This window comes from Modicisalibacter ilicicola DSM 19980, from assembly GCF_900128925.1.
Lineage (GTDB): Bacteria > Pseudomonadota > Gammaproteobacteria > Pseudomonadales > Halomonadaceae > Modicisalibacter > Modicisalibacter ilicicola.
The window spans coordinates 112269-169939 of sequence record NZ_FQUJ01000008.1; the positions used below are offsets into that span (position 1 = coordinate 112269).

Consider the following 57671-nt stretch of genomic DNA (forward strand, 5'->3'; position numbering starts at 1 on the left):
CAGATACTCCTCGATTCCCGCGGTGCCGCCCTCGCGGCCCAGCCCGGACTGCTTCACCCCACCGAAGGGGACCGGCGGGCCGGTCATCTTCACCGTATTGATCGCCACCATGCCGTTGCCCAGGGCACGCAGCATCTTCCAGATACGGCGAATGTCGTGGGTGAACACATAGGCCGCCAGGCCGTACTCGGTATCGTTGGCCAGTTCGATGGCCTCGTCGTCGCTGGCGAACCTGGTGATCCCGGCCACCGGCGAGAAGTTCTCCTCCCGCCAGACCTGCATGTCGCCGGTCACGTCGGTCAACAGCGTGGGCATGAAGAAGTTCTCGCCCGGGGCCATGGACTGATCGCCGTGTACCAGGGTCGCTCCCTTGGAGAGCGCGTCGTCGACGATGCTGGTGGCCTTCTCGACGGCGCGATGGTGGATCAATGGGCCGATGTCGATCTCGCTCATCAGGCCATTGCCGACCTTGAGGGCCTTCATGCGCTCGGCGAAATGATCGACGAAGGCATCGTGCACGTCTTCGTGGACCAGAATGCGATTGGCTGCCAGGCAGTCCTGGCCGGCGGTCTGGAACTTGGCTGCCACGGCCGCCAGGGCGGCTTCCTTGGGATCCACGTCGGGACCGACGATGAACGGTGCATTGCCGCCCAGTTCCAGCGAGACTCGCTTGACGGTGCTGGCACTCTGCTCGAGCAGCAAGCGTCCGACCGGCGTGGAGCCGGTGAAGGACAACACCTTGACGCGCTCGTCCTTGCACAGCACCTCGGAGACTTCCGCCGCCTCGCCCAGAACCACGTTGAACACTCCGGCAGGAATGCCGGCGCGCTCGGCCAGTTCGGCCAGTGCCAGGGCGGAAAATGGCGTCTCGCCGGCCGGCTTGACGACCACCGAGCAGCCGGCAGCCATGGCGGCGGCAGCCTTGCGGGTGATCATCGCCAGCGGAAAGTTCCAGGGGGTGATCAACGCCGCCACGCCGATCGGTTCCTTGAGTGTACCGAGCGCCGCATTGGGAATATGGCTGGGAATGGTCTGGCCGAAGGTGCGCTTGCTCTCCTCGGCGAACCAGCGCACGAAACTGGCGCCGTACTCGACCTCGCCCCGGGCGTCGGGCAGCGGCTTGCCCTGCTCGTGGGTCATGATGGTGGCCAGGTCCTCGCGGTTGGCCTGGATGAGGTCATACCAGGCCAGGAGGCGCTCGCAACGCTCGTCGACGCGCAATGCCCGCCAGTGGACGAAGGCGTTGTCGGCCGCCTCGACTGCACCACGAATCTGTTCGGTCTCGAGCAGGGGAATATGGCCCAGGGTCTCGCCGGTGGCCGGATCGATCACGGCCGTCTCGCGGCCGGCGTCGCCGTGGGTCCACTTGCCATCGATATAAGCGTACTGGCGCAAAAGACGCGGATCTTCGAGCTTCATGCGTGCCTCCTTGAAACGAAAAGCAGGCAGCGACCTGCCTGAACACAAGGCACAGGATAGGGCTTCTCGCGGGCAGATACTTTTTGTCCCTGGCGGTTGCGACACGAGATTTTTTTGGAATCGCACGCCTGTCTTGCAACATTTTCTGGCGACACCTTGACGCAGCCACGATGCTGGCAAGGCCCCCTACTGGACAGGCAGGGTAAAACGAGCTTGGATTCGGTTTGAGCAGGTTGAGAGGCCGAAAGCGAATGGAACTGACCCTGCCGATCTGTTGTGCCGGCCTGCCGGTTGCCGGCGAACAGATAGCTGGGCCAGCCGTCAATCAACGCACTCGCCGATGGCCTGAAGTGCCGCCTCGGTAAACACGAGCAGCCCGAGTTCCGGGCGATAGCCATGGATCTCCTTGACGTCCAGGGCCTGGAGAAAATGCAGGATCCCCTCGCTGATTACCTGGCCCGGCACCAGCACGGGAAAACCCGGCGGATAGGGAATCACGAAGGACGCCGAGACTACATCGCGACCCCGCTCCATGGCGCGCTGCAGTTCACCGTTGTCGAAGCGCAGATACTCGGTGTTGTCCTCGTCGTAGCTCAGAAAATAGGCGCGGCGAATGTCACCGTCCGGGGTACCGTCCGCCGCATGGGGCCGGAAGGCGTCATGGAAGCGGCTGAAATCCGGCAGTGGCGGCAGGTCCTGGGTCAGCGACCGGACCTGGTGCTCGATGATCTTGCGCTCGGGGCGGCTGCTTTCCTCCCAGCGACGATCGAAGGACTTGGCCAGCTTGATCAGCACGTCGAGCAGGTAGGCGATCGCCCCGCGGCTGGTGCCGATGTTGGTCATGAACAGCACGGTGTTGCGCGAGGTCTTGTTGATCTGGATGCCGTACTGGTTCATCAGGTAATCGTTCTTGAAGGCGTCGCCATCGATCCCGGTCCTGCCGATCGACAGGGTGATGCGCGTCGGATCGACCACGAACTCGTCCCGGGCCCAGGCCTCCTCCATCTTGTTCCAGCCGGCACTGGGGTCGTAGTAGGTGTCGACCCCGGACTGGCGGTATTCGGCGGGCACCAGGTCGCTGTTCTTGAGCACCCGGAAATACTTCTGCAGCAGCGGATTGGTGTAGAGCTGCTCGCGCAGCGACAGCGCCGCTTCCACCTGGGCATGGACCAGCTCGAAGCCTTCCATCTCGGCCTGCATGCGCCCCACGTCCAGTGACGCCAGTATCTGGTAGTTCGGCGAGGTCGAGGTATGGGTCATGTAGGCTTCATGAAACGGGGCCTCGACCTTCTGGCGGAAGTCCTGATCGTACACATGGATCATCGACCCCTGGCGCAGCGACGTCAGGGTCTTGTGGGTCGAATGGGTGGCATAGGCGCGCACCCGGACCGCCTCGGGGGCCGGCAGCAGGCGACGCTCCAGCCAGGTGGCGTCGTCGTCCGGGTCGAGCTGGTCGAACTCGGCCTTCCAGGCCGCGTATTCCCTCGCGTACTCCTCGCTGCGGTAGCGGTCGCGAAGGTGCCGCGCGGCATGCATCGCGGTGCGCGGCCGGTAGGTCGGGTTGAAGGTGGCGAAGGCGAACCAGGCCTCGTCCCACAGGAATACCAGATCCGGCTTGATGGCCAGGCACTCCTCCATGACCCGGCGAACGTTGTAGACCACCCCGTCGAAGGTGCAGTTGGTCAGCAACAGCATCTTGACCTTGTCGAGCTGACCCGAGCGCTTGTAGGCCAGCAGGGTCTTCTTGATCTCCTTGAGCGGCACGGCACCGTACATGGAGTAGTCGTCGAGGGGGTAGGAGTCCAGGTAGGCGACATGGGCACCGGCCAGCACCATGCCGTAGTGGTGCGACTTGTGACAGTCGCGGTCGACCAGCACGATATCGTGGGGCTTGACCAGAGCCTGAACGACGATCTTGTTGGCCGTGGAGGTCCCGTTGGTGACGAAGAAGCTCTGGCGTGCCCCGAAGGCACGGGCGGCATACTCCTGGGCCTTCTTGATCGGCCCGTAGGGTTGCAGCAGCGAATCCAGGCCGCCGGAGGTCGCCGAGGTCTCGGCAAGGAATATGTTGATGCCGTAGAAGTCGATCATCTGCCCGGCCCAGTGCGAGCGGGTCACCGACTTGCCCCGAGAGATCGGCATGGCGTGGAAGACCCCGGTGGGCTTCTTGCTGTATTCGCGCAGGGCATCGAAGAACGGCGTGCGGTAGCGATCGTCGATGGCACGCAGGATGGTGTGATGCTGCTCGATGTAGTCGGTCTCGCGATAGAAGATCCGGTTGAAGTGGCGAATGTCGCTGCTGGCCGTGGCCTCGACATCGCCGCTGGTCACCAGGAACTGATCGATCTCGGGGCGGATCTCGCGAATCATGGAGCTTAGCAGCAGGCTGCGCTCGGCCTCGGACTTGCTCTCCAGCTCGGTCTCCGAGATCCCTTCCAGGTAGTTGCGCAGGGCGCTCAGGTTGTACTTCGACTTGTAGGGAAACTCGTAGCGGATCAGGCAGGCCTGAATGTTGGGATTGACCAGGATGGCGATCAGTGCATCCTCGAAGCTTCTAACCGTGACCACGTCATAGACGAAGCGATCCTCGGGGCGGCGCAGGTTATGAAAGGCCTCGCGCACCACCTCCTCTTCCTGGGTCGACATGGCATCGACGATCAAGAGCTCGAAGTAAGGCTGCGAAGAACTGTTCGAGGCCGGGTGGCCCCGCCGCAACTGGGCCAGGGCGTCGAGGGCTTCCAGATCCTCGGCATCGGCATCGGTATCACTCAGGTCGACCTGCCGCCGACGATAGGATTCGCTGATCAGCGCGCGCACCAGACGCTTGACCACCTTCTCGAGCAGGGCGAATTCCTCACGATCGAACAGCGACCACAGGTGGCGAAAGTCCTCCTTGGACGGGAAGGCGTGGTAATCCTCGATGATTTCCAGTCGCGTCAGCTTGACGTCGACGGACTTGACCAGGTTGCGCACCTGCCCTTCGTTGTTTACCCGTACCAGCCGACCCAGATCGCGTTTGAGGGCATTCCAGGTATCCGCTCGAAGCTGTGAAATCTTGTGATAGAAGCCCAGCGCTGTGTACGGCGTTTCCGATCCAGTCTTTTCGTTCATGTTGTCACCTGGTTCAGCCGTTCGTTGTTATCAGCACATCTTGCTTGTGCTGCCTGCCAGCCGTCAGGCCGTGTGGATGGCCCGGCTGGCGTAGTGAATGCCAAGCGTGGTCTCCTCGAAATGCGTGAAGGAAAGATCCAGGGACTGGCAAGGCCAGCGAAACTGGACACGCCCCTGGCGCGGCCAATAGACCGAGGTGTAGATCGTGCCCAGGCCACGCCGGTAATCGCTGCGATACAGCGGCGGTGCCGCAAAGGCCGAAATCAGGCGTGCCTCGGTGGTGGCATCGTCACTGACCAGTATCGATAACTGCCGCTCGCGGATCAGGGTCTCCGAGGCCAGCGCATGGGCGTACCACTCGATCTTGCGCTGATGGTTGGTGGCCACCTGCACCCGGCGTATCGACGCCGGCCGGTCCGGGGCGATCATGGCCGTGATGTAGTGACCCTGGGCGTCGGTGACGGTGATGTTGTAGGCCATGTGAGTGGGCACTCGGGCCAGCACCTTGGCCGCCTCGGGAGTGGAGTCGCAGAACTCGAGCAGATACCGCAGGATGATCGGCGCGCCGAAGCCGTCCCCCACGACCGTGCGCCCACCGAAGGCCAGCGACACCGACAGCCCCCTGTCATTGATGCCATCGAGCACCCCCCACAGGCAGTCGGTCATGGCGATGACCCGTCGCTCGTTCCAGTGGCTGTAGAGGATGGTGCCCTCGCAGAGCTCCGGCGGGTAATCGTAGTTGCGCACCAGCAGATTGGCATCGGCCCTGGCCAACACGGCCTGGGAACAGCCGGTGATGTAGGCCGGTGGACGATACAGGCTCAGCATGCGTGCCGCCAGATCGCCACCTCCGGCAAATGCGCACAGACGCTCGTAGGTGGGCACCAGCTCGGGCATGTGCCGCTCGAGCGCGTTGTAGCACGCCAGGTAGCCCGGGCGTTCCCGCTCGCTCTCCGACAGGTACCAGCGCTCGTATGCCGGCCAGTGCAGGTCGAAGAGCGATTGCCATTTCTCGCCTGCCACGGGCTCATGTACGGTGCGAAATACGAGCTGCTTGTCCATGGGTCTGCTCCGCCTCGGCGGATTGCCTCCTTACAGGATCTTGAAGTTGCCGCCGCCGACTGCGTGGCTGACCGCCACCTCCTCGACCACCGGATCCTGCAATGCCTGACCGGCGAACTGACCGCGAATGCCCTCGATCCAGGCCTTGGCCCGGGGGGTGAGTTGGAAGTCATCGTCCATCAGGCGACCCCGGGTGATCAGGATTCCCAGATCGGCCCCCTCGTAGCGGAAGTCGCCGACGCCACTGATGCGCAGGAAAAAGGCTTCCTGCTCACTCTCGGCGGCATGCGGGTGCGGGTCGTAATGGTCGTAGGCGATGCTGCCATCCTCGGCCATCCGCCACACGCCCGACTGAGGCGCCTGGGTCAGCAGATCCACCGACTCTTCGGTGTACTTGATCACCAGTTGGCTCCAGCTGTCGATACTGTCCGGGTGCGCCCAGCGGTCGTTGAGCTCCTCGATGTTGATATCGAAGTCCTGATCGGAAAATTCCAGCAAGTGGAAAAGGAATAGCGGTACATCGGAGTGGGCGAAGGCCGCCACGTTGGTCAGCGAACTGGCCCCGGTGACCCGGGGGTTGAGTTCGCCCAGGTAGACATCCTGGGTATCCATGTCGATCAGGAAGTCGAGCTCGAAGTAACCACGATAGCCCTCCTCGCGCAGCGCCTCACCGAAGAGGAAGGTGTACTCGCGGGCCTTGTCGCGCACCTCCTGGGAGAAGGCCCCGGCGAACATCTCGTTGCCGCACCATCCCCCCTTGTAGGGGGTCAGCGACTTGAAGCCCACCAGCTCGGTCATCAGGGGGCCCACCACGGTGCCACACCGGGTCGAGCAGGCTTCGATGGCGGACCCGCGGCAATTGATGCGTTTCATGATCTTGACCTCGGGCTCGGCCTCGATCTCCTCGGCGTACTTGTAGTACTCGTCCTCGTTGGACACGAAGAAGGTGGTATGGCCCGAGTCGCCGTAGGCCGACTGGATGACCAGGTCCTGGGTACCCAGTTCCTGGCTGACCTCGAGCAGGTGCTGATAGCTGTCGACCTTGGCGAGCACGTTGGGCACGCTGGGCACCCCCACCTTGTTGCCGATGCGTACCGTCTCGATCTTGTTGTCCATCCTCGAGCGAAGCTTCGCCGGGGGAAAGGCCACCCGCAGCCCCAGCTGCTCGCAGATCTCCTCGGTGTGCTCGTCGAACATCAGGAAGGTCGCGACGCCCTTGCCACCCCGCGACTTCAGGTAGTCGATGACCTCCTTGTGCTCCAGGAGGTAGTTGTTGATGTCCTCGATGCTCTCGAAGTCGCGAGGAAACTTCTCTCTGGGGACGAAGACGTTCTTCTGACGCCGGTCGAAGCAATCGATGTAGTTGATGTGGCGAAAATTTCCCACCCAGTCGCCGATACCCAACAGATTGAAGTTGGTCGCCGAGATGAAGTAGATGGGCTCCTTGTTATTGTGAAAGTAACGCCTCACGTCAGAAATGCTGGTGATCTTGTTCATGTTGTTCACTCCTGTCGTTGCTTTTCGCCGGGCGTGTCATGCCATCGGACTGCCCTTCGGACGCTGTCGCTCCAGGGCAAGGAAAGAGCGGCGACCGGAAGGAAGACGGACACAGCCGGTGGCGATCAATGAGCCTCGATATCCTGCCTGGCCGGCTTGGCCAGAGGCCCCAGAGTATCGAGAAAGGGGCTGGAGCCGGTCTCGCTGTGGTACAGCGGGAACTCCACCTGGCGATCACGGAAGCTCTTGAGCGGCTGACCGAGCCCTCGCAAGCCGGTCTCCCTTTCGCGTCGCACGCGCTGCAGGTCGATCTCGATGGGCATGATTTCATCGCCGATCCCCGCCTGATGAATGACATCACCCGAAGGGCCGACCACGATCGAGCAGCCGTTGCCCATGGCACCAGCCCCGTTGATGTCGAAGAAGTAGCACTGGTTGATGGCGGCGTTGGTCCTGGCGATCGACAGTTCGATATCGCGATCGATGGTATCGGTCATGGTAGGGTGCAGTATCACTTCCGCGCCCATCGAAGCGAGGGTGCGCGTGGTCTCGGGGAACCACATGTCGTAACAGATCGAGACCCCGAAGCGACCGATGTTGGGCACGTCGAAGACCACGAACTCGTTGCCTCCCTCCACCCCTTCTTCATAGGGCCGGAACGGGAACATCTTGCGAAAGCGGGCGACCACCTGACCGCTGGGGTCGATCACGCTCGCCGTGTTGTAGATCTTGTCCTCGACTCGCTCGAACATCGAGCCCGGGATCAGCCAGATACGGTACTGGGCGGCAATCTGGCAGAACATCGCCTCCAGGGCGCTCGGCATGGGTTGCGCGTGATGGGTAGAAGCCCCGTTGGCCACCAGTTCACTGAACAGCACCATCTGCACCTGAGGGAAACGCGCCATCAGCACATCGATACGATGGCGCATGGCGTCGGTGTTGTCGCCGTGGTGCAGCGCCTGCAACTGGACACCGGCAATCGTGAAATATGACATTTATGACCTCTAATATGCGATAGCCTACTATTTCCTCGGCCGCGTGATCGCCGCCAAACTCTTCGACATAGGCGATATCGCCATCTGTAAGCGCGCCATAGCATCAGCTTATGTCAAATTGGCGTCTGTTGTAATCCGTGGCGCCGGTTTGGCGAAGAATGGAGGGGACCACGAGTCACTGGAAGACCCGCTCAGGGGCTGTCCAGTCGAATCGGCGGGGTCGTGTTCTTGACCGTCTTGGTAACGATGTAGGTGAAGTAGCGCTCGATGCCCAGGTCGGACATCAGCCACTCGTCGATCAGGCGCTGGTAGGCGTCGATGGACTCCGTCTCGACCTTGACCAGATAGTCCACGCCGCCCCCCACCGCCACGCACTCGGTAACTTCAGGCGTATCGAGCACGACGCGCTCGAAGCGCTGGAAGCTCTCGGCATTGTGTTGCTTCAGCTCGATCTGCATCCATACCGGGGTGCGCCCGAGCAGCACGCGAGCATTGATTCGGGCGCTGTAGCCTTCGATGATGCCCGCCTTCTCCAGACGCTTCACCCGCTCCCAGCAGGGGCTGACCGACAGGTTGATCGCCTCCGCCAGGCGCGACTTGGTGACCCGGCCGTCCTTGGCCAGAATCTCGAGAATCTTGATGTCGTAGCGATCGAGCTTCATTCAGCCATCCAGGGAGTCGACCACCTCGGCGATCACCGCGATGGTATCGCCCATGTGGACCTGGGCCGGAAACCGTCGCGCCACCAGTAGCCCGCCGCGACTGGCGCGATATTCCACCGGCGCCGCACCGGTGCGGGTCATGTCGTAGACCCGGGCGATCACATCGCCTTCCTTCACCTCGTCACCGAGGGCCAGCGTCAGCTCCAGCAGACCGGTGTGCTCGCTCTGCACGTAGCAGGAGGCATCGGGCATGTCGACATACACCTGCGGCCTCGCGGGCACCTCCAGGTCGCCATCGACCAGACCGAAATGAATCAGGAAGTTGCGCACCCCGCGTTCGGTGATCGCCAGGCGCTCCGGCGTGGTGGTGCCTCCACCGCCAAGCTCGGTGGCAACGAAGATCTTGCCCTGACTCTCTACCGCCGTATCGAACAGCTTGGCGGCATCGAGCTCGAACATCATCATCGCCGTCGGCGCACCGAAGGCCTTGGCCCCTTCCAGCGCCTGACGCTGCTGCTCCTTGTCGTCGAGCAGGTGCGCGGCGGCGAACGGCACGATATCCAGGGTGCGGCCACCGGAATGCAGATCCAGCACCACATCGACCAGCGGCACGAGGGTACGGGTGAAGTAGTCGGCGATCTGCTCCGTGACGCTGCCGTCCGGATCTCCCGGGAAGCTGCGGTTGAGGTTGCCGCCATCCATCGGCGAGGTACGGCGCCCGACCTGAGCGGCCGGAACATTCATCATCGGCACGATGATCACCCGGCCATGCACGTCCTCGGCCTGGAGCGTATTGGCCAGTTTCAGCAGCGCGGTGATGCCTTCGTACTCGTCACCATGATTCCCGCCGGTCAGGAGCGCACTGGGACCCTCACCGTTCTTGACCACGGTGATCGGGATCATCACCGCCCCCCAGGCGGACTCGTCGGTGGAGATCGGCAGCTTGAGAAAGCCGTGCTGCACGCCATCGGCATCGAAATCGACGGTGGCGGAAATCGGGCTGGAGCGCTTGCTCATGGAATCTCCCTAGTCTCTGGCGAACTTGCTACTTGACAAACAGCTGGCGAGGAAAATCGGCCAGGGTCTCGGCGCCGGTCTCGGTGATCAGGATGCTCTCGGTGATCTCGAGCCCCCAGTCGTCCATCCACATCCCCGGCATGAAGTGAAAGGTCATGCCCGGCTCGAGGATCGTCTCGTCGGAAGGACGCAGGCTCATGGTGCGCTCGCCCCAGTCCGGCGGGTAGCTGATACCGATAGGATAGCCGCAGCGTGCCCCGCCCCGGTCAAAACCATACTTGTCCATGGCCATGCCCAGCGCCATGGCGATATCCGCACAACGATTGCCGGGCTTGGCCACCGCGAGGCCGTTCTCGATCCCCTCGAGCAAGGCCGATTCGCCGCGCACGAACTCCTGGGGAGGCCTGCCCAGGAAGATGGTGCGCGACAAGGGCGCATGATAGCGCTTGAAGCAGCCGGCGATCTCGAAGAAGGTGCCCTCCCCCTCTCGGAAGGGCGTGTCGTCCCAGGTCAGGTGCGGTGCGGCGGCATCGGCGCCGGTCGGCAGTAGCGGCACGATGGCCGGGTAGTCGCCGCCGTGCACCGTACCATCCGGTGATGTCCAGCCCTCGATGCCCACGCGATAGATCTCCGAGACGAGCTTGCTCTTGGCCAACCCTGGCTCGATCATCTCGAGAATGCGCGAATGCATGCCCTCGACGATCTTCGCCGCCACCCGCATGTACTCGATCTCCTGGGGCGACTTGATCGCTCGGCACCAGTTGACCAGGGAGTTGGCGTCCTGGAAGCGGGCGTGAGGCAGTTCACGTACCAGGCTCTGATAGGCCTTGGCCGAGAAGTAATAGTTGTCCATCTCCATGCCGATCACCCCGAGATGCCAGCCACGATCCGGCATGATCGACTGGGCCAGATAGTCCATGGGGTGCATGTCCGGATTCTGGACGTAGTAATCCGGGTAGTAAGTAATGTTATCGGGGGCGATCCAGCAGGTACGCAGCGCGCCATTGCTGTCCTGGCGCCGTCCGTACCACACCGGCTCGCCTTCCAGCCCCAGCAGCACGCATTGATGCACATAGAACGACCAGCCATCGTAGCCGGTCAGCCATGCCATGTTGGACGGATCGCTGATAATCAGGACGTCGAGGCCACGGGTGGCCATCGCCGTACGCACCTTCAGCAGGCGCTGGTCATACTCTTCTTGCGTGAATGGCAGGGCAACCTGACTCATCGGCCTCGTTCCACCAAAAGATCACAACCCGGCCGTTCGCTTGCCTTCGGAAAGAGCCGGAGCGTTGTTTTGAACAATTCTTGTCTCGGCTGGCAAGGAGGATGGCCATGGGCCATCGATCATCCCCACCCGCCCCACTATGTACCAATGTTTCCAGGCCGATACTAGGCTCCGCCTGAAATTTGCCTCCCAGCGAGGCTGGCTCGACTCGGCCGCATCACGTACCGCCATCGATCGCTTGCGCAAGGCGCGCGTCTCGGCCTAGCGTATCCTCATGCCGAGCAGAGTAAACGAGGAAACACGATGCGAGTATTGGTGCATATCGACGATGCGACTACCTGGCGCGAGGCGCTGGCCAAGCGTCTGCCCGATGCCGAGGTCGTCACCAGCGACTCCGACGCCGAGCCCCCCGCGGATTACCTGGCGGCCTGGAAGCCGCCCGCCGAGCTGCTGAGAAAGCAGACACGTCTCAAAGGCATCATCAATCTTGGTGCCGGGGTCGATGCGCTGTTGAACAACCCCGCCCTGCCCTCTGGCGTACCCATCGTCAAGCTGCGTGATGCGGGCATGGGCCCATTGATGGCGGATTACGTGCGTTTCGGCGTGCTGTACTTCCAGCGGGATTTCGACCGTTACTTCGCCCAGCAGAGCGACGCGCGGTGGCATGAAGTGCCATTGATCGACAAACAGGACTGGCCGGTGGGCGTGCTGGGGCTAGGTGCGATCGGTGCTCATGTCGCCCAGGCCCTGGCCGCAGACGGCTTTCCGGTCCATGGCTGGAGTCGTTCGCCCAAGTCCCTGGACGGCGTGACCTGCCACCATGGCGATGCAGGGCTCTCGAGCCTGCTCGGCGAGGTGCAGACACTCATTACCCTGTTGCCGGATACTGCCAGCACCCGGGGCATCATCAACGCCGAGACACTGGCACAGTTGCCTGAAGGCGCCAGCCTGATCAACCCCGGCCGCGGATCGCTGATCGACGAGCAGGCGCTGCTCGATGCCCTGGGCCAAGAGCAGCCAGGTCGCCTGCGCGGCGCCCTGCTCGACGCCTTCGACGAAGAACCGCTACCGGCCTCCAATCCGCTCTGGTCGCATCCGCGGGTGCGCATCACCCCGCACATGGCCGCGCCCACGCCGGTACGCGACGCCGCCGACCAGGTGGCCGAGCTGATCAAGGCCATGGAAAATGGCGAGCCCATCGAGACCGTCGACTCCAGCGCCGGTTACTGAGGTGTGCGCTTTTCCTCCGTCGCGATCTGGGGAAACTCCATGCGCTCCTGCGTTTCGGCACCACCAAGGATCTCCACGGCCCGGTCCGCAGCATCCTGAAAGGGCTCGAGCACGATGTCCGCTCCCGAGCCAAGCAGCTCCCGGGTGTCTTCCGAAGTGTGGGACGTCACGGCAATACCGCCTTTGAATCCCGCCGCACGTGCCAACTGGATCAAGGTCGACCGCGTATCCTCATGGCTCAGCCCGGTGGGATGAATCGGCACCGTCGAGAGCACCCATTGAGCCCGCGACAGGGGAAGCTCGGCAACGAACTCCGGGTCCGTTGCATCGCCATAGGCGGTATCCAGGCCGAGCTCGCGCCAGCGCCGTATGGCCAATGGGTTGAAATCCACGCCAAGGACGCGGACCCCTTGCCTCTTCAGCCGCATCCCGATCGCGGTGCCGAGACGCCCCAGCCCGAAGATGAGCACGGCATAGCCATCCTTCGTGTGGGCACCGGCCTCGCGTGGCGTCCCTCTTCTCTCGAAGACCCCGAGGAGCGGTTCGAACAGCGCATAGAGCCGATGCGAATAAGTGATCATGTAGGTAGAGGCTGCAATGGTCACGAGCCCGACCATCGTCACCAACCCCAGTGCGTCGCTGGCGACATGGCCGAGGGATACGCCCATGGCCACGAAAATCAACGAGAATTCGCTGATCTGCGCGACCGTCAGCCCGGCAAGAAACCCCGTGCGCTTGCGATACCCCATCGCCCCCATGATCGCGAGCACGATCAACGGGTTTCCGATCAACACGAACAATGAGAAAACCGCCGCTCCGAGCAGGTGCGTGCCCAGAAGGGACAGATCCAGCGTCGCGCCGAGCGCGATGAAGAAGAACAGGAGCAGAAAGTCACGCAGTGGCGCCAAGCGTGCGGCAATGGTCTCGCGATAAGGCGTCGAGGCTAGCGAAATGCCTGCAAGCAGCCCCCCGACCTCCTTGCCAAGCCCTATGAAATCGCCGATTGCCGCAAACATCGCTGCCTGGGCGATCGCGAAGATCACCAGCAGTTCCGGTGCCCGCGCCAGCCTTTCGGTCAGTGGGTTGGCAACATGACGCACGAACAACACTACGAGCGCAACCATTACCACGGCGTAAGCCAGCACCAGGAGCACGCCCCCTGCTCCCCCGCGGGCGTCCCCGGCACCAACCCCAACCGCGGACAGAATGATCATTGCCAGCACGACCACCAGATCCTGCACAATCAAGAAGCCGAGCGCGATCTGACCGTGAAGCGCGTCGATCTCGCGCTTGTCGGAGAGCAGCTTCACGATGATGATCGTGGACGAAAAGGTCAGTGCCACGGCCACGTAGAGGCTCGTGACATGCCCCAGCCCCAGGGCGAGGCCGATCAGATAACCGAAGATCGACGTAAAGAGCACCTGGCCGAGGCCTGTCAGCAGGGACACGGTCCCGAGCGAACGTATCAGCTTCACGTCGAGCTTGATGCCCACGAGGAAGAGCAGAACGGCAATGCCAAGTTCGGACAGGAGGTCGATTTGTTCGTCCGAGCGCACGATATCGAGTGCGGAGGGGCCGGCGATCAACCCGACCGCGATGAAGCTGACAATCAGTGGCTGGCGCAGGAGAACACCCGAGAAACCGATGATTGCGGCCATGACGAGCAGAATGGCGATTTCACCGAATGCAGACTGAATGATCGCTTCCATCGGCGTTCCTATTCATGTCCTGACTGCAGCAATGCGTTTGATCTCCTGCAGTTAGCCTAACATAGCGTATTTGGTAACATCGGATGGTTTTCACGCCACACTTCTTCCAACGAGCCCCTATGCCCATTCAGCGCAGCATCGTTCACCTCATCGACAAGCAACCCGACGGCCAGCCCGCCACCCTTCATGCCCGTAACAGCGCCCTGGCCGACTCATCGGTCGTGGAGCATCTATTGGACGAGCTGAACGACAGCTACAACGCCAAGCAGAAGGCCTGGGGCTTCTTCAATGCCGATCGCGTCACCTACCCGTTCAGCCAATGGCTGGGGCAGTACCTGGATGGCGAGGAGGATTTCGTCGCCCTCACCCGCCAGGCGGCCGAGCACCTGAAAACACTGATGGAAGGCAACAACCTCTCGGTGGGCGGTCATGTGCTGTTCGCGCACTATTCCCACGGTGACAGCGACTACTTGGCCATCGCCCTGCTGCACCACAGCGAAGGGGTCGGCGTCACCGACGACCTGGACGTGACCCCGGCCCGCCAGCTCGACCTCGGCCAGTTGCACCTGGCCGCGCGGATCGACCTGACCGACTGGCGCGGCACCGAACCGTCACGCCACTACGTCTCCTTCATCAAGGGCAAGGGCGGCAAGCGCATCGCCGACTACTTTCGCGACTTCATCGGCTGCGAAGAAGGCGTCGATGCACCCAGCGAGACCCGTGCCCTGCTCAAGGCCTTCAGCGACTATGTCGAGAGCGAGGACTTCGCCGAGGAACAGGCCCGGGAGAAGACCGAGACGCTGATCGACTACGCCAACCACCAGGCACGCACGGGCCAATCGATCACCCTGGACGAACTCTCGGAGCTGGTCGACGACCAGAAGCCCAAGGCCTTCTACGACTATATCCGCAACCAGGATTACGGCCTCGCCGCCGAGATCCCGCCGGACAGGCGCACCCTGCACCAGTTCCGCCGCTTCACCGGCCGCGCCAACGGCCTCTCGGTCAGCTTCGAGAGCCACCTGCTGGGCTCCCAGGTCGAATACGACGAGACCCGCGATCAACTGATCATTCACCAGATCCCGACCTCGCTGCGTGACCAGATCAAGCGGCGCCGGGAGTGAGCCAGGGCCCCACCCCGGGTTTGAGAACGCCGAGGATTGCTCCAATACTCCCTCAGAGGGTGTTTACAGAACAGACGAACGAAGGCAAGACAAGGCAAAATTGAACGAAAAAGCGCAGTTTACACGGGGTAAATGAGCATTTTGACCGAGCTGGCGCACCAGAACAATTTTAACACTGTATTGCCGAGTGCAGGCCTTTTGTAAGCACCCTCTCAGTGCTGCATGGGCAAAACAAGTTACTGCGTAAGGTCCGGTTCGCCGCAGTGGCGAAGGATGAAGTCACGCGCCTTGTTGCGCAGCGAGAGAGCCTCTTTCCAGGTGCGCCGCTCATCGTCACCTCGGATACTTGGGTTCGGTTCGATGGCCTCACCGATGGTCACGGTAATGGCACCGTGACGTGGAAACCAGGATCCTGCACGCAGAATGGATCGAGTGCCGCGCAGGGCGATGGGAATGACCGGGACCTTCGCGTCGACGGCCGCCTTGAAAGCGCCCAGATGAAACGACCGCAAGCCGGGGATACGAGTAAAAGTACCTTCGGCGAAGAACAGCAGCCGGTGCCCTTTCTTGAGCACATCGCAGAGGCGTTGCGCATCACTGACAGATTTGGTGAAGTCAAAACGATCGACCAGCTCAGCATGGAGCCTTTCAAGCGGCAGACGTATCAGCCACGAGCCAGCGAGCTCCGCTTTCCCGACGAACCGAAAGGGAGTGTCAATTACCGTACTCATCACGAGGCCATCGATATAGCTGGCATGATTGACGACCATCACACACGTATCCGGAATGGACGATAGGTTTTCGGCTCCTTTGATGTTCAGTGGCGTACGCGTCGACTTGGCAAGAAAAAGGGCACTGGCCCGTATGATTTTCCGGCGCAAGTTATCGCCCGGAGTCGCCACGACTCCTAGCCAGACGGTGGGTGACAAAAGTAGAAAGATCAACCAGCTGTAAAGGGCAAAGAGTGACGCCTTGAGATGACCCGTGATGCGACGCAGTTGCGGGAGAGCTCCCATGAGGAATAGCCGCGATACCTGCCAGATGAGCATCCTGCGTTTCTTGCCGATCTCGCCTTTTTCGTACGCTTCTCGGCTGGCACTTCGGCGAATTTTCCCGCTCGAGGTTTTCAAGACGCTACCCGGTGGTGCCAGCACGATCTCATCGGGTGGCGTGCCGATCAGGTCGGCGGCTATTTCGTTGATACGTATGCGAAGTCGATGCTTTTCGTCGGCATCTTCGATGCGCGTCTCTGCCAGTATGATCAGGCGTTCTGTGGCGGTTTTCGGGTCGGCCGACCCGAAGATGGCGACCCCTCCTTTGCGGATACCCACGATGTCGCCGATGGCTTTCTCGAGCTGTTCGGGGTAGATATTGCGTCCAGCCCGGATAATGATGTCCTTGATACGCCCGGTAAGATAGAGCTCGCCTTTGGCGATATAGGCGAGGTCGCCCGTACCGAGCCATTCACCGTCGAAGAGCTCCCGCGTCTTCTCAGGGGCGCGATAATAGCCTGTCGTCGAGGAAGGCCCCTGAAATTCCAGCCGGCCCTCTTCGCGCTCGGGGAGCTCGTTTCCGGCAACGTCTACGACCCTGATTTGATGACCTGCCAGGGGCGTTCCGCAGGAGACGAAGCGAAGCGCTTGGTGCTCATCGGCTGCCGGCAGCGCCTTGTGACGATGCAAGAAGGTATCGCGTTCGATAGTGTCGCTCACGACCCCGCGTTTTGGCGGCGGAAAGGTGAGCCCGACCGAGGATTCGGCGAGACCGTAGACCGGCGTCATCGCATGCTTATCGAAACCATGGGCGCCGAAGCGTTCGGTGAAGGCTTCCAGGGTCTTGGGGCTGATCGCTTCGGCCCCGTTGAAGGCCAGGCGCCATGAGCTGAGGTCCAGTCCCTCCAGGTCGGAGTGTTGCAGCCGATGGAGCACGTACTCGTATCCGAAGTTCGGAGATGCCGACAGCGTCCCCCCGTAACGCTCGATGGCACGCAGCCAGCGCTCGGGCCTGGCCAGGAAGGCGAGCGGCGACATCACGACGAACAGCGCGGCATGGTACAGGCTGCCCAGCCAGGCCCCGATGAGCCCCATATCGTGGTAAAGCGGCAGCCAGCTGACGAAGACATCCCGGGGGGAGGTCTCTGTGGCAACCCCCATCGCACGGATGTTCGCCAGGAGATTGGCATGGGTAAGGATTACCCCTTTGGGGTTGCCCGTGCTGCCCGAAGTGTATTGTAAAAAGGCGATATCCTGCGCTTTCAGTGCAGGAAGCGTCGCGTTGCCAGTGGACCTGCTAAGTTCCGACGCGGTCAATATGTGTTTCAGTCCAGGCACCAGGCTCATCAACAGCCGGCCGACAGGCTCGCCTTCGGCGAGGGTGACGAGTATGCGGGCCCGGCAGTTTTCAAGAATGTGGGTATGACGGCGCACATGCTCTTCGAGCTGTGTCGGCCGCGCAGGCGGGTAGATTGGCACGGGGATCCCCCCCGCCAACAGGATACCCATGAAGGTATGAAAGTAATCAGCTCCGGTGGGTAGCATGATCGCGACGGGGTCCGCCGCTTCAAGGCCGTGGCGCTGCAGGGCGTCGGCCACCTTCAGGGCGCCGGCATGCAGTTGGCGGTAAGTGATGGTCTCGCCGTTGCCATCGTCCTGATAGAACTGAATGTGGGTACGTTCGCCATGGCGCGTGGCATGCCACTCAAGAAGATCGCCGAGGGTCAGCGCGCCATGGGGAAGTATTGCGTCGCCGAGATGCCGTTGTGCCGCAACGACATTGAAGTCGGCTACCTCCGATGGCTTGAGCGTTTTCAGCACCCGCAGCAGGTCTCTCGGCGTCTGGGCCTCGGCGAAAGTGCGTTCGGGCAGGGTCAGGTTGAAGGCCGATTCGATTCGGGAGAACAGTTCGACGCGAGCGAGGCTATCGAGCCCCAGCTCCTTTTCGAACCGGCTGTCGAGGGTCATGTTCTCGGGGGCATGATGGTGCGGATGGATCTGGACGACCAGGTCCGCAACGATATCCATGAGCGTCACCTCATCGATATCAGAACGCTCCTCAACAACCGATTTTTCCATCATAAATTCACGACAGCAGATTTGACCGAAGGTTTCCTTTCTCCGCCCCCACGTCGCATTCGAACGGGCACGTAGTGGGTATTCTCCGACTCCTGCTGGCGAGGATATCGCGGCGGCGGCGCGACGCGTCGAAACCGAGGTACTCGCCGTCGAGCGTCGTATCGCAGGGCAAGATCTTCGACCCTCGGGGACAGTACGCGTCACCACAACGGATACACTGCTGCTGGGGCTGCTATCGCCGATCTTCAGGATGTTGCGCCAGTCATACCCCGACATCACCCTGGAAGTTGCCGTTTCCAACCAGTTGTTCAGCCTGGCAAAGCGCGAGGCGGATGTCGCGATTCGGCCCTCGCTGGCGCCACCGGAAACTCTGGTCGGGCGCAGAATCGGCACTATCGCTCAGGCGATTTATACCCGCCGCAATGAGCTTTCGCCGAATGCAACAAGCACCGAGGGCACCAGTGCCCACGACTGGATAGGACCTGATGAGCGTTTGGCGTACCGTGCACTGGAAACCTGGATGACAGACCAGGGGCACGATGCGCGTTGCCACTATCGCGTCGATACACTGCTGGGAATGCAGGCGGCGGTTCGCGACGGCATCGGTCGAGCGGCGTTGCCCTGCTATCTCGGGGATGCCGATGAGACACTGACCCGCGTCGGCGAACCCATTCCCAAACTCGCCACCGACCTGTGGTTACTGACTCATCCGGACCTGCGCCGGGTCGCTCGCATCCGCGCATTACTGGATTTCGTCGCGAACAAGGTGAATGCCAAAGGTGCTCGCCTTCTAGGAGATACCTAGCCCTGCACCGCAATGGCTCAGAACAACTGAATAGCGAAGCGGTGCAAGCAACGCTATAGTGGCATGATTAACGGTTTCTATTTTTTGAAGCCAAGGCAAATCGCGAGGTGCGATCGATGATCTCCCGAGACGACATGCAGGTACTGGAGCAGGCGGGCATTGCTGATATCGAGCGCCTGGCGGCGAGTGCGGCCGAATTCATCCGCGCGCATCCGGTATACGAGCAGGCATCCCCGACCAACGCCCTGTCCGAAGACGAGGAGCGTACTCTCATGGCGGGAGGCGCCGTGGGGGTCGGCGAGTCGAATCAGGCAATATCGCATTACAACCTTCGTTCGGTGGTCGCGCAGTATGCCCAACTGGTCGAGCGCGCTTACCGCCCCAGCGAGGTCGCATCACTGCTGGGGGTCACCACCAGCCGCGTCCGACAGCGCAGTGACGACGGCTCGCTCTATGCACTCACCTCCGCCAATCGGCGCTTCTACCCTCGCTGGCAGTTCGACGGAGCGGCCACCCTGCCCAATCTCGAGCCGGTGCTGAATGCCATAGGTGTCAGCGCCCATCCGCTCGCCGTGGAGCGCTTCTTCCTCACGCCGCACCCGGATCTCGAATCGGATTTGTTGAATGCCATGCTATGTCCTCGCGACTGGTTGTTGGCCGGCCACTCCCCTGACCCCGTGATACGCATGGCCCGCGAGTTATAAATGGCCAAGACCGATGAACCGTTGTCGTTGGAGGAGTTGCGCGCTCTTACCCCAGTGATAATCACCCGGGAAAAGGGCGAGCAGGTGTACCGACTCTTCTTTGCCGGCGGTGAGCACCCCAGCACCTGGGACGCCTTTCGCCATTTCGGCCCCACCGCCTCGCGCTTCGATCATCACTTGCCCGATGACCAGGGTGAGGCACGGGAGCAGTCGCGTGGCATCATGTACCTGGCCGCCGGATCACAGGCCATTCCCACCTGTCTGGCGGAAGTCTTTCAGGCAGCGCGGGTTATCGATACGCGATCCCGAGCACCGGTGCTGTGCTGTTTCGCCCTGGAAGCCGACCTGAATCTTCTCGACCTGACCGGTGCTTTCGCCACCCGGCTCCACGCCTCCACCATCGGAGGATGTGATCGCGCCCTGGCTCGACGCTGGGCACAACGGCTCTACGATGCCTACCCTGACGCGAACGGCATTCTCTACACCTCCTCGATGTACCCTGGCCGGCCCGCCATCGCCCTCTTCGAACGGGGGGCCTCGGCCATCGCCCCGCGTCCGCTCTTCCATCGTCAATTGCAGGATCTGGCCCTAACCAGCGTGATCGAGCGAACCGCGCAGAGGATCGGATATCTGGTGGTGTGAGATGGTTTGCTGATGGCAATAATTTATTCACAGTGAACCTCTCATATCATGAGAGGCTCTCGACTGCTTAAGCAGGATTGGCTTAAGACTTGTATTTTATTGACCACCCGATCTTCATTGGATCATCTATCGTCACGTCACTGCTTTCACAAGCCACCCGGGTAAGCAATGGTCCGACCGGCGTCTGATAAGGAGGTTCTCCATCGACGCTTTCGACTTCACATTCATCGAGACCAGTCACGGAGAACTCTACGACATCACCTTCGTTAAAAGTCACGGTGTTTCCATCTAGAGTCGCGTCATTCGAGAAGCTGGCAAACTCCAGTTCTATATCGTCTACCTCCAGCGCTTCATCGGACCGATAAATATCGGTGCGTGTGATCTTGCCCGGTGAAAAGTCGTACCTTGTCTCGACTTTCAAGCGATCGTCTTCGACGGGATGCCTTTCACCCAGCTTGTCGACAGCTTCCTGGTGATACATCACCGTAAAGGTATCGCCATTTCTTGATGTCTCCACGTCGCGTATGAATGAGGCAGGTATCAGCTCGCCCCCATCCGCCAGTGTGAATCTTGGCAACAGTTGAGGGTAATCTTCATCAGGCGTCCCTTCCAGCATGCCGTTCGAGAAAGGAATGGGGAAATAAGGATTGTTCATATGCTGGGACTCGCCACCATTGATCAGCGGCAGGCTAATAACATGATTTTCATCCCGGTAGGTCGCCAATGCGCGATCATACTCACCTCTGGCAAACCAGGTGATCGTGCTTTTCGGCAACTCTTCCAACCAGGATGCAAAATCTTTCGAGGGGATTTTGTCCTCGTAGCCGATCTCGTTCCAGATATTGGCAGTGTAAATCAGCTGATGCGATAAGCTCAGGTTCTCCCCTAGGATACGATGCTTTCCACGATAGTCATCGGTCGTGCGGCCTTTGTCCCACAGGTTGACGGAGTTCATCTCCTCGTCGTACCAGAAATCCACATATCGCTCTGTCGCCCTGGCCGCGAAGGCATAGGCCATCTCCTCTTCCCGGGGCGTCAGCACATCCAGATAGGCCGCCGCCGACAAGACTTCAAGGAACGCGGTATCCCCGTAGGCACCGATGCTGCGCCCGAAGCTGAAGCCATGCCCCTCCTCGTTCAGCCTCACCAGGATGACATCGACGGCATTACGCAACCACTCCTTCATCCGAGGAGTGACCTCCATACCAGTCTCGATGAAGCGCTGGCTGATCTCCCCTATGAGAAGGACACTGTAACGATCGAAGCGTCCCTCGCCTTCTGTTTCATCAGAAAAGCCATATTCTCCGGAGTATTTCTCGTAGTGATCCATCATTTTACTCAACAATTTCTCACTACCCGACTTATCTTCCCATCCCAGTAGATAGCGCAACCTGGCGATAGAAAAGGCCACGCCATAATAGTTGGTCGGCAAGTCGATTAACGAATAGTTTTCTTGATCGACAAACCGACGCCAGTCGGTCTTTTCCTTGAGCTTTTCGAGCGTGTCTTGGCTGACAGCACGTTCAAGAAGCCCGGCTTCTTTCAGGCGATTGAGTGCAGAGACGTAATAATAGATACCCCAGGTTTCATTCCGATCATCGATCGTCATGTCTGCTATCGCACGATAGCCTTTCAGATAGCGGTCGAACTTCGGGCTATCTTCGGGCGTATTCAAAAGCAAATAGCTCAAGCCGATCGCTATTTTTCCAGGAAGGAATTTATCCTTTCCCGTGAAGGCCTCGACACCGTCCAGGGTAATATCTTCCTTTTCGTCAAGCAGCTTCTCAAAGAAGAAATCCAGCTTGGGCAGAATCTCTCGGTCGATCATCCGATTGACCGGGGGGTATACCATTGGATGTTTCTCCCCGGACTCCTCCACTTCAAGCGTGGACGTCACTGGTGTATCTGCTTGAATCGCCCCATGAGCGCAGGACACTGACACGGCCAGCGTGGCAACCGATGCCACGCACTTATTCATTTTCATTTGTAGACTCCCTTCCATGGTGCATTGTTAAGCTTCCTGGATTGATAAAAAAGCACGGTACTTGGAACCACGAGGTAGAGGAAAAAGGATCAGCACGGGTCCCTTTTTCAACTTTACCGACCGAAGCGGCACCGAACATGGGTTGCCGGCCACGGGCCAACGGCAACGATACCAGACAAAGGCCTGTTTCGAGACGAACCGCTTCGCCATCGATTGGCCACCCCCATGAATGCCACGAGACAAGCGCAGCCACCGGCGTTAGGCTGTGAAGGACTCGTGCCCACCCAGGAGATCATCATGAACGAAGAAACCTTCAACCTGAGCATCCGCAAGTTCCTGAAGAAGGTCGGTATCGGCTCTCAGCGCGAGATCGAGCAGGCGGTGGACAAGGCCATTGAGGAAGGACGCTTGAAAGGCACGGAGACCCTGCCCGCCCGCATGACGCTGGAGGTCGGCGATCTCAACCTCAGGATCGACTTCGAGGGAAACGTCGAACTCGAGTAAGTGAATCGCGGTAGTCCAGTCTAGTCTCCACACCATGGCAGCCTCCTGCCATGGCGATCCCTTCGTTTCATCACATCGGTACAGGTTGCCATGTTTCGCTTCTTCGAAAGGCTGGTCGATCCGTATCCGCAGGAACCTCCTAAGACGCCGCCACGGGGGCTGCTGGCCTTTCTCTATCACTATTCCAGGCCGGTGCTGCCGCTGCTGATCCTGATGTCGCTGCTGACGGCGGCGGTCTCGAGTGTCGAGGTGATCTTCTTCGCCTACATGGGTGATCTGGTCGACTGGCTGAGCAATGCCTCCCGGGAAACCTTCCTTGCCGATCACGGTTGGGAACTTGCCGGCATGGCGCTGCTCATCCTGGTGGTGTTTCCGCTGCTGGTGCTGGCCAACTCGCTCGTCACACACCAGGGCATCTTCGGCAACTACCCGATGATCGTGCGCTGGCTCGCCCATCGCTACGTGCTCGACCAGAGCCTGCCCTTCTTCCAGGACGAGTTCGCCGGGCGTGTCTCGCAGAAGGTCATGCAGACGGCCCTGGCGATACGCGAGACGGTGATGAAGCTGATGGACGTCTTCGTCTACATCATCGTCTATTTCATTGGCGCCATGATCCTCATGGGCAGCACCGAACCCTGGCTGATGGCACCATTGGTGCTGTGGCTGGCAGGCTACCTGGGCATCATGGTCTATTTCGTGCCGCGCTTGCGTCGAATCTCCATGGCCCAGGCCGATGCGCGAGCCCAGATGACCGGGCGGATCGTCGACAGCTACACCAATATCCAGACCATCAAGCTGTTCGCGCATACCCGCCGCGAGCAGGCCTATGCCCAGGGCGCCATGCAGGGCTTCATGAGCACGGTCTACAGGCAGATGCGCCTGGTCACCCAATTGACCGTATGCCTGCAGACGCTCAACTCGCTGCTGCTGGTGGCCGTCGGCGGAATCGCCATACTCGCCTGGCACCAGGCATTGATCTCGCTGGGTGCGATCGCCGTGGCCATCGGCCTGGTGATGCGCCTGCGCGGCATGTCGGACTGGATTCTGTGGGAGGTCGCCGGGCTGTTCGAGAATATCGGTACCGTGCAGGATGGCATCAACACCATCGCCCAGCCGGTGTCGGTCGTCGACGCCCCGGACGCCCGGCCGCTGGTGGTCGAGCGTGGCGAGATACGCTTCGAGCACGCCACGTTTCATTACGGCGAGTCGTTGACGAGCCACCGGCAACGGCGGGTCATCGAGGATCTGTCGTTGACGATTCGCCCCGGGGAGAAGATCGGCCTGGTCGGCCACTCCGGGGCGGGCAAGTCGACCCTGGTTAACCTGCTGCTGCGCTTCTACGACCTCGAGGGCGGGCGTATCCTGATCGACGGCCAGGACATCGGCCAGGTCACTCAGGAGTCGCTGCGCCGCCAGATCGGCATGGTGACCCAGGACACCTCGTTGCTGCATCGCTCGGTGCGCGACAACATTCGCTACGGCCGCCCCGAGGCCAGCGAGGACGAGATTGTCGAAGCGGCGCGACGGGCCCATGCCGACGAGTTCATCGCCACGCTGTCGGACCCCCAGGGGCGCACGGGGTACGACGCCCATGTCGGCGAGCGCGGCGTGAAGCTTTCCGGGGGCCAGCGCCAGCGTATCGCCATCACGCGAACACTCCTCAAGGATGCGCCCATCCTGATTCTCGATGAGGCCACCTCGGCCCTGGACTCCGAGGTGGAGGCGGCGATCCAGGAGCAGCTCTATACCCTGATGCAGGGCAAGACCGTCATCGCCATTGCCCATCGCCTGTCGACCATCGCCATGCTCGATCGATTGGTCGTCATGGAAAATGGACGTATCGCCGAGATCGGCACCCATGATGAACTGCTGCAGCAGAACGGTCTCTATGCCCGGCTCTGGAGACGCCAATCCGGCGGCTTCCTCCAGGAAGATCCGGTGCCCATGACGGCAACGAATACCGCATCACATTCTCCCACCTGAACGTTTATAGTGGGACGCCACTCGCTCCCGTTTCTCGCTCCAGAAAGGATAATGCATGCCAGCGGTCATCTCCGTCTCGAAACTTTCCAAGACCTATGCCTCCGGCTTCCAGGCCCTCAAGCAGGTCGATCTGGAGATCCATCGCGGCGAGATCTTCGCCCTGCTCGGCCCCAACGGGGCCGGCAAGACGACGCTGATCAGCGTCGTCTGCGGACTGGTCAACCCCAGCGAAGGCACGGTGCTGGCCAATGGCTACGACATCGTCAATGACTACCGCATGGCACGTTCCCAGATCGGTCTGGTGCCCCAGGAACTGACCACGGACGCCTTCGAGACCGTGTGGAACACGGTGAGCTTCAGCCGCGGGCTGTTCGGCAAGGCGGCGAGTCCCGAGCATATCGAAAAGGTACTCAAGGACCTGGCCCTGTGGGACAAGCGCAACAACCGGCTGATCACCCTCTCCGGTGGCATGAAGCGGCGTGTGCTGATCGCCAAGGCACTGTCCCACGAGCCGCAGATTTTGTTTCTCGACGAGCCCACCGCCGGCGTGGACGTGGAACTGCGCCGGGACATGTGGGAAGTGGTACGCGGGCTTCGTGCCAACGGGGTGACCATCATCCTCACCACCCACTACATCGAAGAGGCCGAGGAGATGGCAGACCGGATCGGCGTGATCAGCAACGGCGAGATCATCCTGGTGGAAGAGAAGGAGGCACTGATGCAGAAGCTCGGCCGCAAGCAACTGACTCTTCAGTTGCAGGAGCCGCTCGACAGCGTCCCGAGTTCCCTGAACGGCCACGACCTGGAGCTCGCCGCCGAGGGCCACGAGCTGGTCTACACCTACGACTCCCAACAGGATCGCACCGGCATTCCGGGCCTGCTGGGCGATCTTCACGCCGCAGGCATTCACTTCAAGGACCTGCATACCGAGCAGAGCACGCTGGAGGAGATCTTCGTCAACCTGGTGAGGGAGCGCCCATGAACATTCAAGCCGTGCAAGCCATCTATCGTTTCGAGATGGCCCGGGCCAGACGCACGCTACTGCAAAGCGTGGTATCGCCGGTGATCTCCACCTCGCTCTATTTCGTGGTGTTCGGCGCCGCCATCGGCTCGCGCATCACCCAGATCGAAGGTGTCAGCTACGGCGCCTTCATCGTGCCCGGCCTGATCATGCTGATGCTGCTGACCCAGAGCGTCTCCAACGCCTCCTTCGCCATCTTCTTTCCCAAATTCTCTGGCACCATCTACGAACTGCTGTCGGCGCCGGTCTCCTACTTCGAGATCGTGCTCGGTTATGTCGGTGCCGCGGCCACCAAGACCGTCATTCTCGGGCTGATCATCCTCGCCACGGCAAGCCTGTTCGTGCCGCTGCGCATCGAGCATCCTTTCTGGATGCTGCTGTTTCTGGTCCTGACGGCACTGACTTTCAGCCTGCTGGGATTCATCATCGGCATCTGGGCAGACACCTTCGAGAAACTCCAGCTCGTGCCACTGTTGATCATCACCCCGCTGACCTTCCTGGGCGGCAGCTTCTACTCGGTCAACATGCTGCCGCCGATCTGGCAGACCATCACGTTGTTCAACCCGGTGGTCTATCTGGTCAGCGGCTTCCGCTGGAGCTTCTACGGCATCAGCGACGTCAGCGTGGGCGCGAGCCTCGTCACGATCCTGCTGTTTCTGGGCCTGTGCCTGGGCACCGTGGCGTGGATCTTCAGGACTGGGTATCGAATCAAGCCGTGAGGAGCGGCCAGGCCATCCTGACCACCAGCCCGCCCCCGTCGCCGTTGGTGGCCGCGATGCTGCCATCGTGGGCCTTCAGGATGTCGTGGGCGATGGCGAGCCCCAGCCCCCAGCCCTGACCACCCCGTGCCTGGTCCGAGCGAAAGAAAGGCTCGAACAGCTTGGCCAGATCCTCATCCGGCACACCGGGGCCCTCGTCGCGAACTTCACAGACCAGCCTTCGCTCCTCGAGGGCCACCCGGATATGGATCTGCCCGCCTGAGGGCGTATGGTCGAGCGCGTTCTGCAGCACATTGTCCAAGGCGCGATGGAGCAAGTCGCGGTCACCGAGCAGCAACGCATCGCGAGCTCTCTCGCTGACGCTCGGCTGAAACGCCACGCCGCGCTGGGCGGCGAAATCCCTCGCGCCGTTCAGTACCTCTTCCAGTACCTCGACGAGGCTCAGCGGATGCCGCGCGATCGCTTCGCCCTTTTCGCTCACGCGATACAGCGTGAGAATCTGTGCGGTCATCGCTTCCAGGCGCTCATTCTGGCGCAGGATCGTCGCCATCAACTCCGCATCCTGCCCCGCATCGGACGCCAGCTCGATCGCCACGCGCTGGCGTGCCAATGGCGTGCGCAGATCGTGAGAGACATCGCGCAGGAGCTGGCGCTGGCGCGTCAGCAACGTCTCCAGACGCGCCGTCATGGCATTGAAGGCCCGCGCCAGCGCACCGATCTCGTCGCGCCGATCGGCGACGGATTCGCTCACTCGCAGCGCGGTGTCCCCCTGGGCGATGGCCTGGGCGGTAGCCTCGACCTGGCGCAGCGGCCGGCTGATGTGGCGGGCTATCCACCAGCAGGCGAGGGTGATCACGAAGAAGAGCGTGACCAGCTCGAAGGAGCGGAACAGCCGCGGGTCGAGCCAACCCGTGCCGCCCCCGCGTGGCCAGGCCATCAGACGGTAACCTTGTGGTGTGTCGATCACTGCCGGGCGTTGCGGGTAGCGCTCATGACGACCGCGCGAACGGCCCCCTGGGCCGGTATCGCCATCCTCCTCCAGCAGAATCAGGTGCAGCTCCAGGCGTTGACCTGCCTGATGCAGAAGCCGTCGGGCCAGACGACGCTCGCCCGCCACCTCGAGTTCGGCCGCCTGCCGGGCGAGACGGGCAAGGTCGTCGCGCTGTTCGAGCTGAGCCCGCTCCTGTCGAGTCAATTCGCGTATCGCCATGTTGCTGGCAAGCACGGCCACTGCCATGGCGATCCAGATCAGCAGGAAGATACGCCAGAACAGGGGCCAGGCGAGCCGGCGTTTCATGCCGGACTCCGGTAACTGTAACCCAGCCCACGCACCGTCTCGATGCGCGACGGCTCTCCATCTTCGAGCTTGCCATCATCCAGCTTGCGCCTCAGGTTGCTGACATGCATGTCCAGGGTGCGATCGTGAGGCGCCAGTCGTCGCCCCAGCGCCCACTGCATCAGATCGGTCTTGCGTACCACCGAGCCGGCCTTGCTGAGCAGCACCTGGAGGATTTCGTATTCGGTCGCGGTCAACTCCAGCGGCTGTCCGTTCTGGAAGGTACGGCGTTGCGCCGGCTCGATGCGCAGATCGCCGACGACCTGAGCATGGTCGGTATCGGTCTCTCGATCCCAGGCAACCCGTCGCAGGGTCGCCTGGATACGCGCGACCAGTTCCCGGGGATTGCACGGCTTGGGAATGTAGTCGTCGGCGCCGACCTCGAAGCCGACGATACGGTCTGTCTCCTCCCCCCGGGCCGTGAGCAGGATCACCGGCAGGCGCGTCCTGCCGCGCAGGCGGCGCAACACCTCCAGGCCATTGATGTCCGGCAGCATGATGTCCAGCACCACCAGATCGACGAACTCCTCCTGGGCAAGCGCCAGCCCATCGCCGCCATTGGCCGCTTCCCGCACGTCCAGCCCTTGCCCGGCCAAATAGCGCGCCAGCAGGCCGCGCAACTCGTCGTCATCCTCGATGAGTAGAATCCGATTCTGCACTTGCCGCCTCCCCGTTCATTCGACGCCCGAACAGCCATGTCGAGTATATCGCGCTATTTTTCAGGGATTTTTACCCTTTACTCAATCTTTACATGCCCCTGACGGCACCTGACATCCCCGGCGGTACGCTGTATTCGATCCAGGACGACAACCCTGGCCCACAGCGAACCCGAGGAGAGCCTCATGAAACACCTGACTACAAGCAAGCTGATCCTGCCCCTAGCCCTCGTCACCGCACTGAGCGTAAGCCCCCTGGCCCTGGCCTGGTCCGGCGGCGGCAACGGTGGCGGTCCTGGTGAGGGCTACGGTTATGGCAAGCACTCCCAGCAGGACTGCCGAGGCGGCAAGCAGGCCCGCGGCGACTTCGGAGCCCGGGGCAAGATGAGCCAGCACCGCTTCGAGCATATGGCCGAGCGTCTGAACCTCAGCGAGGATCAGCGCGATGCGATGCGCGACATCTTCGCCGACATGCGCGAGCAGCGCCGCGATCAGCGCCAGCAGAAGCAAGGCCAGGATCGCCCGCAACTGTTCGGCGGCGACCCGACCAGCAGCGACTACCAGTCCATGGTCGAAGAGGCGGCGAACCGGGCTGCCGAAATGGCCCGCCAGCGCGTTCAGTCCCGTGCGGATACTTACGCCGCCCTCTATGAGGTACTCGATGAGGAGCAGCGAGAGATCTGGGCCAAGATGCAATCCGAGCGCCAGACAATGAAAGCCGAGTGTCAGGAGCGCATGGAGCAGCGCCGCTCAGGGGGTAACCGTAACTGATCCTCGGTGGCCCGGCGCTGGCTCACGTCGGCTCCGGGCCAAATTCTCGGTTTAGTGCAACAAGGCAGATGGTCATGAAACGCATCAAGTGGGTCCTCTGGCTGTTCCTGGCGATCCTCAGCGGGGCCTGGCTGTTGGCCGACACGCTGTCGCCAGAACCTTTTCACTATTTTTCCTTCCGCGAGGTATTCGTCCAGTACACCGGAACGCTCGCCATGGCGACGATGAGCCTGGCCATGCTGCTGGCGGCGCGTCCCAAATGGCTGGAACGACCATTGAACGGCCTCGACAAGATGTATCGCCTGCACAAATGGCTTGGCATCGCCGGACTGCTGTTCGCCGTTACTCACTGGTGGTGGGCCCAAGGCACCAAATGGATGGTCGGCTGGGGCTGGCTGGACAGGCCCGTTCGCGGCGCAGGCGCCGAGCAGGCCCTGCCGGGGTTCGAGCAGTGGTTACGGAGTCAGCGGGGGCTCGCGGAAACCCTGGGTGAATGGGTATTTTACGTCATGGCTATCCTGATCGTGCTGGCGCTGGTCAAGCGCTTCCCCTATCACCTCTTCAAGAAGACCCATCACTGGCTGGCCCTGGGCTATCTGGTACTCGTCTATCACAGTACCGTATTGGTCAAGCCTGATTACTGGACCGAACCTGTCGGGTGGATACTGGCGATCCTCATGCTGGGCGGCAGTCTGTCGGCGATTCAGGTGCTCTCCGGGCGTGTCGGGCGCAGGCTCACGACCCAGGGCACGATCGCATCGCTCATCGACTACCCCAGATTGGGTGTCATCGAAGGGGCCGTCGAGCTTCGCGATCGCTGGGCGGGACATGCACCGGGGCAGTTCGCCTTCGTCACCTCGAATATGCGCGAAGGCGCGCACCCCTATACCATCGCCTCCTCCTGGGACCCCGCCGAACACCGCCTGGTGTTCATCGTCAAGGCGCTCGGCGATCATACCCGCCGGCTGCGCGACAGGCTCGAGGTGGGCATGCCGGTCCGGGTGGAAGGCCCCTATGGCTGCTTCGACTTCGATGACGACAACCCGCGTCAGATATGGGTGGGCGCCGGCATCGGCATCACGCCTTTCATCGCGCGAATGAAGCATCTCGCGCGTGCCCCGGGCCAGCAGACGATCGACCTGTTCCATGTCACTGACGATTCGGACCCCGTGGCCTTCGACAAGCTCGCCGCCGATGCCGCGGCCGCCGGGGTAACCCTTCACCTGATCGTGACGCCCAGGGACGGCCGCCTCAGCGCCGAAAGGATTCGGGCCGCCGTGCCCGACTGGTCCGAGGCAAGCCTGTGGTTCTGCGGACCCAACGAGTTCGGCCGCACCCTGTATCGGGACTTTCTGAAGGCAGGCATGTCACCGGCGGATTTCCACCGGGAACTGTTCGAGATGCGATGACGTGCCGACCCTTCAACACCTCTCGCCCCGGGTCTATCCTGTGGGGATGACCCCGGAAGAACCCGAACAGGAGACACGATGACGCCAAGACACATGACTTATCGTCCCGGCGATGCCTTGTTGATCGTCGACATGCAGAACGATTTCTGTGAAAACGGTGCGTTGGCAGTGGCGGGGGGCGACGCCCTGGTGCCGGCGATCAACGCCGAGAGCAAGGCGGCGGCAAGTGCCGGTGCGCTCATCGTCGCCACCCGGGACTGGCACCCCATCGGCCACTGCAGCTTTGCTCCCCAGGGCGGTCCCTGGCCGGAACATTGCGTCCAGGACACGCCGGGAGCCGCCTTTCATCCTGAGCTGGCTTTGCCCGAGGGCACGGTGAGGGTCAGCAAGGGATCGGCCTTCGACCGGGATGCCTACTCGGGCTTCGACGGCACGGGGCTGGCCACGTTTCTTCGCCAGCGCGATGTCTCGCGGGTCATCATCTGCGGCCTGGCACTGGATGTCTGCGTTCGAGCCACGACGCTGGACGCCCTGGAGGCGGGTTTCGAGACCATCCTGCTCGCTTCGCTCACCGAACCGGTCGAGAGCGAGCAGCGTCAGGCTTGTCTGGCTGAACTGCGCAACGCCGGCGCCGATATTCTGGAATGAAACGCCACACTGCACATCGATCCGGCGCTAGGCTATGTCTGAAAAGTCGACGAGCGATGGCCAGACAAGGCAAAAATCGACGAAAAGACGGAGTTTACGTGGTGTAAATGAGTACTTTGAGTCGATTTTTAACGCCGTATGGGCGAGCGTAGGCAATTTTCGGACAAAGCCTAGTCCAGTAGCGTATTGAACTGCTTTAACCATGCCGGATGCGCCGGCCAGGCCGGTGCGCTGACCAGCTTGCCGCAGGTGATCGCCTGATCCACCTCGATCTCGGCGAAGTCGCCACCCGCCAGAGTCACCTCCGGGGCGCAGGCAGGGTAGGCCGACACGCGCAAGCCCTCGAGGGAGGTCGCCGCCGCCAGCAACTGGGCGCCATGGCAGATCACCGCCACCGGCTTCTCGTACTCCATGAAGTGGCGCACCAGCTCGAGCACTCGCTCGTTGAGGCGCAGGTATTCCGGGGCGCGACCGCCCGGCACCACCAGGGCATCGTAATCGGCGGGATCGGTCTCGGCGAAGGTCGCGTTGAGCGTGAAATGATGCCCGGGTTTCTCGGTGTAGGTCTGGTCGCCCTCGAAGTCATGGATGGCGGTCTTGATGCTATCGCCTTCGCGTTTTTCCGGACAGACGGCATGCACCTCATGCCCCATGGCCTGCAAGGCCTGGAACGGGACCATGATCTCGTAATCTTCGACGAAGTCACCGGCAATCAGCAGTATCCTGGACATGGAGGGCTCCTCCCCGGGCGGTGGTGGTGAAGGCTGGCTAGCACCTGCAGGATAGAAGGTCGAGGGCGTGTCCGCACGGGGAACGTTTGCCATCCCTTCGGCGTCCTATCGGGATACCCATGGCCAAGCCGAGGAGAAGATGTCGAAAGCATTCTTGCACCGGGCGATCGTCCTGATCGTCGTGCTGGCCACCGGCCTGCAGACGGCATCGGCTCATGCCGAGCCGGTACCTTTCAAGGCGACCTATGCGCTTGCCATCGATGGCTGGCCCGATGCGCGCATCCGTCATCGACTCTCGCGCCAGGGGGAAGTGTGGCAGAGCGAGATGAACGCTGCCATCGCGGTTGCCGAGGGTGACGAACGCAGCCGATTCCGCCTGGAGGGAGAGCTCATCGAGGCCGAGGCCTATGCCAGCGGCTATCGGTTCCTGAGCTTCGGCGAGCGTTATCGTCTGAGCGCCGATGAGCTGACGCACTTGCCGGACCGCCAGACGGCGCTGTTCATCCTCTCTCGCCAGGTCGACAAGGCACGCTGTACCCACAATCAGGTCGCTCCTTGCACCTTGCGCTTTCTGAACTACAAGGGTGAGGAAACGTTGCTCAAGTACCGGGTTGTCGACCGTGATCAAGCTCGACTGCCCGCCGGCACCTTCCCGCGCATCGTCATCGATGCCTGGAACCCGGAAAAGTCGGATCGCCACTTGATCATGGGCTTTCATCCCGAGATTCCGGGCTTGTTGCTGAGCCTCGAATATCGCCGCGAAGGCGAACGCAAGAGTCGACTGGTCCTGAGTCAATTGACACTCGTCGAGCCCGGCGATCAGCAACCGTGATGGGGCATCAGCGAAACTCACTGACGTGTCGATGCAGTAGACGCTAAAGTAGTCGGTCGTTTTTCGCTGCAAGGACAAGTCGATGCTCGCCGGACTGCTGCTGATTCTGTTACCGCTGATCCTGGGTTACCTGGTGCCGGTGCACGACGACCGCGTCCTGGGCGTCATCAATCGCGGCGTCAACCTGTCCGTCTATGTCATCCTGGGCCTCATGGGGGTCAGCCTGACCGGGCTCGACAATCTTGGCGGTCAACTGGCCCGCATGGGCGGTCAGGCCCTCTTGCTGTTTCTGATCATTACACCGATCAATCTCCTCGCGCTGGGGTGGCTTTCACGACGCAGCCGCCTGCGTGCCGGCCATTCCCCCGTGGTCGCGGATGCCCCCACCAGCAAGCTGGCTGCCATGCTCGGTTCGCTGGCACTGGCCGGAGTCGTGGCCTTGGGAGTCGTGGCGGGTGTAGTGCTGGGCAGCCTGGGCTGGGAGTCGGTGGCGGCATTGGCCGAGCAGCTGGCCGAGTGGGTGCTCTACGTGCTGCTGGCCTTGATCGGTTGCCAGCTGCGCAATTCCGGCATGAGCCTTAGGCAGATCCTGCTCAACCGCCATGGTCTGGCGATCGCCATGACGGTGGCGGCCAGCTCCCTGTCTGCCGGGTTGCTGGCCGCACCACTGCTCGACTTGCGTTGGAATGAAGGTCTGGCGATGGCCGCCGGGTTCGGCTGGTACTCCCTGTCGGGCATCCTGGTCGGCGACCAGCTCGGGCCGGTGCTGGGCGGCGCGGCGTTCTTCAACGACCTGGCCCGGGAGCTGCTCGCCTTTCTGCTGATCCCCCTGGTCATCCATCGTGCCGCACCGCTGGCCATCGGCTACGGGGGGGCCACCTCGATGGACTTCACCCTCCCCGTCATCCAGCAGCACGGCGGTATCGCCTGCGTGCCTATCGCGGTGGTCAGCGGCTTCATCCTGTCATTGCTTTCGCCGCCGCTGATCCTGTTCTTTCTCTCGTTCTAGGCTTGCATTGCCTGGTCAGTGTGTTGCAGGCGCCACTCGATAAATAATGGGCTGGCAATCAAGCACAACGTGAGTGGCCAGCCCCGGTCATCGGGAGCTGGCCACTCTGTCGTACTTACTATGTGAGAAAGAAGACTTGACGGGGTCGCGGCGTACTATCTGATCAGTAGGCAGTGAGGTCCGTCTTGTTCACCGGCGCCGGCAGATGGTGGCTCGATTTTTCGGGTTCGAATGCCGCGACATTAAAGCCATGAGCCGAGTCGGCACTGACCTTGAACTGGCCCATGACGCCTGCCAGGTCCTCGGATTGATCATCCAGCGACTTGCTCGCCGCCGCCATCTGCTCCACCAGGGCGGCATTCTGCTGGGTGACCTCCTCGAGTTGCGACATGGCCTGGTTGATCTGCTCGATGCCCGAGGACTGTTCGGTGCTGGCCGCACTGATCTCGTTGATCAGCTCGGCCATCTTCTTCATCTGGCCGGCGATGGTTTCCAGGATGTCGCTGCTGTCGGTGACCAGTGCCTCGCCTTCGCTGATCCTGGTGACGTTGTTGTCGATCAGACGGCGAATGTGGTCCGCCTCCTCGGCACTGCGACTGGCCAGGTTGCGCACCTCGGAGGCCACCACCGCGAAGCCGCGCCCGTGCTCGCCGGCCCGGGCCGCCTCGACGGAGGCATTCAGCGCCAGCAGGTTGGTCTGGAAGGCGATACTGTCGATGGCGGCGATGATCGAGGTCACCTCCTCGTTCGACTTGTGAATCTCGGTCATCGCCTGGCGTGCCCGGCCGGCCACTTCGCTGGCCTGGCGGGCCTGGCCACTCACTTCGGTCGACATCGCCTGGGCATGGCGAGCGTTGTCGGCGGTCTGGTGCACCGTCGAGGTGATCTGTTCCATGCTGGTGGCCGTCTCCTCGAGGGAGGCCGACTGCTCTTCGGTGCGCTGGGCCAGGTCCTGATTGCCCATCGATATCTCGCCGCTGGCGACCTTGACCGACATCGCCCCCTGCTTGACGTTGGCCACCAGCTGCTCGGTGATAGTAGTGGAGTCGTTGAAGGCCTTGTAGAGCTGCGATAGCTCATCGCTGCCCGGCACCTCGAGACGCTGGGTCAGGTCGCCGCCGCGCGTGCTGATATTCTCCAGAGCGCGCTTGAGGGGCCCCAGCATGCTGCGCACGATGATTACCGACAGGAAGATCGCCAGGCCTGTCGACAAGGCGGCGATCACCGCGTATTGAAGCAGATCGAAGCGTGCCGACTGATACAGCCCCGCGGTGGTGCTCAGCACATCCTCGGCAACGGCATCTTCCACCGCCTTGAGCCGCCCGAGCTTGACCGTCTGCCACTCGAACCACTGCTGTGGATCGACGCCGAAGCCGCCCTGGGCGGCACGCTCGATCACCAGTTCGCGAAGGTTCTGCACCCGTTCCATTTCAGGGCCGGCAAGCCCCTGATCGAGCTGGGCGACCAAGGCACCGTCGGCAAACGCCCGGAAGCTTTCGAGGAATGCCGCTTCCTTGCCGATCAGGTTCATGAAGCGCTGATACAGAACGGGGCTGATGTAGTCGGCACCGAAGGCGTTGGAAAGCAACGCCCGTTCGATACCGGCCAGGTCCTTGGCTTCCAGCAGGCTGTAATAGGCATCGAGGCGACGGGAAACGCTAGCCTCGCGGGTCATGTGGCTCATCTGGGCGACGAGGTTCATCAGCTCGCTGTTGATGCCGGTATAATGGCCGAGGGCTTCGCTGGTCGATATCGACAGGCCATTCACCCGTTGCCGGATCCCGGACGTCGCGTCCAACTGCGTGCGGACCCTTTCGATGCGGGCGGCCAGCTCACCCTTCAGGACGTCGCCGCTCATTCCGTTCAGGTGGGCCTGGAAGATCTCGGTCTGAAGGTCGGTGGCCTTGCGCTGCTCGGGGAGCTTGTCCTGGAAGTTGCGCCCCTTGCTGCCCAGGAAGCCGGCGGTCATGCCACGCTCGCGCTGCAACTGATGGATCAGGTTGCCGCCCTGCTGGGCGAGCTCGGTCAGCGACTGCAGCTGATTCATGGTGTGGGTGGTCTGCTGGCGCTCGACGATGCCGCTGATGGCGAAATAGGCCAGGGCCAGCAGCGGCAGCATCAGGACCAGCAGGAATTTCCTGCTCATGGGTATTTGGTGCAGCAAGTGTTTCATAGAAGCCCCTTGACTGTGACTGTCATGGAAACCGATACGGGTGGCCCTGCCACGGGGCCACAACGGTGTCGATACTCATCACTGCTATCGGCAACCAGTTAACAGTCTTTTACAATCGATGAGCGGTTTCGAATCAAATCATGATCCGAGTCAAGTTATGGGCATACCGACGCGTGCCGTTGCCTCGCCGCCGAGGTGCAAGACTTCATGGCGGCTACTTGCGGCATCCTTGCACAATTGGCGACCCACGCCAGGAGAAGCTGGTGATACGCTAGCTCGCCCACTCCCGGAGACGTCTTGATGCGTTTTACCCGCCCGATCATTTCCCGCTTGGGCGTCAAGCTGTTCGCGATCATCCTGGTCGTCAATGTGGCGATCTCGGGCCTGGTGTTCATGAGCGTGTCGCGCAGCCTCGACAAGGGCTTCATCGACTATCTGGAAAACACCCAGGCCAATCGGGCCCAGACCCTGGCCGATACCCTGGGCGAGCAATGGGCCCGGCACGATGGCTGGCAGTGGCTGCGAGAAGATGCCCGCGCCTGGGAGGAGCTGGTCTACCAGTTGCTCTGGCCCGGCTACAGCGAGCCGCCTCAGAGCGTGGAAGGCACTCTGGGCGATGCCCGGGATTTCGTTCTGCACGATGCCGGCAGCCTGCCGGTCATCGGCCTGGCCCCGCGCGGCGAGAACGACGATCCCGTGGTACTCAACTGGCTGCCCATCGAGTATGAAGGGGAACGGGTGGGAACCCTGGGCTATCGCACGCCGCGGGAGCTGATGGCCGACATGGATCGTCTCTTCCTGTCGCGGCAGCAACGCAACCTGGCGGTGATCATGGTCTCCCTCGCCCTGGCATCGCTGCTGCTGGCGGGCGGCCTGGGCTGGTGGCTGGGGCGTCGCGCACGGCGCATGGCCATGGCGACCCAGCGGCTGATCGGCGGCGACTACAGCATTCGCCTGAGTGAACGGGGCCACGATGAGCTCTCGCGACTGGCCCACGACTTCAACATGCTGGCGGTGACCCTCGAGGCCAATCGTGCTTCGCGCCAGCGCTGGGTCGCGGACATTGCGCACGAATTGCGCACACCGCTGGCAGTGCTGCGGGGAGAAATCGAGGCACTGCAGGACGGCATTCGCCCTCTCGACGACGACAGCCTGCACTCCCTGTCCCAGGAGGTCGGCCAGCTCGAGTGGTTGATCCGGGACCTGCGGCTGCTGGCCCAGAGCGATGCGGGCTCCCTCGAGGTCAATCTGGTGCGTCTGGATATCGCGGGTGCGCTGAGAGAACGCCTCGAAGAAGCGCGTGGCTGGTTGCAGGGTGCCGGCATCACCCTGGAGATCGACATTGCCGGCCCCGTGTTCGTGCTTGGCGACCTGCAACGCTTGCGTCAGCTATGGAACAATCTGCTGACCAATACCCGTGCCTATACCGACTCGCCGGGTCGCTTGAGGGTCAGCCTGACGATCGTGAACAGCCAGGCTCAAGTGATCTGGGAGGACAGCGCCCCGGGGGTCGGCGAGGAGGAGTTGCCGAGATTGACCGAGCGCCTGTACCGTGTCGATGCATCGCGCAGCCGACGTCGTGGCGGCAGTGGCCTGGGGCTTTCTATCGCTTCGGCACTGGTGCAGGCGCATAATGGCCGATGGCAGGCATCGCATTCGCCATTGGGTGGCGTACGCTGGACTTTGACACTCCCGTTGGCTGAGTTACCGTTGGCCAGCAGTCCACCGATAGCCAGATTGCCGCTGGTCGAGTTGCCATCGGCTGAACAAGGGAAGGAGAGATGAACGAGTCCATTCTGGTCGTCGAGGATGAGGCCAAGATCGCCCGGCTGATCACCGACTATCTGGTCAACAGCGGCTATACCGCCCATCACCTGGAACACGGTGACGACGTGCTGCCCTGGCTCGATGACCGGCCGACGAGTGCCCTGCCATCCCTGGTGCTTCTCGACCTCATGCTTCCCGGTACCGACGGCCTCACCCTCTGTCGTCGGATTCGTGAAAAGTGGCCCAATCTGCCGATCATCATGCTCACCGCCAGGGTCGAGGAAGTCGATCGCCTGCTGGGCCTGGAACTGGGCGCCGACGACTACATCTGCAAGCCCTTCAGCCCGCGGGAGGTCATTGCCCGGGTCAAGGCCGTGTTGCGTCGTGCCCGGGGCCAGAACGAGCCGAGTGCCCGGGCCTCCAGCCAGCTGGTTCTCGACGACGATGGCTGGCGCGCCCTGGCCGATGGTCGGGATATCGAGCTGACCGCCGTGGAGTTCCAGCTTTTGAAGGTCCTGATGGGCGCCCCGGGGCGCATCTTCTCCCGGGAACAGTTGATGGACCACATGTATCGTGACCATCGCATCGTCTCCGAGCGCACCGTCGACAGCCACATCAAGAAGCTACGCCGCAAGATCGCCGATATCTGGCCGGAGCGCGAAATCATCCGCTCGGTCTATGGCGTCGGTTACAAGTACCAACCCGAGGAGTGAGGACCGCCCCGCCGTTCCCGGCAAGGGCGATTTCACAACGAGGCATGCCGGAGGCAGGCGAGCGGAACATGCCTGGCCTTGACGAGAAGTGTCCCTCTACCGCGCGATCACATTCAAGGGGCGCTGGCGGACGTGGCCATCATCCCCTCTACGTCGGCACGCACCACGACGCACTCCATGCCCTGTCGTTTCAGTTGTGCACAGGAGCGACGGGCCTGCCCCTCTTCCATGTCGATGAGCTGGGCACGGAATACACCCTTGTCACTCGTCGATGGTGTCACGGAAACCTGGGAATCCCGCAGATCGGTTTCGAGCCGCCTGACGGCCTCGTCCACCAGGGTTCTTGCACCGTGCGGGTCGCGGAACGCACCGACCTGTATGGCCCAGACATCCTCCGGACGCCTCTCTTCACGACCAACCCGGGCGCGATCGACCTGGGCAATCATGCGCTGGATGGGGTCGTCCCCGACATTGCCTGCCGAGCCCACGGCAGACGCCGAAGCATCGAGGCCGACATCGGCAGGCCTTGCCGCGAGGCGACGCTCCCGGGGGGCAGCGGGCGATATCGCCCGGGTGCTGTCGAAAACATCGGCACTGGCGATCCAGTCGCTGCGCGTCAGCAGACCGGCACGCACGAAACCATGGTCGAGCAACTTGGCCGTGTGGGAGTCCCGTGACTTGGCGGTAAAGCCGCCCATCACCACGGTGACGAGGCGATGATCGTCGCGTACCGCCGAGGTGGCGACATTGAAACCCGACGCCCGAATGTAACCGGTCTTTAGCCCATCCGCGCCGGCATAGCTGTCGAGAAGATTGTTATGACCGGTATGGGTCTTGCCGCGATACACGAAACGGCTCCGGGAAAAGTAGTCGTAGTACTGCGGAAAATCCTGCATCAGGCTCAGGGAGAGCCTGGCCATGTCCCGGGCCGTGGTCACCTGACGGTCGTCGGGCAATCCGGAGGCGTTACGGAAGACCGTCGAGTCCATGCCCAACGCCCGCGCCTTGTCCGTCATCTGGATGGCGAAGGCGCGCTCGCTTCCTGCCAAGCCCTCGGCCACCACCACGGCGACATCGTTGGCGGAGCGTACGATCAGCGCCAGGATCGCCTCTTCCACACTGATCCGGTCACCGGGGCGCACCCAGAGCTTGGAGGGAGGTTGCGCCGCGGCACGGGAAGAGACCGGCAGGGTGTCGTCCATCGTCAGGGAGCGATCTTCCAAGGCCTCGAACAGCAGGTAGAGCGTCATCATCTTGGTCAACGACGCGGGGTAGCGGGGAGCGTCCGCGTTGGAGGCCAGCAGGATCTCGCCACTTTCGGTGTCGATGACGATGGAAGCGTAACGAGGATTGGGTTCGGCCTGGGCCTGCAACGGAATAGATAGCGCCAGGCCGATGAACCAGATGGAGAGAAACGTGCCCAGGCGGCGAGAGAGAATGGATGAACGGGTGGACGCCATGGATCTTCCCTTGCGCTTGTTATGTGGATGTCGAGTGCTGCCACGGCATGCCGTGCCATGATTTCAATATGTAACAGGGTAGTTACAATAAACGCTATTCGCCAGCCCTCTGTCAACGGTCTGCGGCTGACGTGTTCCGAGTCCGGGCATTGTCCAGACTCATTAGGGCTCGCTCAAGTGCCGAAGAGCCCTGGTTTCCTCAAGCGCTTCTTGGTGCGCCTTTCCTACTCAGCCTGCCACCCACTCAATTTTTTCGTTCGAAGGTCGTTATTAAATTCTGGGAACGAGCGCCATGCCTTTGATGAGGTCGACGGGCAGATAACTGTCATTACATCACGAAAAGTTGCCTTGCATGGCATGAACACCCGCCTTTTTCGAGGCTAATCCATGAATTTGAAAATTTGCAGTTTGTAATCGATCGAGCGAGGGCGGGACAGATGCAGCAGTTAGGCGAACATGACACGACTCCTGAGCAGTTGATCCGCGTGCCTGTCACCTGCCTTCAGGCAGGCATGTTCGTCGCCGCGCTCGATCGCCCCTGGATAGAAACGCCCTTTCTTCTTGAGGGGCTGCTGCTCAGGGAAAGCAGGGATATCCACAGGCTCCAGCGCCATTGCCGGCACGTCTACGTGGACGCGGAGCGTTCCGAAACAGGCGTGCAGGCAACACTGCGCGGCCTGCAGACGCTCAAGGGCCCGTCATCGCCTCGCCGGCCGTTTCCGGCCCGGCGGCCATACCCCATCCAGCGGCCGGTCGAGCAGGAATTCGTCTACGCCAGGCATGACTTCAACAATGCCAAGGAGATGGTGCATCGTCTGCTGCGGGACAAGCATGATTGGCATCGCGACATTCCCAAGGTCAAGCAGACGGTCAGCCGCTTCGCCGGGTCGATTCTTGCCAACCCCAGCGCGCTCGGCTGGCTGACCCGTCTCAAGCACAAGAGCGAGTACACCGCGGAACACTGTCTTAACGTCGGCATCCTGGCCATGACCCTGGGCCGTCACCTGGGTCAGGACCGCAATCGGATCGAGGAGCTGGGTCTTGCCGGCATGCTGCATGACCTGGGCAAGATGAAGCTCGATCAGGCCATACTTGCCAAGCCCGGCAAGCTGACGCACGAGGAATTTGCTCACGTGAAGACGCATACGCTCGAGGGCTACGCCATGCTGGAGAACGAGGAGGGGCTGCCCACCGTCGTCCGGGAAGCATGCAGGGACCATCACGAGCGTCTTGATGGCAGTGGCTATCCGCATGGCAAGCGAGCAGGTGACATCGGCGAAACAGCGAGAATCATCGCCATCGTGGATACCTACGACGCCATCAGCAGCAGGCGCGTCTACGAAGAGGCTCGCCCTACCCCCGAAGCGCTGCGCATTCTCTACCAGGCCCGAGGCACCCTCTACGATGATGAACTGGTCATACGTTTCATCGAATGCATCGGGGTCTATCCGCCGGGCTCCATCGTGGAATTGAACAACGGGATGGTGGGGGTCGTGCTCTCCGTGGAACCGGACAAGCGGCTCAAGCCCCGGCTCTTGTTGATGCTCGACGAACGGAAAGCCCTGATGCCGAAAACGGTGATCGATCTGGCGGATGCCAGCGTGTCGAGCGACAGGCAGATGCATGTCAGAAAGGTGCTGCCCCCGGGGGCCTTCGGTATCCACCTGGAAGGCCTGATGGAACACTTGATCCCCTGAAAGCAGCCATGTGACGTCCCTGCCAGAGCCGTTTCATGGCGATAAAAAGGGCGCGACTCTCGTCGCGCCCAGGGTTCACTTCTACCGGCGGCCGTCAGCTTGCCAGGTCCATCACCACCCGCCCTTCGATCTTGCCATCCATCATGCGCGAGAGAATATCGTTGATGTTCTCCAGGCGGTCGGTGGTCACCGTCGCCTTGACCTTGCCTTCTCCGGCAAACTGCAGCGCCTCCTGCAAGTCGCTGCGAGTGCCGACGATGGAGCCTCGCACGGTAATGCCGTTGAGCACCGTCTCGAAGATCGGCAGCGGGAAGTTCCCCGGCGGCAGGCCGTTGAGCGAGATGGTGCCGCCACGGCGCACCATGCCCTGGGCCTGCTCGAAGGCCTTGGGCGAGACTGCGGTGACCAGCACGCCATGGGCGCCGCCGATCTCCTTCTTCAGGTAGGCCACCGGATCGGTCTTCATCGCATTGACCGTCACCGTGGCGCCCAGACGCTCGGCCAGGGCCAGCTTGCCGTCGTCGATGTCCACCGCGGCCACGTTCAGGCCCATGGTCTTGGCATACTGCACTGCCATGTGCCCCAGCCCGCCGATGCCCGAGATCACCACCCACTGCCCCGGTTTCGTGTCGGTCATCTTGAGGCCCTTGTAGACCGTGACGCCGGCACACAGCACCGGGGCGATATCGACGAAGTCGACGCTGTCCGGCAGGTGGCCGACGTAAGCCGCTCTGCCCACCGCGTAGTCGGCGAAACCGCCGTTGACCGAATAACCGGTATTCTGCTGAGATTCACACAGCGTCTCCCAGCCTCGCAGGCAGTGTTCGCAATGGCCGCAGGCGGAGTAGAGCCAGGGGATGCCAACCCGATCACCCTCCTTGACGTAGTCGACCCCCGCACCCACCGCCGCGACATGCCCGACGCCTTCGTGCCCCGGGATGAAAGGCGGCTCGGGCTTGACCGGCCAGTCGCCGTGGGCAGCGTGCAGATCGGTGTGGCAGACGCCGGAAGCGGCGATCTTGACCAGCACCTCGCCCTTGCCGGGACGCGGCACTTCCACTTCCTCGATTTCCAGCGGTTGGCCGAAGGCGCGAACCACCGCGGCTTTCATTGTCTTGTCCACTATGCTTGCTCCTGTTATCGAGGGGCGGCCACGATGCCGCCCCGGAACGGATCACCACTGCATCAGAAGAAGCCCATCGGGTTGATGTCGTAGCTGACCAGCAGGTTCTTGGTCTGCTGATAGTGTTCGAGGGCCATCTTGTGGGTCTCGCGACCGATGCCGGACTTCTTGTAGCCACCGAAGGCCGCATGGGCCGGGTACTGGTGGTAGCAGTTGGTCCAGACGCGCCCGGCCTGGATGGCGCGTCCCATGCGGAAGGCGACGTTCATGTCCCGGGTCCAGACACCGGCACCGAGGCCAAACTCGGTGTCGTTGGCGATCGCCAGCGCCTCGGCTTCGTCCTTGAAGGTGGTCACGGAAACCACCGGGCCGAAGATCTCCTCCTGGAACACGCGCATCTTGTTGTCGCCCTTGAGCAGGGTCGGCTGGATGTAATAGCCCCGGGAGAGTTCCGGGTCGAGGGTTTCCTTGCCACCGCCGGTCAGAAACTCGGCGCCCTCCTCGCGAGCCACATCCATGTAGGACATGATCTTGTCGAACTGCTCCTCGGAAACCTGGGCGCCGACCTGCACGTCAGTATCCAGCGGGTTGCCGCGCTTGATGGCCTGGGTGCGCTCCATGACCTTGGCCATGAAGGCATCGTACATGCGCTCCTGCACCAGTGCCCGGGAGGGGCAGGTACACACCTCGCCCTGGTTGAGGAAGGCCAACACCAGCCCCTCCACCGCCTTGTCGATGAACTCCGGCTCGGCGTTCATGATGTCGGCGAAATAGATGTTGGGCGACTTGCCACCCAGTTCCACGGTGGAAGGAATGATGTTCTCGGCGGCGCACTTGAGGATGTGGGAACCCACCGGCGTGGAACCGGTGAAGGCGATCTTGGCGATGCGCTTGTGGGTCGCCAACGCCTGGCCGGCCTCTTCGCCGTAGCCGTTGACGATGTTGAGCACCCCCGGGGGCAAGAGATCCTGAATCAGCTCCACCACCTTGAGGATCGACACCGGGGTCTGCTCGGCGGGCTTCAATACCACGCAGTTGCCGGCGGCCAGGGCCGGCGCCAGTTTCCAGGTGGCCATCAGGATCGGGAAGTTCCAGGGAATGATCTGCCCCACCACGCCCAGGGGTTCATGGAAGTGATAGGCCACGGTGTTGGCATCGATGTCAGCCGCGGTGCCTTCCTGGGCGCGAATGCAGCCGGCGAAGTAGCGGAAATGGTCCACCGCCAGGGGCAGGTCGGCGTTCAGCGTCTCGCGTACCGCCTTGCCGTTGTCCCAGGTCTCGGCGACGGCGAGCATCTCCAGGTTCTGCTCGATGCGGTCGGCGATCTTGAGCAGGATATTGCTGCGCTCGGCGGCCGAGGTCCTGCCCCAGGCCGGCGCGGCCTGATGCGCGGCATCCACGGCCTTGTCGATATCCTCGGCGGTGGAGCGTGCCACTTCACAGAACACCTCGCCGGTGACCGGGGTGATGTTCTCGAAGTACTGACCTTTGATAGGATCGACGAACTCACCGCCGATGTAATTGCCGTAGCGCTTGTCGAAGGCAACGAGGGCACCCTCGCTACCGGGGTTGGCGTAGATCATGATGAGGCTCCTGTAAGAATGTTGTCGTTGTGTGGATCCTTGACAGTGTTGGACACGCCAGCGAAAGGCAACATACTTCCTTGGCAGGAACAAGCCTCCTCCTTTGGTAGGAGGAGCCGGGAAGCAGGGTCAATCAGGATAAGTGGTGCACTTCCTGTAGACCGTAGACCGGCGTGGGGATGCCTTCCATCCGCGCCTTGAGTTGCAGTGCCAGGTAGTGGGAGTAGTGACGGGACTGGTGCAGGTTGCCACCGTGGAACCACAGCGCTTCCTGTTGGGTCGGCTTCCACATGTTGCGCAGCTCCCCCTCCCAGGGCCCGGGATCCTTGGCAGTGTTGGAGCCCAGTCCCCAGCACTTGCCGACCTTGTCCGCCACCTCCTGGGAAATCAGCTTGGCCGCCCAGCCATTCATCGAGCCGAAGCCCGTGGCCAGTACGATCAGATCGGCGGGGAGTTCGGTGCCGTCGGTCAGCGTGACGGAGTGCTCGTTTATCCTCTCGATCGTCACTCCGCTGGCAAGCTTGATGTCGCCATTGGCGATCAGCTCCGAGGCCCCCACATCGATGTAGTAGCCGGAGCCCCGACGCAGATACTTGAGGAACAGCCCCGAGTCGTCGGCACCGAAATCCAGCAGGAAGCCGGCGTCCTCCAGCCTCTGGTAGAACTCGGCGTCCCGCTCGCGAATGACGTCGAAGGCCGGCCTCTGGAAGTCGGGTAGCACCTTGTAGGGAATCGAGGCGAAGGTAAGATCGGCTTTCGAGGTCGTCACGCCGGCCTCGACGGCTTCCTCGGAATAGAGCGGCCCCAGGACCTCTTCCATCAGCGAGTCGGACTTGACGATATGGGTCGAGGAACGCTGCACCATGGTCACATCGGCCCCGTTCTCCCACAGGTCGCCAGCGATGTCGTGGGCCGAGTTGTTGGCGCCGAGCACGATGCACCGCTTGCCGCCATACTCTTCACCGCCCGGGTGTCGACTCGAGTGATGAAGCTGGCCTTTGAAGGATTCGGCCCCGGGAATCTCGGGGACGTTGGGCATGCCGGACATGCCGGTGGCCAGGATCAGCTGCTGGGGGCGCAGCACGACCTCCTCGCCATGGCGGACGACCCGCACGACCCACTCGCCGGCAATCTCATCAAAATAGGCGGACTGGCACTGGGTCGAACTCCAGTAATTGAGCTCCATCACCTTGGTGTACATCTCCAGCCAGTCACCGATCTTGTCCTTCGGCGAGAACACCGGCCAGGTCTCGGGAAAGGGCATGTACGGTAGGTGGTCGTACCACACCGGGTCGTGCAGGCAGAGTGACTTGTAGCGGTTGCGCCACGAGTCTCCCGCCCGGGCGTTGCGCTCGACGATGAGGGTGGGCACACCGAGCTGCTTGAGTCTTGCTCCCAGGCCGATGCCGCCCTGGCCGCCACCGATGATCACGCAGTAAGGCTGGTGTTCGTAACCCAGGCTCCGTTCCTCTTCCTGCTTGCGCTCGAGCCAGCTACGCCGATTCCTGGTCGCGCCATGCTCGGCGCCCTTGGGGCGCTTATGGCCCTTGGGCTCCGGGAAGTCCTTGAGTTCCGACATGGTGGTCAACAGCGTCCAGCACTTGCCATCCTTCAGCCTTAGCAGGCCTTTTCCGTTCGCCACAGCGGTCTCGAAGGTCATCCAGGCTTCCACCACACCCTCCGACTCGCTGGCCTCGCCCTCCATTTGCCAATTCTCGGGGCGTGTCTCGTCGAGGGTGGCATCGAGCATCGACTGGATCTCATCCTTGCCCTCCACTGTCCTGATGTTCCAGGTGAAGGCGATCAAGTCTCGCCAGTAGCAGTCGTCCTGAAACAGGGCCATTACCCGCGGGAGATCCTGCTTACGCAGGGCGGCATCGAAATCGGTCAACCATTGGTTGACCTGCTGGGTCGGTGTGCTTGTTGTCATCATTGTTCTCCGTCTCCTGTCATGGGCTGTCACTTATTGAGCTAGCGCCCCAAACCTATGGCAGGATTCATGCCAGACGACGGCGATGATCAACAAATCCTTCGCATGGAAATGATTTAACAGGCTTTTTCCTAGTACCCGGCGGGAAGTGTCCAGGCGCCAGCGGTGTAACGCTGCCGTGCTGTACATGACAGCTGTCACGCCCAGGAAGAAGGAAACGTTACACCTGTAACCCTCGACCAAGGATGAAGCCTTCGCTGATTGACTTCCCCTAGGAGGGGCATAGGCTGAGAACAGGATTGCCAAGCCGCCGGTTTCCAGCAAGGTGAGCGATCCTCGGAGGCAGCGATGGACCTGCGAGCTGAAAAACGCCAGCACATCGATACCCTCATCCAGCTCAGCGAGGGTAAAGAAAACGGGACAGGCTCTTTCAGGGACGTGATCCGTCGCTCCTGGGAGCGTTGCATGGGCGAATACCGGCTCGACCCCAGTCGACCACGGGCTGCCAGAGTGGTCACCCACCAGACCCTGCGCGAACACCAGGAAACCGTCGACGAGCTATTGCATGTCGCACGCGTCGGCGTCGATCGGCTCTATGCCCAGATCGCTCAGCTCGGCTATGTTTTGCTGCTGACCGATAATCGCGGCATCGCCGTGGAATTTCGTGGCGAGCGCCAGCAGGATCTCGCCCTGCGCAAGGCCGGTCTTTATCTCGGCGCCGACTGGGATGAGCGCTATGCTGGCACTTGCGCCGTGGGTACCTGTCTCCACGACGCTCAAGCGATTACCTGCCATCAGAGCGAACATTTCGATGCGACCCACATCAGCCTGACCTGCACGGCGGCTCCCATTACCGACCCTCAGGGCCAGGTGATCGCCGTGCTGGACATTTCCGCGCTGCGGTCACCCCGCTTCCTCGAAAGCCAGAACTTCGTGCTTCCGCTCGTGAATCTGTATGCGCGAATGATCGAGGATGCCTATTTCATGCATCGCTATCGCGATTGTCTGATCCTTCGCTACGACACGGCCCGGGAGTTCGTGCATCTCAATGGCAAGGGGCTCATCGCCATCGAGGAAAACGGCAGTATCATCGCCGCCAACAGCAACGGACGTCTCATGATCGACGCGCATCTACGTCGCTGGCCTGCCTGGTCGCCGGGCTGGTCCCCTTCGATCACCGAATTGTTCGACGTCGAGATATCGGAAGTGCTGGGCATTCTGTCGACAAGCGATGATCATCTCCGGGCCGTACGCGCTCGCGCCGGCGACATCACCTATTTCGCCACCCTGATCGAGCCCCGGCGACGTCGAATAGTCGGCCAGTCATTGCCCACGTCACCGACGCCTGTCCCGGCGTTGGATGTACTCGCCACCGACGATCCATCCATGCACAAGGTGCTCAAGCTCGCCAGGCGGCTGTGCAACGAGGAAGTGAACGTACTTATCACCGGCGAAACGGGGACCGGCAAGGAGGTGCTGGCCCGCGCCTTGCACGAAAGCGGCAGCCGCGCCAAGGGGCCATTCATCGCTGTCAACTGTGCCGCCATCCCTGAATCATTGATCGAGAGTGAACTGTTCGGCTATCTGCCAGGAGCCTTCACCGGCGGCCGTCGCAAGGGCATGCGTGGGCTGATTCAACAGGCCGATGGTGGCACGCTCTTCCTCGACGAGATTGGTGACATGCCACTCCCCTTGCAGACGCGATTGCTGCGGGTTATCGCGGAGCGTGAGGTGATGCCGCTGGGCGCCGAACGGGCGATCCCTGTCGACCTGCGCGTGATCACCGCCACTCATCGCGACATGAGCAGGCTGGTCGCCGATGGCCATTTACGCGAGGATCTTTATTACCGGATCAATGGCGCCCACCTGCGGCTGCCGCCCCTGCGCGAGCGAGCGGATCGCCACTATATAATTCGCAGCGTCTTTGACGCCCTGGTCGCTGAGCGCCAGCAAAGGGGGCGACTGCGTGCCGATGCCATGAGCGCGCTCCTTGCCTATACCTGGCCGGGTAACATCCGGCAGTTGAAGAACGCCCTTGCCTTTGCCTTGGCGACCGTCGAGGGTGACGATATCACCGTTTACGACCTGCCGGAGGAGTGCCTCGGCGATAAGCCACCACCGCCTGTAACGCTGATCCAAGCCCCCGCTGAATCACCCGCCGACGACAGCCAGGTGCTGCTCGATCTGTTGCGCCATGCCCGCTGGAACATCAGCCAGGTCGCGCGCCGCTTGGGCGTATCGAGACCCACCGTCTATCGCCGGATGCGCCGGCATGGGCTCATTCCACCCAATCAGCTAAGGTGATCGAGATAATCCGGAGTCGCTGTTGATGCATACCCTGCTGATTGCCGATGATCACCCCCTGTTTCGCGAGGCCATGGTCAACGCGATCGGCTCGGCGTTGCCGGGAAGCAGGATTCTCGAAGCCGGCAGCCTGCAGGAAGCCCTGCAGCGGGCCATGGCTCACGAGGAACTCGATCTGATACTGCTGGATTTGTCACTGCCGGATGCGCAAGGACTTGCCGGTCTGGCCGAGTTGCGCGAACGTCTGCCTTGGCTGCCCGTGGCGATCATCTCGGCGCAGCAGAGTCGTACCACGGTGCTGGAGGCCCTGAGTCTGGGGGCGGTGGGCTATATCGGTAAATCGACGCCGCGTCCGGAGCTGCTGTCGGCGCTGCAGCGGATGCTCGAGGGGGACGTGTATCTGCCGCCGGACATCCTGCGTCGGCCTCAGTCTCCTCCCGACATCGACGCTGTCCCCGATGTCGCGTTGGAACTAGCGCTGGCACAGCTCACCCACAAACAACTTCAGGTGCTCGAGCGCATGATCCAGGGTGAATCCAACAAGATGATCGCCCGGCGGCTCGACATAGCCGAGACCACGGTCAAGACGCATGTTTCGGCGATCCTGAGAAAACTGGGGGTCAGTAGCCGAGTTCAGGCGATTCTTGTTGCCCGAGAGGTCGACCTGGTCGCTCATCTCGCTCGCCAACAGCGCTCCGGCGGCGCTTGATCCCGCTTTCTACTCTTCGCAGAGACGCATCAATTCCATCTTCAGCCGCAGGGGCTTCAGTGGCTTGAGCAGGCAGCCATAGCCGAGTTCCCGGGCTCGCTGCCTGAGCGTGGCGTCGTGATTGGCGGTGATCACGATGACCGGCAGTGCCGGCCAGCGTCGCCGCAGGTTCGCGGCCACCGCCAGGCCGTCGGGTTCCGTCTCGTCGAGATGATAGTCGACGATCAACGCGTCGGCGCCTGCCGCTTCGGCGCCCGCTACCACTGTGCGTTCAAGCATTGCCTGGGAGGACGCCGTGATGACCCGGCAACCCCACCCGCCGAGTAGCGCCGCCATGCCCTGGCAGATCGCCGGGTCGTTGTCGATCACCCAGATGCGCTTGCCGACCGGCCCGGCCATGGCCGGCACCGGCTCCGCCATGGCGAGCCGTCCCGGAGCGGGCGACAGCTTGCCGTAAGGCACCAGGATCGAAAAAGCCGAGCCATGCCCAAGTCGCGAGGTCAATCGCACGGGATACTCCAGCATGGCGGCGATGCGGTCGACGATGGCCAGCCCCAACCCCAGGCCGCGATCCTGAAAAGCCGACTGGGCATCGGCACGCTTGAATTCCTGGAAGATCGTGTCGCGCTGATCATCGGCGATGCCTGTGCCTGTATCGCCCACCAGGATTTCCAAGCCCTCGGGACGGCGTCGACAGCCCAGCAGTACACGGCCTTGCTCGGTGTAGCGGATGGCATTGGTCAAGAAGTTGCGTATCACCCGGGCCAGCAGGGCCAGGTCGGATTCGACGACCACGGAACTGGCCACGTAATGCAGTTCCAGCTCTCGGGAGGCGGCGATCTGGCGATACTCCTGCGCCAGGACATCGAGTAGTTCGCTAACCTCGAAAGGCGCGATATCCGGCTTGAGCACCCCGGCATCCAGGCGCGAAATATCCACCAGCGTGCCCAGCAGGGCCTCGACATCCTTCAGGGAGCGGCCGATGTGGCCTGCCAGGGTTCGCGGCGAGTCAGGCATCTCCTGTTCGATCAGGGCGCTGGTGAACAGGCGCGCGGCGTTGAGGGGTTGCAGCAGATCGTGGCTCACCGCCGCCAGGAACTTGGTCTTCGACAGGTTGGCGTCCTCGGCTTCGGCCTTGGCCTCGCGCAGGCGTCGCTCCGTGGCCACGCGCACCGCGATCTCGTCGCGCAGGCGGGCGTTGACCTGGCTGAGTTCCTCGAGGGTGCGGTGCAATGCCTCGGTGCGCTCTCGCACCTGCTCGGCCAGCAACACCGCATGTTCGAAGGCAGCGTAGGGGGCGCCACCGGCCACGCCGCTGGACTCCACGCGCTCGATCAGGGCCGCGCAGATCTTCTTCAGTCGAGCGTTTTCTGCCGCCAACTCGTGTTCGCGCAGGCTGCCGCCCTGCTCAGCAGGGTCGTCCATTCTCGACACGCCCAATGACAACCCCGGTGAAGGTCTGGTTGATGTGCATGCCATGATGCTGCTCCCCGTAGGTATTGAAGCCGATCACGCCACGCTCGCGCAGCAAACGCGATGCCGCATCGCGTTGCCCAAGCGCCTCGATCTCCAGCCGACGCAGGAAACAGTCGCAGCCGATGATCAGCTCCGGAGCGCCCAATTTCGCTTCGAGCTGATCGAAGGTGCACGAAAGATCGCTCAGGATCGACACCGGTTGCATGGCGGTCAGCACGATGCCGTTTTCCACCGCGCAGTAGAAGGTCAAGCTGCCATCCTCGTTGACGCGCTGGATGGAACGCACGTAATGGGACTCGCCGATACGCACCGCCAGGGGGTAGCGAGCGAACACCTGCTCATCGAGTTCGTCGACCGGGCAACCGACCAGGGCCGCATACGCCTCGGCGGCCGGAAGGGCATTCAACTCCACGACCCGGCGGCGTTCCCGGTCCGCGTGGGTCACCACCAGCTTCTCGCTGCGCGGGCGCAGGTGATGCGTGGTGAAGACTTCAAAGGGCTGTGGCGTGTTGACCACCACCACGACTGCCGCCTGACTGTGAAAGCAACCCTGATGGAAGACATGGGTGTGCGCGAGACGATTATCGTCCCCCGCGGAGCCACCGAAGCTGGGAATGCTGCCCAGCGCCGCATCCAGGGTCGCCAGCACCTGTTCCTCGCAGCTCGACAGGCCGTCGAGCAAGGTCAAGGCGAAGCTGTGATCGTTGATCGGCGCCAGCGACTGACGGCGGCAATCCTCGAGCAGTTCCTCCGTGAGGCGTTGGGCACGAAGCAGATCGAACCCTGCCAGATCCGTGACCAGGGCTCGGGAGATGGCAAAGCGACGACGATCGAAACCGATCGCCACGATGCCGCCACGGCTGTAACCCTGGGGGGTGATCTCGCCGGCGGTGGTGCAACCGCTTATCGGCAACTCCTCGCCAAAGGTACCCGACAGCGCCTCGCCAAGCGTTGCCAGAGAATACTCTGCACTGCAGAAGAAGAGCACGAAGCCGAGTTCGGCATGGCACAGCCCCGCCGCCAGCTCTTCGACGGCGGCCCAGGGATCGCGCTGCTCGCTGTAAACGATACGCAGCGACGTCTCCTGCAGAAAAGTGTCGGAGGAGGGAAGACCGGCTATCGACGTGTCGAGCATGGCAACTGTCGCAGGGAAGGTTTCGCTTCAGTGTATGCCGCGACTTTCAGCCCCACAACTTGCCGCGCCCGAGCCATTGCTCACTCCAGGATCACCAGCCGATTGGGCAGTTCGTTGCGCTCGTGGGTGGCAGGCACCTCACGCTTGAGATGCTCGCCGCAGGATTCGATGCAATTCAGGAAGCCCTGCAGCGTCTGGCCCTGTTTCACCTGCCGGGTGAAGGTCGCGACGATCGATTGCCAGGTCTCGTCCTTCAGACGATTGGAGATGCCCCGATCGACCAGGATCTCCACGTAGCGCTCGGCTTCCGAGACGAAGATGAGCACCCCGGTCTCGCCATCGGTGTGGTGCAGGTTCTGTTCCAGGAACTGGCGCCGGGCCAGATTCGAGGCCCGCCAATGTCGCACCGAGCGGGGAATGAGCCGGGTCGTGATCCGGGGAATTCGGAACAGCAGCCCCAGCACGATGAACGTCCCCCACTGCACCAGCAGCAGCGCCTGGGCATTCAATCCACCGGTAAAATAGTTGATGACGCCAGGCACTATCAGCGCCAGCATTCCCGCCCAGAGCAGCGGGATGTAGGCATAGTCGTCCGCCTGGGCGGCCAGCACGGTGACCAGCTCGGCATCGGTTTCCTGCTCGATGCGATTGATCGCGTCTGCGACCTGGCGCTGTTCGCTGTCACTCAATAAGCTCATGGCGTCGTGTTCTCTCGAATTCAGGGAGTTGCTAAATAAATTGCCGAACGGCGTAAAGCACAAGGCGCCCGGAGCACAGGCACCGGCGAGAAACGACTCCGATTACCAGCCACCGGAGGCACCACCACCCCCGAAACCACCGCCGCCACCGCCGAAGCCACCGCCGCCAAAGCCGCCGCCGGAGCCTCCACGCCCCATGGCGGAACCCAGCAGTGCCCCTGCAAGCAGACCGCGACCTCTACCCCGGCCCCGGCCGCCTCCACCACCGCCGCGCGCCATGGCCATGACGATGACGAACAGGACGAAGAACCAGATCGATGCCGGCCCCGCTTCACCTTCACGGGTGCCGGCCGCCTCCCCTTCCGGCTCGGCCAGTGGGTCGCCACCCAGCACCTGGATCATCGCTTCGGTGCCCTGGACGATGCCTTCGGCGTAATCGCCCTGCCTGAAGGCCGGCGTGAGGATCTGGTTGATGATCACCGAGGACTGCGCATCGGTCAGCCGACCTTCCAGGCCGTAGCCGACCTCGATACGCACCTTGCGCTCCTCGGGTGCGACGATCAGCAGGGCGCCGTTGTCCTCGCCTTCCTGACCGATGCCCCAGTGACGGCCCAGCTGATAGCCGTACTCCTCGATGGCGTAGCCCTGCAGACTCGCCAGGGTGACGACCACGACCTGCTCGGTCGTCCCCTGCTCGTGGGCCTTGAGCATCTCGGTCAGGCGCGATTCGGTCTGTTGATCCAGCAGCTCGGCCTGGTCGACCACCCGCCCGGTCAATTCGGGGAATTCAGGCTGCTGCGCCTGGGTGCCCAAGGCAGGGGTCAGCGACAATAGGCTCAGCAACAACAGGAATAGCGGTAGACGCAGATAGATGCTCATCAGAACTCCACCTGAGGCGCCTGGTCCGCATTCTCGGCGGTGGCCTCGAAGTTCTCGCGCAGCGGCATGTCGCTGTAGAGCAGGCTATGCCAGATCCGGCCCGGGAAGGTACGAATCTCGGTGTTGTAGCGCTCGACGGCGGTGATGAAATCGCGCCGCGCCACCGCGATGCGGTTCTCGGTGCCTTCCAGCTGGGACTGCAGGGCCAGGAAGTTCTGGTTGGAGCGCAGTTCCGGATAGCGCTCGGAGACCGCCATCAAGCGGCTCAGCGCGCTGGTCAACTGCCCCTGGGCCTGCTGGAACTGCTCGAGCTTCTCGGGGTCGTTCAACGACTCCGCATCGATCTGGATCGACGTGGCCCGGGAGCGTGCCTCGACCACCGCCGTCAGGGTCTCCTGCTCCTGCTCGGCAAAGCCCTTGACCGTTTCCACTAGATTGGGCACCAGGTCCGCCCGACGCTGGTACTGGTTCTCGACCTGGGCCCAGGCCGATTTCACCTGCTCATCCAGGCGCGGAATGTCGTTCACGCCACACCCCGTCACCAGCAGCACCATGGTTAACAGCATCAGCGAGCGCCACAGCCCCCGGCAAGAAAGCACCACCTGTTGCATTGACATGGCTCCGTTCGTCTCTGTCATGACGTCATCGATAGGTAACCAAGGTACAGGTCGGCCTCACGAGAGGGAAGGCACGGTTTGGCGACTCGTGCCAATACGGCTTATAGTGCTTGCGCCATCGTCATCAACCAGTGTGGAAACCGCCATGTTCGAGACGCGCGCCAGGCGGCCCCGATCGCCGCGACATGCTGCCCTTATCAGCGGCATCTCGCTTTCAGTCGCGTTGAGCCTCGCGCCGCTCGCTCAAGCCGCCCCTGGTGTGCGGGTCTTCGCCGCCGCATCGCTGACCGATGCCCTGGACCGGGCCATCGCGCATTACGAGTCCCGACATGACGTGGATATCGTGCCGGTCTATGCGTCGTCTTCCACCGCCGCACGCCAGATCGCCCGTGGCGCGCCCGCCGATCTGTTCTTCTCTGCCAACGTGCGCTGGATGGACTGGCTGGCGGAGCAGGGCATCGAGCTCGGCTTGCGAAACGATGTGGTGCAGAACCGTCTCGCCGTGATCGCGGCCCGAGACAGCGATTTGTCCGATGTCACCCCTGGCCGCGGGCAGGCACTCGATGCATTGTTGGACGAGGGACAGCGCCTGGCGGTCGGCGATCCGGACCATGTGCCGGCTGGCATCTACACCCGACAAGCCCTTCAGGCCCTGAGAGAATGGGATGCCCTCGAGCCGCGACTGGCACGCGCCGACAACGTGCGGGCGGCCCTGGCACTGGTAGAGCGGGGGGAGACTCCGCTGGGCATCGTCTACCGGACCGATGCCCAGGCCAGCGACAAGGTTCGCCTGCTAGGGCTGTTTCCCGACGATAGTCACGATCCGATCGTCTATCCGCTGGCCTTGATCGACCCGCCGGCCAGTGACGAAGCCAGGGATTTCCAACAATGGCTGCAAGGCGACGTTGCCCAGGCGATCTTCAGCGACTTCGGCTTTGCACCAGCCGATGACGCCCGCCGCTAGTCGCAAGGTCATGTCATGCTCTCCGATGCCGAGTGGGAAGCCATCCTCATCAGCCTTCAGGTCGCCGGTACTGCCGTGGCCTGGATCCTGGTGCCGGGCATCGCCCTGGCCTGGCTGATGGCGCGCCACGAGTTTCGCGGTAAGGCCTTGCTCGATGGTGTGCTGCACCTGCCCCTGGTGCTGCCACCGGTGGTGGTCGGCTATCTGCTGCTGGTTTCCCTGGGGCGCCAGGGTCTCCTGGGCCGCTGGCTGGATCAGTGGTTCGGCATCACCCTGCCCTTCACCTGGCAAGGCGCGGCGGTCGCCGGTGGCATCATGGCCTTTCCCCTGCTGGTGCGCGCCGTGCGTCTCTCCCTGGAAGCAGTCGACGTGAAACTCGAAGCGGCGGCCAGCACCCTGGGGGCCAATCGCTGGCGGATCCTGTTCACCATTACCCTGCCCCTTGCGCTTCCCGGGCTACTGACCGGTACGGTGCTGGCCTTCGCAAGGGCGCTTTCCGAATTCGGGGCCACCATCACCTTCGCCTCGAACATCCCCGGCGAGACCCGCACCCTGCCGCTGGCGCTGTATACGCTGATCCAGTCGCCGGGCAAGGAAGCCGCCGCGGCACGCCTCTGCGCCATCGCCATCCTGATCGCCATGCTCTCGTTGCTGGTCTCCGAATGGCTGGCACGCAAGGCCAGGAAACGCCTGCGAGGGCGCGATGGCTGAGCACACCGATGCCCCCTTGCCCGCAAGCCACGCCGTCTCGGGGCATGGCACCGATGCCTCTGGCCTCACTCTCGAGGTGGACAAGCGCCTGGGGGATTTCTTGCTCAAGGCATCGCTCACCGTGCCAGCCCGAGGCGTCACTGCCCTGTTCGGTGCCTCGGGCAGTGGCAAGACCAGCCTGCTGCGCCTGATCGCCGGGCTCGACACCCCGGACAAGGGCGTCATACGTATCGGCGAGCACTCCCTTGTCGACACCCGGCAAGGCGTGTTCGTGCCGCCTCACCGCCGGCGTCTGGGCGTGGTCTTCCAGGAGGCGCGCCTCTTTCCTCACTACCGGGTGCGCGGCAATCTTACCTACGGCATGCGCCCCGGGGCACGCTCGCGCTTCGACGATATCGTCGACCTGCTGGGCATAAGTCCCTTGCTGAACCGCTTCCCCGCCACCCTGTCCGGCGGCGAGGCCAGACGCGTCGCCATCGGCCGGGCCCTGCTCACCGAGCCGCGCCTGCTGTTGATGGACGAACCCCTGACCGGCCTCGATGGCGCCCGCAAGCAGGAACTGTTGCGCTATATCGCCCGCCTGGCCAGGGACATCGACATTCCCATCGTCTATGTCAGCCATGATCCGGACGAATTGATCGCCATCGCCGATCATCTGGTACTCCTCGATCAGGGCCGTGTGCTCGCTCACGGTCGCCTGGACGAGCTGCTGACGCGCTTCGACCTCACCGAATACCTGGGCGGATTCGACGCCGCCTCGGTCATCACGGCCACCGTCGCCGACCACGACCACCACTACGCCCTGACCCAACTGCGGCTGGAGGATGGCCAGCGCCTGACCATCCCGCTCGTCGACGACCCTCCTGGCACCACGCTGCGCCTGCGCATCCCGATCCGTGACGTGGCACTGGCCTTGTCGAAGCCCGAACAGGTCAGCTACCGCAATCAGCTCAGCGCCAGGGTGGAACAGATCGGCCTGGTGGCCGGCAACAAGACCTCGATCGAGGTACGCCTGCGGGTCGGCGAGCAGATCCTGCGTGCCCGGCTGACGCGCAAGTCCTTCGATGAGCTGGGAGTGAAGGAAGGCATTTCGATCGTCGCGTTGATACGCAGCGTGGCGTTTGATACGCGGTAGCGGTGATGGGGAGTGGGGCTGTGTTTGCAGCCTTAAGTACGTGGAGTGGCAAAACCACTATGGAAATGACCTTTGATCGGCCTGGTGGGAGTTTCGCTACGCATTTAGCGATGGTTTATGTACTGCCACACCCAGCATGACGAGCAATACTCCAACGATATCTTTGCCACTGGGAATCTGCGACAACACGATCACACCTATGATCGTGGCAGTCGCTGGCAACAGTGCCAACAGCAACGCGAAACTGGATCGCGGTAGTTTGGACATTGCCATCTGGTCACAGACATACGGGATAACGGAAGAGCAGACACCAACCCCGATACCTGCAAGCACCAACTCGACCGTGGCGAAGGCTTTTATTGCCTCTGCGAAACCGATCGGCATGACGAACAGGAAGGCGATGGCCATCGCCGCACCCAATTGCTCAACCCCTCCACTCGCGCCGCGCTCGGAAATCTTATGGCCGAGGATGATGTATCCAACGAACAATGCGCCGTTAAGAAACGCCCAAAACAACCCGATCGGGTCACTCGACCATTTCACATCGATCAGTATGAATACACCAAGCACAGCCAGAAGCAAGGCGATGATGTTCCGTCTGGTACGTAACCCATACAAGGCAACGCCAATCGTGCCTACAAACTCGATGGCCGCGACCAGACTCATGGGTAACCGATCAAGCGCCAGATAGAACGCTGAATTCATCACTGCCAGGCAA

47 protein-coding genes (2 of these 47 cut by a window edge) are annotated in these 57671 nt (G+C 62.1%); 22 read left to right on the plus strand and 25 right to left on the minus strand.

Annotated elements, in window-relative coordinates; genetic code table 11:
- The 8 genes from BUA41_RS10485 to doeA all read right to left on the minus strand — a co-directional run.
- On the minus strand, positions 1-1419 hold the 5' portion of the coding sequence (locus BUA41_RS10485; RefSeq protein WP_072822523.1) for an NAD-dependent succinate-semialdehyde dehydrogenase. Its footprint begins 51 nt before the window's first position; 1419 of the gene's 1470 nt are visible here — the first part of the coding sequence; its start codon is at positions 1417-1419; the stop codon falls past the left edge of the window.
- Positions 1420-1740: 321 nt separating this feature from the next.
- Positions 1741-4530, minus strand: a complete 2790-nt coding sequence (locus BUA41_RS10490) for an aminotransferase class I/II-fold pyridoxal phosphate-dependent enzyme (protein WP_072822525.1) — start codon at positions 4528-4530, stop codon at positions 1741-1743.
- 63 nt (positions 4531-4593) lie between these two features.
- Complete coding sequence (locus BUA41_RS10495) at positions 4594-5592, minus strand: C45 family autoproteolytic acyltransferase/hydrolase (protein ID WP_072822528.1); 999 nt, start codon at positions 5590-5592, stop codon at positions 4594-4596.
- A 30-nt stretch (positions 5593-5622) separates the two neighbouring features.
- Positions 5623-7089: a biotin carboxylase gene (locus tag BUA41_RS10500; RefSeq protein ID WP_072822530.1), complete on the minus strand. Its 1467-nt coding sequence runs from the start codon at positions 7087-7089 to the stop codon at positions 5623-5625.
- A gap of 125 nt (positions 7090-7214) precedes the next feature.
- Positions 7215-8084 (minus strand): carbon-nitrogen hydrolase family protein, encoded by an 870-nt coding sequence (locus tag BUA41_RS10505; RefSeq protein ID WP_072822532.1) that lies wholly within the window; start codon positions 8082-8084, stop codon positions 7215-7217.
- A gap of 191 nt (positions 8085-8275) precedes the next feature.
- Positions 8276-8746, minus strand: a complete 471-nt coding sequence (locus tag BUA41_RS10510) for an Lrp/AsnC family transcriptional regulator (protein WP_072822534.1) — start codon at positions 8744-8746, stop codon at positions 8276-8278.
- Positions 8747-9763, minus strand: a complete 1017-nt coding sequence (gene doeB, locus BUA41_RS10515) for a N(2)-acetyl-L-2,4-diaminobutanoate deacetylase DoeB (protein WP_072822536.1) — start codon at positions 9761-9763, stop codon at positions 8747-8749.
- A 28-nt stretch (positions 9764-9791) separates the two neighbouring features.
- Positions 9792-10991, minus strand: coding sequence for an ectoine hydrolase DoeA (gene doeA, locus BUA41_RS10520; RefSeq protein WP_072822538.1), 1200 nt, complete (start codon positions 10989-10991; stop codon positions 9792-9794).
- 303 nt (positions 10992-11294) lie between these two features.
- Here doeA and BUA41_RS10525 point away from each other — a divergent pair, with 303 nt between their 5' ends.
- Positions 11295-12221: a 2-hydroxyacid dehydrogenase gene (locus BUA41_RS10525; protein ID WP_072822540.1), complete on the plus strand. Its 927-nt coding sequence runs from the start codon at positions 11295-11297 to the stop codon at positions 12219-12221.
- On the opposite strand, the gene BUA41_RS10530 is transcribed toward BUA41_RS10525, so the two are convergent.
- Positions 12215-13930 carry a cation:proton antiporter gene (locus BUA41_RS10530; protein WP_072822542.1) on the minus strand — a complete coding sequence of 572 codons (1716 nt, stop codon included), beginning with the start codon at positions 13928-13930 and terminating at the stop codon, positions 12215-12217. The two genes, BUA41_RS10525 and BUA41_RS10530, sit on opposite strands and share 7 nt — an antisense overlap.
- 119 nt (positions 13931-14049) lie before the next feature.
- Here BUA41_RS10530 and yejK point away from each other — a divergent pair, with 119 nt between their 5' ends.
- Positions 14050-15054, plus strand: coding sequence for a nucleoid-associated protein YejK (yejK, locus tag BUA41_RS10535; protein ID WP_072822544.1), 1005 nt, complete (start codon positions 14050-14052; stop codon positions 15052-15054).
- Positions 15055-15290: 236 nt separating this feature from the next.
- Here the strand turns inward: yejK and BUA41_RS10540 are convergent, their stop codons facing one another.
- Positions 15291-18125, minus strand: a complete 2835-nt coding sequence (locus BUA41_RS10540; protein ID WP_072822698.1) for an AMP-binding protein — start codon at positions 18123-18125, stop codon at positions 15291-15293.
- A gap of 160 nt (positions 18126-18285) precedes the next feature.
- Between BUA41_RS10540 and BUA41_RS10545 the strand changes: the two genes are divergently transcribed.
- From BUA41_RS10545 to BUA41_RS10555, 3 genes are all read left to right on the plus strand, one after another.
- Positions 18286-18930, plus strand: coding sequence for a LysR substrate-binding domain-containing protein (locus tag BUA41_RS10545; protein WP_281247844.1), 645 nt, complete (start codon positions 18286-18288; stop codon positions 18928-18930).
- Positions 18931-19046: 116 nt separating this feature from the next.
- Entirely contained in the window at positions 19047-19634 is a 588-nt protein-coding gene (locus BUA41_RS10550; RefSeq protein ID WP_072822548.1) for a MerR family transcriptional regulator, read from the plus strand.
- Positions 19635-20276 carry an RES family NAD+ phosphorylase gene (locus BUA41_RS10555; protein WP_072822550.1) on the plus strand — a complete coding sequence of 214 codons (642 nt, stop codon included), beginning with the start codon at positions 19635-19637 and terminating at the stop codon, positions 20274-20276. It abuts the gene before it with no gap.
- A gap of 82 nt (positions 20277-20358) precedes the next feature.
- On the opposite strand, the gene BUA41_RS10560 is transcribed toward BUA41_RS10555, so the two are convergent.
- Entirely contained in the window at positions 20359-22260 is a 1902-nt protein-coding gene (locus tag BUA41_RS10560; RefSeq protein ID WP_072822552.1) for a hypothetical protein, read from the minus strand.
- Positions 22261-22557: 297 nt separating this feature from the next.
- On the opposite strand from BUA41_RS10560, the gene BUA41_RS10565 reads away from it, so the two are divergent.
- The 4 genes from BUA41_RS10565 (at position 22558) to BUA41_RS10580 (ending at position 26487) form a co-directional block, all read left to right on the plus strand.
- Entirely contained in the window at positions 22558-22764 is a 207-nt protein-coding gene (locus BUA41_RS10565) for a DUF6494 family protein (protein WP_072822554.1), read from the plus strand.
- A gap of 90 nt (positions 22765-22854) precedes the next feature.
- Entirely contained in the window at positions 22855-24747 is a 1893-nt protein-coding gene (locus BUA41_RS10570; RefSeq protein WP_072822556.1) for an ABC transporter ATP-binding protein, read from the plus strand.
- A 55-nt stretch (positions 24748-24802) separates the two neighbouring features.
- Positions 24803-25729: an ABC transporter ATP-binding protein gene (locus BUA41_RS10575; RefSeq protein WP_072822559.1), complete on the plus strand. Its 927-nt coding sequence runs from the start codon at positions 24803-24805 to the stop codon at positions 25727-25729.
- Positions 25726-26487: an ABC transporter permease gene (locus BUA41_RS10580; RefSeq protein WP_072822561.1), complete on the plus strand. Its 762-nt coding sequence runs from the start codon at positions 25726-25728 to the stop codon at positions 26485-26487. Before BUA41_RS10575 ends, BUA41_RS10580 begins: the two co-directional genes overlap by 4 nt.
- Here BUA41_RS10580 and BUA41_RS10585 read toward each other — a convergent pair.
- Together BUA41_RS10585 and BUA41_RS10590 are read right to left on the minus strand one after the other, a co-directional pair.
- Positions 26477-27784: a sensor histidine kinase gene (locus BUA41_RS10585; RefSeq protein ID WP_072822564.1), complete on the minus strand. Its 1308-nt coding sequence runs from the start codon at positions 27782-27784 to the stop codon at positions 26477-26479. The two genes, BUA41_RS10580 and BUA41_RS10585, sit on opposite strands and share 11 nt — an antisense overlap.
- The gene (locus tag BUA41_RS10590) at positions 27781-28482 is read right to left on the minus strand and encodes a response regulator transcription factor (RefSeq protein ID WP_072822566.1); all 702 of its coding nucleotides are present in this window, start codon (positions 28480-28482) and stop codon (positions 27781-27783) included. The genes BUA41_RS10585 and BUA41_RS10590 overlap by 4 nt, the downstream gene beginning before the upstream one ends.
- Before the next feature lie 183 nt (positions 28483-28665).
- Here BUA41_RS10590 and BUA41_RS10595 point away from each other — a divergent pair, with 183 nt between their 5' ends.
- The 3 genes from BUA41_RS10595 (at position 28666) to BUA41_RS10605 (ending at position 31307) form a co-directional block, all read left to right on the plus strand.
- Positions 28666-29250, plus strand: a complete 585-nt coding sequence (locus BUA41_RS10595) for a Spy/CpxP family protein refolding chaperone (RefSeq protein ID WP_072822568.1) — start codon at positions 28666-28668, stop codon at positions 29248-29250.
- 74 nt (positions 29251-29324) lie between these two features.
- Positions 29325-30659 (plus strand): ferredoxin reductase family protein, encoded by a 1335-nt coding sequence (locus BUA41_RS10600; protein WP_072822570.1) that lies wholly within the window; start codon positions 29325-29327, stop codon positions 30657-30659.
- A gap of 78 nt (positions 30660-30737) precedes the next feature.
- Positions 30738-31307: a nicotinamidase gene (locus tag BUA41_RS10605; protein ID WP_072822572.1), complete on the plus strand. Its 570-nt coding sequence runs from the start codon at positions 30738-30740 to the stop codon at positions 31305-31307.
- A gap of 170 nt (positions 31308-31477) precedes the next feature.
- On the opposite strand, the gene BUA41_RS10610 is transcribed toward BUA41_RS10605, so the two are convergent.
- Positions 31478-32038: a DJ-1/PfpI family protein gene (locus BUA41_RS10610; protein WP_072822574.1), complete on the minus strand. Its 561-nt coding sequence runs from the start codon at positions 32036-32038 to the stop codon at positions 31478-31480.
- A 139-nt stretch (positions 32039-32177) separates the two neighbouring features.
- Between BUA41_RS10610 and BUA41_RS10615 the strand changes: the two genes are divergently transcribed.
- Both BUA41_RS10615 and BUA41_RS10620 read left to right on the plus strand, forming a co-directional pair.
- Entirely contained in the window at positions 32178-32870 is a 693-nt protein-coding gene (locus BUA41_RS10615; RefSeq protein ID WP_072822576.1) for a hypothetical protein, read from the plus strand.
- Positions 32871-32952: 82 nt separating this feature from the next.
- On the plus strand, positions 32953-33879 hold the full coding sequence (locus BUA41_RS10620) for a LysO family transporter (RefSeq protein WP_072822578.1): 927 nt from the start codon (positions 32953-32955) through the stop codon (positions 33877-33879).
- Between the two features lie 163 nt (positions 33880-34042).
- Here the strand turns inward: BUA41_RS10620 and BUA41_RS10625 are convergent, their stop codons facing one another.
- Positions 34043-36025 (minus strand): methyl-accepting chemotaxis protein, encoded by a 1983-nt coding sequence (locus BUA41_RS10625; RefSeq protein WP_139249103.1) that lies wholly within the window; start codon positions 36023-36025, stop codon positions 34043-34045.
- A 327-nt stretch (positions 36026-36352) separates the two neighbouring features.
- On the opposite strand from BUA41_RS10625, the gene BUA41_RS10630 reads away from it, so the two are divergent.
- Positions 36353-37837 (plus strand): ATP-binding protein, encoded by a 1485-nt coding sequence (locus BUA41_RS10630; protein WP_072822580.1) that lies wholly within the window; start codon positions 36353-36355, stop codon positions 37835-37837.
- Entirely contained in the window at positions 37834-38532 is a 699-nt protein-coding gene (locus tag BUA41_RS10635; RefSeq protein ID WP_072822582.1) for a response regulator, read from the plus strand. The genes BUA41_RS10630 and BUA41_RS10635 overlap by 4 nt, the downstream gene beginning before the upstream one ends.
- A gap of 113 nt (positions 38533-38645) precedes the next feature.
- On the opposite strand, the gene BUA41_RS10640 is transcribed toward BUA41_RS10635, so the two are convergent.
- A complete protein-coding gene (locus BUA41_RS10640) occupies positions 38646-39992 on the minus strand; it encodes a D-alanyl-D-alanine carboxypeptidase (RefSeq protein WP_072822584.1) in 1347 nt (448 codons plus the stop codon).
- 437 nt (positions 39993-40429) lie between these two features.
- Between BUA41_RS10640 and BUA41_RS10645 the strand changes: the two genes are divergently transcribed.
- Entirely contained in the window at positions 40430-41689 is a 1260-nt protein-coding gene (locus tag BUA41_RS10645) for an HD-GYP domain-containing protein (RefSeq protein WP_072822587.1), read from the plus strand.
- 94 nt (positions 41690-41783) lie between these two features.
- On the opposite strand, the gene adhP is transcribed toward BUA41_RS10645, so the two are convergent.
- The 3 genes from adhP to BUA41_RS10660 all read right to left on the minus strand — a co-directional run bounded on the left by adhP (position 41784) and on the right by BUA41_RS10660 (position 46325).
- The gene (adhP, locus tag BUA41_RS10650) at positions 41784-42812 is read right to left on the minus strand and encodes an alcohol dehydrogenase AdhP (protein WP_175546958.1); all 1029 of its coding nucleotides are present in this window, start codon (positions 42810-42812) and stop codon (positions 41784-41786) included.
- Positions 42813-42874: 62 nt separating this feature from the next.
- On the minus strand, positions 42875-44395 hold the full coding sequence (exaC, locus tag BUA41_RS10655) for an acetaldehyde dehydrogenase ExaC (RefSeq protein WP_072822591.1): 1521 nt from the start codon (positions 44393-44395) through the stop codon (positions 42875-42877).
- A 133-nt stretch (positions 44396-44528) separates the two neighbouring features.
- Positions 44529-46325, minus strand: a complete 1797-nt coding sequence (locus BUA41_RS10660; RefSeq protein ID WP_072822702.1) for an NAD(P)/FAD-dependent oxidoreductase — start codon at positions 46323-46325, stop codon at positions 44529-44531.
- A gap of 348 nt (positions 46326-46673) precedes the next feature.
- Here BUA41_RS10660 and BUA41_RS10665 point away from each other — a divergent pair, with 348 nt between their 5' ends.
- Together BUA41_RS10665 and BUA41_RS10670 are read left to right on the plus strand one after the other, a co-directional pair.
- The gene (locus BUA41_RS10665) at positions 46674-48629 is read left to right on the plus strand and encodes a sigma-54-dependent Fis family transcriptional regulator (protein ID WP_072822593.1); all 1956 of its coding nucleotides are present in this window, start codon (positions 46674-46676) and stop codon (positions 48627-48629) included.
- A gap of 25 nt (positions 48630-48654) precedes the next feature.
- The gene (locus tag BUA41_RS10670; protein WP_072822595.1) at positions 48655-49338 is read left to right on the plus strand and encodes a response regulator; all 684 of its coding nucleotides are present in this window, start codon (positions 48655-48657) and stop codon (positions 49336-49338) included.
- A 9-nt stretch (positions 49339-49347) separates the two neighbouring features.
- Here the strand turns inward: BUA41_RS10670 and BUA41_RS10675 are convergent, their stop codons facing one another.
- The 5 genes from BUA41_RS10675 to BUA41_RS10695 form a co-directional block, all read right to left on the minus strand.
- Positions 49348-50763, minus strand: coding sequence for a hybrid sensor histidine kinase/response regulator (locus BUA41_RS10675; protein WP_072822597.1), 1416 nt, complete (start codon positions 50761-50763; stop codon positions 49348-49350).
- Positions 50747-51949 (minus strand): nitric oxide-sensing protein NosP, encoded by a 1203-nt coding sequence (gene nosP, locus BUA41_RS10680; RefSeq protein WP_072822599.1) that lies wholly within the window; start codon positions 51947-51949, stop codon positions 50747-50749. Before nosP ends, BUA41_RS10675 begins: the two co-directional genes overlap by 17 nt.
- Before the next feature lie 80 nt (positions 51950-52029).
- A complete protein-coding gene (locus BUA41_RS10685) occupies positions 52030-52647 on the minus strand; it encodes a TPM domain-containing protein (RefSeq protein ID WP_072822602.1) in 618 nt (205 codons plus the stop codon).
- Positions 52648-52749: 102 nt separating this feature from the next.
- Positions 52750-53526, minus strand: a complete 777-nt coding sequence (locus tag BUA41_RS10690; protein WP_072822606.1) for a TPM domain-containing protein — start codon at positions 53524-53526, stop codon at positions 52750-52752.
- Positions 53526-54143, minus strand: coding sequence for a LemA family protein (locus tag BUA41_RS10695; RefSeq protein WP_245791898.1), 618 nt, complete (start codon positions 54141-54143; stop codon positions 53526-53528). The genes BUA41_RS10690 and BUA41_RS10695 overlap by 1 nt, the downstream gene beginning before the upstream one ends.
- Before the next feature lie 145 nt (positions 54144-54288).
- On the opposite strand from BUA41_RS10695, the gene modA reads away from it, so the two are divergent.
- From modA to modC, 3 genes are read left to right on the plus strand one after another with little or no spacing between them, the layout of a single operon-like run.
- Positions 54289-55107 (plus strand): molybdate ABC transporter substrate-binding protein, encoded by an 819-nt coding sequence (gene modA / locus BUA41_RS10700; RefSeq protein WP_072822611.1) that lies wholly within the window; start codon positions 54289-54291, stop codon positions 55105-55107.
- Positions 55108-55122: 15 nt separating this feature from the next.
- Entirely contained in the window at positions 55123-55818 is a 696-nt protein-coding gene (gene modB, locus BUA41_RS10705) for a molybdate ABC transporter permease subunit (RefSeq protein ID WP_072822614.1), read from the plus strand.
- Entirely contained in the window at positions 55811-56953 is a 1143-nt protein-coding gene (modC, locus tag BUA41_RS10710) for a molybdenum ABC transporter ATP-binding protein (RefSeq protein WP_084671426.1), read from the plus strand. The genes modB and modC overlap by 8 nt, the downstream gene beginning before the upstream one ends.
- 96 nt (positions 56954-57049) lie before the next feature.
- Here modC and BUA41_RS10715 read toward each other — a convergent pair whose 3' ends face one another.
- Positions 57050-57671: the 3' portion of an EamA family transporter gene (locus BUA41_RS10715; RefSeq protein WP_139249104.1), read on the minus strand. It continues 251 nt past the right edge of the window; the window shows 622 of its 873 coding nt (coding positions 252-873); its start codon lies off the right edge, out of view — the gene reads right to left on this strand; its stop codon occupies positions 57050-57052.

What these genes read in the sequence shown, in the direction of transcription:
- BUA41_RS10490 (WP_072822525.1), bottom strand. Translation starts at nt 4,530, where the DNA reads ATGAACGAAAAGACTGGATCGGAAACGCCGTACACAGCGCTGGGCTTC.
- BUA41_RS10495 (WP_072822528.1), bottom strand. Translation starts at nt 5,592, where the DNA reads ATGGACAAGCAGCTCGTATTTCGCACCGTACATGAGCCCGTGGCAGGC.
- BUA41_RS10500 (WP_072822530.1), bottom strand. Translation starts at nt 7,089, where the DNA reads ATGAACAAGATCACCAGCATTTCTGACGTGAGGCGTTACTTTCACAAT.
- BUA41_RS10505 (WP_072822532.1), bottom strand. Translation starts at nt 8,084, where the DNA reads ATGTCATATTTCACGATTGCCGGTGTCCAGTTGCAGGCGCTGCACCAC.
- BUA41_RS10510 (WP_072822534.1), bottom strand. Translation starts at nt 8,746, where the DNA reads ATGAAGCTCGATCGCTACGACATCAAGATTCTCGAGATTCTGGCCAAG.
- doeB (WP_072822536.1), bottom strand. Translation starts at nt 9,763, where the DNA reads ATGAGCAAGCGCTCCAGCCCGATTTCCGCCACCGTCGATTTCGATGCC.
- doeA (WP_072822538.1), bottom strand. Translation starts at nt 10,991, where the DNA reads ATGAGTCAGGTTGCCCTGCCATTCACGCAAGAAGAGTATGACCAGCGC.
- BUA41_RS10525 (WP_072822540.1), top strand. Translation starts at nt 11,295, where the DNA reads ATGCGAGTATTGGTGCATATCGACGATGCGACTACCTGGCGCGAGGCG.
- BUA41_RS10530 (WP_072822542.1), bottom strand. Translation starts at nt 13,930, where the DNA reads ATGGAAGCGATCATTCAGTCTGCATTCGGTGAAATCGCCATTCTGCTC.
- yejK (WP_072822544.1), top strand. Translation starts at nt 14,050, where the DNA reads ATGCCCATTCAGCGCAGCATCGTTCACCTCATCGACAAGCAACCCGAC.
- BUA41_RS10540 (WP_072822698.1), bottom strand. Translation starts at nt 18,125, where the DNA reads ATGGAAAAATCGGTTGTTGAGGAGCGTTCTGATATCGATGAGGTGACG.
- BUA41_RS10550 (WP_072822548.1), top strand. Translation starts at nt 19,047, where the DNA reads ATGATCTCCCGAGACGACATGCAGGTACTGGAGCAGGCGGGCATTGCT.
- BUA41_RS10555 (WP_072822550.1), top strand. Translation starts at nt 19,635, where the DNA reads ATGGCCAAGACCGATGAACCGTTGTCGTTGGAGGAGTTGCGCGCTCTT.
- BUA41_RS10560 (WP_072822552.1), bottom strand. Translation starts at nt 22,260, where the DNA reads ATGAAAATGAATAAGTGCGTGGCATCGGTTGCCACGCTGGCCGTGTCA.
- BUA41_RS10565 (WP_072822554.1), top strand. Translation starts at nt 22,558, where the DNA reads ATGAACGAAGAAACCTTCAACCTGAGCATCCGCAAGTTCCTGAAGAAG.
- BUA41_RS10570 (WP_072822556.1), top strand. Translation starts at nt 22,855, where the DNA reads ATGTTTCGCTTCTTCGAAAGGCTGGTCGATCCGTATCCGCAGGAACCT.
- BUA41_RS10575 (WP_072822559.1), top strand. Translation starts at nt 24,803, where the DNA reads ATGCCAGCGGTCATCTCCGTCTCGAAACTTTCCAAGACCTATGCCTCC.
- BUA41_RS10580 (WP_072822561.1), top strand. Translation starts at nt 25,726, where the DNA reads ATGAACATTCAAGCCGTGCAAGCCATCTATCGTTTCGAGATGGCCCGG.
- BUA41_RS10585 (WP_072822564.1), bottom strand. Translation starts at nt 27,784, where the DNA reads ATGAAACGCCGGCTCGCCTGGCCCCTGTTCTGGCGTATCTTCCTGCTG.
- BUA41_RS10595 (WP_072822568.1), top strand. Translation starts at nt 28,666, where the DNA reads ATGAAACACCTGACTACAAGCAAGCTGATCCTGCCCCTAGCCCTCGTC.
- BUA41_RS10600 (WP_072822570.1), top strand. Translation starts at nt 29,325, where the DNA reads ATGAAACGCATCAAGTGGGTCCTCTGGCTGTTCCTGGCGATCCTCAGC.
- BUA41_RS10605 (WP_072822572.1), top strand. Translation starts at nt 30,738, where the DNA reads ATGACGCCAAGACACATGACTTATCGTCCCGGCGATGCCTTGTTGATC.
- BUA41_RS10610 (WP_072822574.1), bottom strand. Translation starts at nt 32,038, where the DNA reads ATGTCCAGGATACTGCTGATTGCCGGTGACTTCGTCGAAGATTACGAG.
- BUA41_RS10615 (WP_072822576.1), top strand. Translation starts at nt 32,178, where the DNA reads ATGTCGAAAGCATTCTTGCACCGGGCGATCGTCCTGATCGTCGTGCTG.
- BUA41_RS10620 (WP_072822578.1), top strand. Translation starts at nt 32,953, where the DNA reads ATGCTCGCCGGACTGCTGCTGATTCTGTTACCGCTGATCCTGGGTTAC.
- BUA41_RS10625 (WP_139249103.1), bottom strand. Translation starts at nt 36,025, where the DNA reads ATGAGCAGGAAATTCCTGCTGGTCCTGATGCTGCCGCTGCTGGCCCTG.
- BUA41_RS10630 (WP_072822580.1), top strand. Translation starts at nt 36,353, where the DNA reads ATGCGTTTTACCCGCCCGATCATTTCCCGCTTGGGCGTCAAGCTGTTC.
- BUA41_RS10635 (WP_072822582.1), top strand. Translation starts at nt 37,834, where the DNA reads ATGAACGAGTCCATTCTGGTCGTCGAGGATGAGGCCAAGATCGCCCGG.
- BUA41_RS10640 (WP_072822584.1), bottom strand. Translation starts at nt 39,992, where the DNA reads ATGGCGTCCACCCGTTCATCCATTCTCTCTCGCCGCCTGGGCACGTTT.
- BUA41_RS10645 (WP_072822587.1), top strand. Translation starts at nt 40,430, where the DNA reads ATGCAGCAGTTAGGCGAACATGACACGACTCCTGAGCAGTTGATCCGC.
- exaC (WP_072822591.1), bottom strand. Translation starts at nt 44,395, where the DNA reads ATGATCTACGCCAACCCCGGTAGCGAGGGTGCCCTCGTTGCCTTCGAC.
- BUA41_RS10660 (WP_072822702.1), bottom strand. Translation starts at nt 46,325, where the DNA reads ATGACAACAAGCACACCGACCCAGCAGGTCAACCAATGGTTGACCGAT.
- BUA41_RS10665 (WP_072822593.1), top strand. Translation starts at nt 46,674, where the DNA reads ATGGACCTGCGAGCTGAAAAACGCCAGCACATCGATACCCTCATCCAG.
- BUA41_RS10670 (WP_072822595.1), top strand. Translation starts at nt 48,655, where the DNA reads ATGCATACCCTGCTGATTGCCGATGATCACCCCCTGTTTCGCGAGGCC.
- BUA41_RS10675 (WP_072822597.1), bottom strand. Translation starts at nt 50,763, where the DNA reads ATGGACGACCCTGCTGAGCAGGGCGGCAGCCTGCGCGAACACGAGTTG.
- nosP (WP_072822599.1), bottom strand. Translation starts at nt 51,949, where the DNA reads ATGCTCGACACGTCGATAGCCGGTCTTCCCTCCTCCGACACTTTTCTG.
- BUA41_RS10685 (WP_072822602.1), bottom strand. Translation starts at nt 52,647, where the DNA reads ATGAGCTTATTGAGTGACAGCGAACAGCGCCAGGTCGCAGACGCGATC.
- BUA41_RS10690 (WP_072822606.1), bottom strand. Translation starts at nt 53,526, where the DNA reads ATGAGCATCTATCTGCGTCTACCGCTATTCCTGTTGTTGCTGAGCCTA.
- BUA41_RS10695 (WP_245791898.1), bottom strand. Translation starts at nt 54,143, where the DNA reads ATGTCAATGCAACAGGTGGTGCTTTCTTGCCGGGGGCTGTGGCGCTCG.
- modA (WP_072822611.1), top strand. Translation starts at nt 54,289, where the DNA reads ATGTTCGAGACGCGCGCCAGGCGGCCCCGATCGCCGCGACATGCTGCC.
- modB (WP_072822614.1), top strand. Translation starts at nt 55,123, where the DNA reads ATGCTCTCCGATGCCGAGTGGGAAGCCATCCTCATCAGCCTTCAGGTC.
- modC (WP_084671426.1), top strand. Translation starts at nt 55,811, where the DNA reads ATGGCTGAGCACACCGATGCCCCCTTGCCCGCAAGCCACGCCGTCTCG.